This is a genomic window from Leptospiraceae bacterium (genome assembly GCA_024233835.1).
In the GTDB taxonomy this organism is placed as follows: Bacteria; Spirochaetota; Leptospiria; order Leptospirales; family Leptospiraceae; genus JACKPC01.
In genome coordinates this window covers 1-57,671 of sequence record JACKPC010000009.1, presented here as the reverse complement: position 1 = coordinate 57,671, position 57,671 = coordinate 1, and the positions used below count along the sequence as shown (strand labels likewise).

Sequence of the window (57,671 nt, the reverse complement as noted above, 5' to 3'; positions counted from 1 at the left end):
GATGAGTAGCAAAAGAATGCCTCAGGGTATGAGGGGTTACTTTTTTCTTAATATTAGTTCTTTTTAGATAATCATTAAGAAGCCGCCAGACAGACTTTCGGTTGATGAAAGAGCCTTTCTTGGATACAAATAGATAATCACAGGAACGACTTTTTAAAATTTCCGGTCGGCTTTTGTCCAGGTATTTCTTTAAAATTTCCAGAGATTTCTCTCCAAAAGGAACAAGTCTTTGTCGTCCTCCTTTTCCTTCTACGATAAGGGTCATAGAATTTAGATCCAGATCCTCCATCCTCAGGTTACAGGCCTCTGAAATTCGCAGTCCGGAAGAATATAGAAGTTCAAAAATACACTTATCCCGTAGCTCGTAGGGATTGTCTTCGTTCAATTTATTAAAAAGACTTTCGATTTCTTCGAGTGTGAGGTGGTCCGGGATGGCTCTCAAAACTTCCGGAGTTTCGATTTTGTCAGTGGGATTGTAGTCAATTTGTTTGTCGTCTTTTAAATACTTGTAAAACTGGCGAATCGCTACTACTTCACGCGCCAGGGTTTTGGAAGATACTTTTCGGTCTTTTTCTTTGACCAAAAATTGCATAATATGGTCAGCCTGAACATCAAGAAAATCAACCTGTTCTTGATCTAAAAAATTTTTAAATTTATTTAGATCGTAGCCATAGGAGTTTATCGAGTTTTCACTCAAACCCTTTTCTATGGATAAGAATTCCTGAAAATTATGAAGTAGATTACCCTTAGCACTCACTATGTTTTGACTCTCACTGCTGGAATTGGTTTATTTATAGAATCGGTTAAATGTCGATTTCTTTTTTTAACTTTTTTTAGGATTCTATCCATACTTCGACGATATTTTTTATGGGACATAAGCATTATAATACCAACTAACTAACTATATGATTGCCAAATATATAATTAGTTTTTGAATTGGCAAGCTTTTTTTATGTCCCTTTTATTTAAGTCTTTTCAGGAAAGCTATAGGTTTTAATTTGAAGTAAATTGATTGATTATAGGCTCTTGAATGAAGAATATTTTTTTTGCTTTCATTATTTTTTTGTTTTGGACACTTACTGTTTTCCCGGGTCCTCACAACGGTCTTCCACGCGAGCTAAGACCTTCCGGAATACATAGTCCACGCCTGGCTATTGAAAAGTTTGCGAGCTTATGCAAAAAAGCTGAATATACAAAAGCTGCTTATTTTTTAGACTTAAGAAAATATCCCGCTTCAAGACATAAAGAACTTGGTGAAAATATTGCAAGGAAGATTTGTTATTTGTTTCATCAAAGATTTTCAATCGATATTGATTCTTTATCAAATGAGAAAGATGGAGATTTGAATGATGGGATTAAGTATAGAGATATCATTGGCTATGTTGTAGATAATGATAAGGAAATTTCCTTACAGGCTACTAAATTTATTTCTTACGGAGAAGTGATCTGGGTTTTTTCTACAGATACGGTAAGCTTATCAGAGACTATGTATGAAACCTATGGACCAAATATATATAGACGTTTTTTTCCTGAAATTCTCTTTCAGCAGCAAATGCTGGGTTTACAATATTGGCAATGGATAATATTACCTTTTGCATTTATACTTTCTATTCTTTTTGGTTTTTTGATTACAGTTATATTTTATAAATTAATTCGTTATCTTCTGGATTGGACAACAAATGAATGGGATAATCACTTATTTCTGACCATTAATCGTCCTTTGAGATTATTTTTTATTTTACTTGTATTAAGTTTTTCTTTAGAACTCTTATACCTTCCGCGTTATATTGGAAAAGGTTTTTATTCTATTTTACAATCTCTACTTATCATCGTTTCCACCTGGATATTAATTCAGTTTATGAATTTTATTTCCCTGATACTGGAAGATCGTTTGAATTTGAAAGGGAAAGAGAATGAAGTTACTGTTAGAGCAGCAAAAACACAGCTTATCCTTATAAGAAGAGTATTAAATATTTTTATAGGGATCCTGGGAGTCTCCCTGGTCTTTTTTCAATTTGACGCGGTTCGAAAAGTGGGTATGTCGCTTTTAGCTTCAGCTGGAGTGGCGGGTATCGTTATTGGTCTCGCAGCTCAAAAGTCAATTGCCTCTATTCTTTCGGGGATTCAATTGGCCATGACAAGGCCGATTCGTATTGGAGATACCTTAATTGTATCCGGAGAATACGGTACAGTGGAGGAAATTAACCTGACTTTTGTGGTTTTAAAGGTCTGGGATGAAAGGCGGTTGATTATTCCAATAAATCATTTTTTAGAGAAAAACTTTGAAAACTGGACTAAGGTTTCTTCTGACTTAAAAGGCACTGTGGTTCTTTATGCAGACTATACGGTTCCTATTCCTGAACTGAGAAACGTATTTGAAACTTTTTTATCTACTCAAGAAAATTGGGATAAACGAGTATGTGGTTTACAAGTTACGGATATATTGGAAAATTCTCTACAGCTTCGTTTTTTAATGTCGGCAGAAAATTCGTCTAAACTCTGGGATTTGCGTTGCAATGCACGTGAGTATATGATATCTTTTTTACAGGAACTGGATTCAGGAAAATACCTTCCTAAAAAAAGAGTGAAGTTAGAATCCGAAAAGCCTGAAAAAAAGGGTTTAATTTCTAAAGGGATAGAGAAATTAAGAAAGGAAGTATAGGGTTTGACTTATGTGGAATTATGAAAATTTTCGAAAACAGGCGCAGGAACATATCAATCAGGGAGATTGGACCGGAATGGAAACATTGCTCCGGGAAGCTGATGAAACCTTTTTACAGGAACAGAATAGACTTTTGGAGAGTGAAGAACGTTTTCGTATAATTTTTAAAGAAGATAAAAGTGTAAAACTTCTAATTGATTCCGGCACTGGTCAAATCGTGGATACAAACCCTACAGCCTGTGATTTCTATGGCTATTCGTATGAAGAACTTTTGCAACTTCGTATACAGGATATTAATATTCTTTCTTTTGATGAAGTAAGGAGAGAAATGGCATTTGCGAAAGACCATAAAAAGAACTTTTTTCACTTCAGGCATCGTTTGAAAGATGGGAATATTCGGGAAGTGGAGGTAACCTCTAACCCGATTCGAATAGCAGGTAAAGATTACCTCTTTTCCATAATATATGATATTACGGAAAAAATAAAATTTGAGAAAGACAAACAGGAAAAGGAGGAACTCTATCAGTTGGTTATAAATACCGCCGCAGAAGGTTTTTGGATGATAAATGCAGAGCAAAAGACCATAGAAGTGAATCAGGCACTATGTGATATGCTGGGCTATAGCAAGGAAGAACTTTTAGGTCACTCCCCTCTGGATTTTGCGAATTCGGAAAGTTATAAAACTATTAAAGAACAATTAGAGAAAATTTCGTCTACGCGACATCGAGCTTACAGGCAGGATTTGGTAAAGAAAAGTGGAGATATTTTTCCTGCTTTTTTTCATGCCAGTACTATTACCGATGATGCAGGAAAAATTATTAATTCATTTGCTTTTGTTTCTGATGTTTCAGAGAGAGATGAAGTTGAAAAAAAATTACAGACCGCTAAGGACCAGGCAGAGCAGGCAAATATGGCAAAGAGTATTTTTCTTGCCAACATGTCTCATGAGATAAGAACTCCTTTAAATTCCGTGATAGGTTTTGCAGATCTCTTAGATAAGAGGATTGAAGACTCGGAACAGAAAAGTTATATTCAGGCTATCAAATCAAGTGGAAGGGTTTTGTTGAGTTTAATCAATGATATCCTGGATTTTGCTAAAATCGAATCCGGACGAATGCATATACAGGAAGAAGATGTAAATCTTTTGGATCTTTTAAATGATTTACAGGAAATATTCCTTCCAAAGGTACATTCTAAAAAGTTAGATTTTCTTCTGAAAATACCGGAAAAATTACCCCTATTCGTATTGGATAAAATAAGGGTTCGGCAGGTATTATTTAATCTTATTTCTAATGCAGTGAAGTTTACTGAAAAAGGAAGCATAAATGTACAAGCTGAATTCTATGAGGAAAATAAGGAATTATGTATCAAAGTAAAAGATACAGGAATTGGTATTCCAAAAGAGAAATGGGAAAGTATATTTGATGTTTTTAGACAGCAGGATGAGGCTGATTCCCGAAAATATGAGGGTTCAGGACTCGGCCTATCTATTAGTAAGAAATTAATAGAAATGATGAAGGGTTCTATTGAGGTAGAAAGTGAAGTAGGCAAAGGGAGTGAATTTTCTATAAGGTTTTTCAATCTATCAGTAAAACCGAATAGAGGTAATTTACAATATAGTGGTGATATTAATAGTATAAAATTTAAAAAGTCAAAAGTTCTTATTGTTGATGATGTCGATATGAACCGTCATTTACTTTCTAAATTTTTAGAAAAACGAAATATTCAAACTTTTGAAGCCGGGAATGGACTGGAGGCTATTGAAATAGCTCAAAGGGAAGTTCCTGAGGTAATTCTTATGGACCTTCGTATGCCCGGAATGGATGGATACGAAACGGGGCGAAGAATTCGTGCGATTTCCGAGCTTGAATTAAAACCGATGATTGCTATTACCGGCTCTACTATTGATAAGAATGAAAAAGGTATACAGTTTGATGCCTTTATTAATAAACCAGTTCAATTGAAAGATGTAATATTGGAACTTAGTAAGTTTTTACCTTATGAAAAAATCGAATTGATGGATAATCAAAAAATGGAAGGAGGATTTGGTTCGAAAGAGAATAATATACGAGCCTTACAAGAAATACGTTCCGGATTACTTTCTGAATGGGAGAAAATTAAAAAGCGTCAATCCATCTCAGATGTGAAATCATTTGCACAGGGAGTTTGTGAGCTGGGTAAAAATTATACAATACCTATTCTAACTCAGTATGGAAATACTCTTTTGGATGCAATTAAATCTTTTGATATACAGGAGATAAAACGTCGAATAAGTGATTTTCAAGGTATTGTGAATGATCTAGAAAGGGAAGTGGAATTATAATGAAGGATGATTTAATAGAAAAAGCCAGTATATTAGTTGTAGATGATGTTCCGAGAAACATCCAGGTTGTGGGGTATCTATTGCAGGAAAAAGGTTATGAGATTGAGTTTGCTACTTCCGGAGAAGAAGCCCTGGATTGGTTATCTACTAAGGATTTTGACTTAATATTACTTGATATCATGATGCCCGGAATGGATGGTTTTGAGGTTTGTAGGAAGTTGAAAGACATTGAAAGAAATCATGATATCCCGGTGGTTTTCTTAACAGCCAAAAGCGATTCGGACAGTATTGTGAAAGGATTTTCTGTAGGTGGTGTGGACTATATTACTAAACCTTTTTTAAGTGAAGAGTTGATTGCGAGAGTAGAAACGCATATTCGGTTGCGAAAACAAAAAATTGAACTTGCTGAAATTAATGCAACAAAAGACAAATTTTTCTCCATAATTTCACATGATTTAAAGAATCCATTTAATGCTATTATTGGTTTTACAGATCTATTATTAAATGAATATAGGTCTATGTCACCCGAACAATTAGAAAATTATATCCATTATATTTACCAGGGAGCTAAAACTGCATTTGACTTGTTAAATAATCTTTTAGTATGGTCCAGATCTCAAACCGGAAGGCTTGAGTATAAACCCTGGAATTTTTCACTCGGAGATGCTGTAAAGGAAGTTCTGGAGCTATATTACGATAGTACGGAAAAGAAAAATATTACTTTAAAAAATAGAATTCCCAAAGAAGTGCGGGTTTATGCAGATAGGGAAATGGTATCTACGATTATTCGAAACCTTGTTTCGAATGCTATAAAATTTACTCCGAAGGGAGGAGAGATTTATGTGGATTATAAAATCCTGGATGTAAACTGTCTTGAAGTTTCTGTTTCAGATACAGGAGTAGGTATTGCTCAGGATAAGATTAACAACATATTTCGTTTGGATAGAGGATATAGTACCAGAGGTACTGAAAAAGAATCGGGAACGGGACTGGGTTTGATTTTATGTAAGGAATTTGTTAGAAAGCATGGTGGAGAAATGCAGATTGAGAGTAAGGAGGGTAAGGGGAGTATTTTTAGATTTACCCTTTGCGCAGAAAAAAATTAAAAATTTCCTAAATTAGTTTTGTCCTATCGGCGGAAAACTGAGTAATTGTTTAAATTGAAAGTGCAGATATTCGCTGAGCATTGGTTTTCGGTAATAAAAATGAGTGTCGTTGTGTAAAATAACCTGCCAGGTGCTTATGGTGGTTTCAGGCATTGGAGTTTCTTCTGTTAAAAAGATTTTTAAGTTTTCACCGGGACTACTCAATATTTCCTGCTTTACCCAATAAGGTTTAGGATTACTTCTCTTTTTTAAAAGGAGAACCTCTCCCTCTTTTTCTTGAATTAGGATGAAATGGTCTTTCCATTCTCCTTCTGCTTTTAACCAATCGGAATAATATCTTTTTGTGATATGGAAGGATTTCTTCGCACTGTAGTGGTTTGCATAAAACCCGGGTCTGCTTGTAAGGCTTGTTTTCTTCACTGAAAATCGTTTTTCCCCTATATCTTTAAAGAAAAGAATATAACGGTTAAATAAAAAAAGGCTGAGAAAGATTAGTAAAAGGTATAATGTCTTTTTAAGAGGCATAGGTTTTTTAAAGAGTGTTTTTTCGTATGTAAGAATCAAGAAACAAATTTAAAATATAGAAAAAATTCTGCTTTCCATAAAATCCTCAAGTTCCAAACTTTGACTGTGGAAGATAGGATCGACATCTATTTAAAAAGAAGTTTTTTACATTTCAAAAAAAGAAGATTACAGATAAATGCAGAACGTGTGAAGTATGAAGATAAAGAAATTTTATCTGAAAACGCAAAAGCGATCCGTTATGGAATCATGCAAATCTATGTTAACGGTATTAAAACGAATCGAATTTATGAAATTGAAATAGAAGATGAAAATTCTAAAAAGCTTAGAATCAGCTTTCAATCAGTAAGAATGTTCGGCAAAAATAAGGATATGGAGGAAACCTATTTTTCTATTATCGAAGCTTTATGGGAGTCTGTTACCTACAAGCTATTTAAAAAGAATTTGGATGCGTTGTATGAAGGAAAGTCAGTTAAATTAGCAAGTGTTGAAATTTCTCCTTCCGGCTTAAAAATGAGCGTTAGGCGCTGGTTTAAAAAAGAAGAACATTTTGTGGAGTGGAAAGATTTAAGGAAAAGTGTAGGGGAAGGTTACTTGAATATTCAATCTTCTGTAAATAAAAAAGTGAAACTTTCTTTACAGCTACAGAAGCAATGGAATGCGGTAGTTTTGTCTGCTATCCTTGACTATTTGTGGGAAGAAGGAAGGGCCTATCAATTAGATGAGATGCATCGACGATTTTAAGTAGAATGCAGAAAGTTTTATTATTACAGTTACCGATTATTCCACCTGCTTATTATGCTACAACGGGGAATGTTCCATTGGCGGCCGCCTGTCTTCTTGTCTCAGCGTTAAAACAGGGTCTTGATAAGAAAAATTATCAATTTGAAATATTAGATCTGGATATTATGGATAAAGAGGGTGATGAAAAGATCCTGAATACCATATTAAAAAAAGATCCTTCTTATCTTGCTTTCTCTTTATACCTTTGGAATTCCGAAAGAAGTCTCTATATTGCTCGTGAAGTAAAAAAGAATAAAAAAGATGTGGTTATTATAGTAGGAGGGCCGGAGGTCAATCTGGATAATCCTCATATTTTTAAGAATAACTGTATTGATTACTATGTGGAGGGGGAAGGGGAAGTAACCTTTTCTAAACTATTAGAAGAATTGTATCAAGGAAATAAAATGCCTTTGCTCCCCGGTTTATATTACCCCGGTATGTCTATTTCAGATTTTCGATCTTATATCCCTGATTTTTTATTGAGTGAATATCCATCTCCCTATCTGAATTCTGTTTTGCCCGTTCAAGCTTCTATTCCTGTTTACTTAGAAACAGTAAGAGGTTGTAAATCTTCCTGTACCTATTGTTTTTATCCAAAAAGTAGTTCCAGATTACGTTCATTAGAATTATCTGAAATACAAGTCCTTTTGCAAAAGCTTAAGGATTCAGGAGCAAAAGAGCTGGTTTTTTTAGATCCTACATTTAATCACAGACAGTCATTTGAAGACTTATTAGATATGATGAGTTCACTGAATCTTAAGGGACAATGCAATATGTTTGCAGAACTCAGAGCTGAGGGGCTTAATCAAAAGCTTGCCCGTAAGCTTTCGGAGGCCGGATTTACTAAAATCGAAATTGGCCTGCAATCCATAAACACGGAAACTTTAAAGAAAATTCAGAGATATGGTAATCCGAAAAAAGTAGCAGAGGTGGCAAGACTTTTAGAAGAAGAGGGGATGGATTTATTACTGGATTTGATAGTCGGGTTACCCGGTGACACACCTGAGGATGTTTTATCCGGTGTGGATTTTTTTATAGAGGAAGGACTTACGGATTATTTACAAATTTTTCCTCTGTCTGTATTACCGGGGACTGTTATGCGCGGAGAGGCCGAAAAAGAAGGATTGAAATTTTTAGATACTCCACCTTATTATATTCAAAAAACAAAATCTTTTACTTATAAACAAATACAAGAAACTCTTGAAGAAGTAGAATACAGACTTGATTATCGAATCGATGAATATCCGAGACCGCATCTTGTAGATTTTGAATACGGACAATCAGATGTTTATAAAATTAATTATAACGAATATTCAGAAAATATGATGCAATTATTAATAGGACCGGCAAGTTCTCATCATGCTATCTGGTTTACCGGTAAGGATTTATTTTCTCAAAAAGAAAGCATTATCAAAGCCCTGCGAATTCGAAAAGAAATCGATCCGTTTTGTATTCTGGATGTTGTTTTGAATCCTGAAGAAAATTTCCCTTTAGATCTATTGGACTATATAAAAAAAGAATTAGAAACTTATCCTTCTACATACATTAAACGACAATTAGCTTTTCGTGAAGAAGATATGCAACATCGTTTGATTATTTTATTACCCCTGCATCATACTTGTAGTCTGGATTGGGTCCTGGTCTGTATGAACGAAGTCAGGGTTTATAAGGATACCTGGGTATGGGATACCCTGCGTTTTCTTCCTGAATTAGGTATGAGTCTACCGGCTGCCCGGATTTTAGATCCTAAAATTGACAGCGATACCTTCGAGCGTTTAAAGGAAGAAGCTGACCCGGAAGCTATTTCTTTTGCTTCAAGACTTTTGGAAAAGAGATGGACAGCGGAAGTTCTTGGATACGAACGACAGTAAATTGATTTTGATTCCATTTTCCTTTAAACTATGGAATTTTATAAATTTCTTTAACCTGTAACCAGATATTTTCCGGAACTTTTTTGTAGGTATGATCATATTCCGAGCCTATTGGCTCCGGACTGATGTGGAAGGTACCACTTATCGCCGAGCGAAAAACGTGGTATCTTGTTTTTTTGTGAAAGCCGAGATACCAATCAGGTGAAAGAATGATTTTACCTCCCCCTCCGGGCAGATCGTTTACAAATTGAGGTATACCCATTCCCCCTATTTTTCCTCTCATGTATTCAATAATTTCAATGCCTTTTTGTAGGGGAACCCGAAAACCCCTTGAACCCGGAATTAACTCTCCATCATACATATAATAGGCTCTTATACGCATTTCGAGTAGTTTTTTATGTAAAGCTAACATGGCTTCACCTGTATCGTTAATGCCTTTCAAGAGTACGCACTGATTGCCTACATTCACTCCGCATTTTAAAAGTTTTAAAACAGCTTCTTTGGCTTCTTTTGTACATTCCTTTTCGTGGTTAAATTGTGTATTACAAAAAATCGATAATTTATCAGTATTATAATATTCTATAATATCACATAACTCTCTGGTGAATCTTTGAGGAAGGGTAACCGGGTTTCGGGTTCCGATACGGCAGATTTTAATGTGCGGGATTTTTTCAAGAGTTTCTAATATGTAGGCAATCCGGGAATCACTCAGGTTTAATGGATCACCACCGGATATAACTACATCGCTAACGGCTGTGTCGTTTTTGAGATAATTTAAACAATTATCAAGGGATTCTTTATCCATTCGTTCTTCGTTGAAGGAGACTTTTCTTCCACGCATACAATGTCGGCAATATACAGAGCATTCCTGGTTAGAAAAGAGAAGAGCCCTATCTCCGTACATACGTGTAAGTCCTCGCACCGGGGAAAGTCTTTCTTCATGGAGAGGATCCGGACTTTCTTCCTCTGAATGAATAGTTTCTGATATCCTCGGAACGATAGTCTTTCGAATGGGACAGTCGGGATCAAAAGGATCGGACAGGGAAAGATAATACGGGCTGGTTCCTACATTCAAGCGAATGGTTTTTTCTATGGCTATTTTTTCATCCTTGCTGAGTTGGAAGTATAGATGAAGTTGCGAAGCTCGAATACGATGTTGGAGCTGAAAGCGGTAGTCCGAGAAATTTCCGCTTTCAAAAAGTATTTTTCTATTTTGCAATATATCAGTTTCTTTCATAAGGTTTACGGTTTAATTCTTTTAATAAGTTCCGGGATTAGTTCTGATAAAGTTTCATCCATTCGAATTCTATCAAAACCCTGTTCATAATTTTCACAAATTTTTTCCAGCTCTTTAAGGGAAAGTTCTTTTTGTTCGGTATTCAAATAGACCCTGGCTCTCAGGATGTGGGCGGAGAGGTAATCGGGATTTAGTTCCAAGATCCGATTTATGATATTTAAAACCCATTCATCCTGTCCAATTTCGAGGGCTGCCTCGGCCTTTTTAGATAGTACATCCAGATCTTCCGGTTCTAATTCAAGAATCTGGTCGTAGATTTCTATTTTTCTTTGAGGGTCCGTTTCGGAAGTCGAAAGAACCCAGAGGGAATGAATGTTCTGGGTTTTCTCTATGGCTTTCTGATTTTCCAGGATTAACTCTCCTTTTTCCCGTATTTCTTTTTCAAGGGTATCCAGTCGTTTTTCGTATTTTTCGGTTAATCGGGTGATTTCCGCATCTGCTATTTTACGCAGGTTTTCTTTTAGATCTCGAAAAGACTGCCATCCGACCAGGGCCATGAGAGAAATTGCTCCCACCACCATATAGAAAAAATAGGTAACTGTATTGATGGAGTAACTCACTGCTTTATCTGCGAGGCTGAGTTCCTTATTAGCGACTTTTTCCACTATTCCGGCCTTGAACTCCATAATATCTATTCTGAGTGCCTTGAGTTCATCTAAAACGTATCGTTCCATCAGGGGTGGCATGTTACTTCTTTTATTATCTTCCGGTTTTTCAATATCAATGAGTTTTTCGGCATACACGGGAAACATAGATACCAGTAAAAGAATGAGGCCTATCTTATTCATAGATACAAAGCAATCAATCTTAAAACCTGAGTGCAAGAAGTTTATAAAAAAGAATAAAAAACACTTTTTTTTGTTAGGGCATATGGAAAGTATTACCTATGGATAAGATTCGCCTCCTTGCTTTCGATGTAGATGGAACTTTATTTTCAACCGAGAATATTATTGCCGGAACCTATCAGTCAGCCATCCGGAGATTTTCGGAATCCAGCGGAGAAAACATCCTTGTTCCCTCTAAAGAAGCCATCATTAATGAAATAGGCAAACCCGTTAAAACTATTTTTAGGAATTTATTACCGGACATAAGCGAAGAAGAGCGGGATATTATTTCTCGTTCGGTTCTTCATATTCTCTGTGAAAAAATAGAAAACGGAGAAGGGCATTATTATGAAGGAATTCAGGAAACGATTGAAGGTTTAAATCAAGCCGGATTTATCATTTGTGCAGCTTCAAATGGGCGTTACCCTTATATTGAAAGTGTTTTGAAAACAGCCGGGGTATTTTCTTATTTTGATAGTTTAGTTACCCTTGATTACGAAAAAATACATCAAAAAGGAGAAATTCTGAATGTGTATAAGCAAGAATATCGCTTAACTTCCAAAGAGATCCTAATGATAGGAGATAGGGCTTCTGATAGAGAGGCTGCTGATTTTGCTGAAACCTATTTTCTATATTGTGAATATGGCCATGCGAATCCGGGAGAGGTTACTCGTTATGACTGGAAAGTTGACAGTCTCCTGGGTATGTTAGGTCTATTCGGATTAAGATAAATTATATATAAGAATATTCTAATTAATCTTCACGCTGATGCCTGGAGGATAAAAAAGTATTGATTCTAAATAAAAACTTGAAACGAAAAGATAAAAAGAATAATCTTGGTTAGTGAGGGTATTATGAATTATCAAAAGTTACGAACTCTGGCTATAAGCGATACAGGTTTTATGTTTGATCCAACAACCGGTAGAACCTATACATTAAATGAAACCGGAATCTTTATTGTGCACCAGCTTAAGAAGGAAAAGTCCAGAGAGGAAATTATAGAAGGACTTTTAGATGAATATGAAACAGAAAAGGAGCAGGCGGAGAGAGATCTTTCTGATTTTTTAATACAGTTAAAAGAACTGGGTATATCAGGATGAAGTCTTTACGAATAGCGGTTAGCGGTTTAAATGCCAGTGATAACCCCGGTCCCGGTGTTCCGGTTTTACGATCTTTAAAAGAGTCAAAAGATGAAATTCATCTTATCGGTCTGGCTTATGATGTATTAGAACCCGGTAATTTTATGGAGGACTTAATTGAATCCTCCTATGTGATTCCTTACCCACGTTCCGGTCCGGAATTACTTTTGGAAAGAATTAAATATATTCATTCCAAAGAAAGGTTAGATATGATCTTTCCTACACTCGATTCTGAACTGGATAATTACATTTCCATCCAAAATGAACTGAAACAACTGGGGATTCGAACCTTCTTGCCCGGCAAAGAGCAGCTTCATATGCGAGACAAATCTGTCTTGAAAGAGAATCTGGAAGAAGCAGGGATCGCATTGCCGAAAACTTTAGTTTTACAGGATGCAGCAGGTATTCATCAGGCTATGACCGAATTAACTTTTCCAATTCTTGTGAAAGGTATTTTTTATGAAGCTTATCTCGCACGAACTATCGAAGAAGCTATAGGATTCTTTTATCATCTTGCTGCTAAATGGGGAATTCCTGTAATTTTGCAGGAATGTATAATTGGTGAGGAGTGCAATGTGGCTGCAATTGCGAAGAAAGGGAAAACTATAGGTTCGGTTTGCATGAAAAAAATGTTTTTAACCGATAAGGGAAAAGCCTGGGCGGGAGTGAGTATTCGAAATGAAGAAGTTTTACAAGTTTCTGAGAATATTCTAAAATACATACAATGGGATGGAGGTTGTGAGTTAGAATATATTATAGAAGAAAAAACCGGAAAAGTTTTTCTTTTAGAGATAAATCCCCGTTTTCCTGCCTGGATTTATCTGGCAACAGCAGCCGGGCAAAACTTACCCCTGATGCAAGTCAAGCTGGCAATGGGAGAGGAACTTCGAAAACAGGAGGAATACCGGGTCGGAACGGTATTTGTTCGGCATAGTCGGGACGAAATCATCCCTCTCTCGTCTCTCGACTCTTTATCAACTAAAGCAGAAATTTCTTACAGGAGTAAAGAATGACAAAAAAAGCTTATAGTCGTCCTATTATACAAAGACAATATATGGGAGCTGCCAATAAATTTGGTGGCTTTAGTGTACCTGATAGTACTGTCTCTCTTGCCGGAGTCGCCGTAGAAGATCTTGTAAAAGAATTTGGTTCACCGCTTTTCGTTTTTATAGAAGATAGTTTGCGAAAAAAAGTTCAGGAATTAAACCAGGCTTTCCAGTCCCGCTATCCGAGTTTTCAGGCCGCCTGGTCATATAAGACCAACTACTTAAATGCTATCTGTAAAGTTTTTCATGAGGAAGGAAGCTGGGCGGAAGTTGTATCGGCTTTTGAATATGAAAAAGCCAGGAAGAATGGAATACCCGGTAAAAGAATTATATTTAATGGACCGTATAAACCTTATGAAGCCCTAAAAAAAGCAGCTTTAGAAGGAGCTAAAATTCATGCAGATCATCTTGATGAAATATCAGATTTAATAAAAATAGCGGAAGAGGGTGGAAAAACTTTAGAAGTAGCACTCAGGATCAATTTAGATACGGGAGTTTATCCTCTCTGGAGTCGTTTTGGTTTTAACCTCGAATCGGGTCAGGCCCTCGAAGCTGCGAGAAAAATAAAAAGTAGCGGAGGGAAAGTAAAGGTATGCGGACTTCATAGTCACATCGGGACTTTTATGCTCGATGCAAAACCCTATAATCGAGCAGCTAAGAAAATTGTTGATTTTTATAAACGTTTGCGTGATGAATTAGGCCAGCCCATGCAATATATAGATCTGGGTGGAGGATTCGCATCTGCTAATAAACTAAAAGGTCAGTATCTTTCTAATGCCAGCATTCTTCCTTCTTTTGATTCTTATGCCGAAGCGATTACATCCGGCCTTTATGATGCGTTTTCTCCGGATGATCCTCCCCCTCTATTTTTGGAAACGGGCAGGGCACTGGTAGATGAAGCAGGTTATCTTATCACTTCCGTAGTTGCCAATAAAACTATGCCGAACGGGAAGCGTAGTTTCGTAATTGATGCCGGTGTGAATTTATTATACACTACCGCCTGGTACGATTTGAAGGTAGCCACGGCTAAAAATTATACAGGAACCTTTGAAGATGTGAGTTTATACGGACCTCTGTGCATGAACATCGATATGGTTCGTGAGAGTTGTTTATTACCGAATATGCAAAGGGGAGAGAAGCTGGTCTTGCACCCGGTAGGAGCCTATAATGTAACCCAGTGGATGCAATTTATTGAGATGAGACCGGCCATAGTCATGATAAGCAAAGAAGGAAAAGTAAGGTTGATACGTCGGAAAGAAACAGTAGATGATTTACTCGCTATCGAAGAGAAGTAGATTATGAACCTTATAAAACTTTTATTGGAAGCCAACCTCAAGGCTTATTCGACGGTGTTATTTAGTAGCCAGAGTCTGGTTGGCTTTTTAATTTTATTAACTACTTTTCTAAACCCTCAGGCCGGTATCACGGGGCTTCTGGGGGCCATTCTTTCCAATCTCATCGCCTATTTGCTTGGTGTTCATGAAGATAGGATAAAAAAAGGTTTATATGGTTTCAATGGACTTTTATTCGGTCTATCCATTAGCTTATATTATGAAATTAATATAAGCCTTTTGTTAATGCTATTGGCAGCCTGCGTAGTTCTTATTTTTGTAACCCTGGCACTGGAACACTCCCTCGGTTTCTTCTTTGGACTTCCGGTTCTTTCTATACCTTTCGTGATTATCAGTATTATGGTATATCTCGCATTTTATAACTATCAGGGTTTTACCTTAAAGTCAAACTATGAACCTTTGAAGATAGATTCTTATTTTCCAGTTTTACCATCGCATATTAACTTTTACTTTAAAAGTTTCGGGGCCATTTTTTTTCAATCGAGTCCCTGGGCAGGTTTAATTTTTTCCCTTATTTTATTCTATTTTAGTCGGATTGCTTTTTTTCTATCCATATTAGGGTATGCTAGCGGAGTAGCGTTTCATATCTTTTTGAAAGGAAATATGATTGATATAAGTGCAGGTACAGTAGGGTTTAACCATATGTTAACTGCAATTGCTGTAGGAGGGATCTTCTTAGTTCCCTCTCCCTATACATTTATTTTAGCGATTTTTGCTTCTATATCCAGTGCTTTAATTGCTTCCTTTGTAAAAATATTTTTCATAAATTTTAGTATACCGGTTTTAGCTTTGCCTTTTGTTACGGTATCTCTCTTGTTCTTGCATGTAGCCAGACTTTTGCGGAATGATAGATTTCGGGTGGTGGACTTCTTACCCGGTTCTCCGGAGAATAACCTCGATTATTATAAAACAAGGTTGGAAAGATTTGGTTCCACAATTCTAGACATACGACTTCCTTTTTCGGGTAAATGGAAAGTTTCGCAGGGCTATTCGGGAAAATTTACGCATAAAAATCTCTGGAAAGAAAGTTTGGATTTTATGGCAGTCGATGCAGAGGGGAATATCAGGAAAGGAAAAGATACTACTTTGAACGATTACTATACTTTCGGTTTGCCGGTTCTGGCACCGGCAGTAGGCAGGGTAGTAAAAGTAGTGAACCATCTCGAAGATAATCCTCCTGGGGAGATGGACAATAAGGAAAATTGGGGGAACCTGGTTCTTATCGAACATTCTTCTTACCTATATTCTCAGTTGTCTCATCTTCAGAAAGATTCAGTTCTTGTGAAAGAGGGAGATATTGTGCAAGCCGGAATGAAGCTTGGTTTGGCGGGAAGTTCAGGAAGAAGTCCGGAACCCCATATTCACCTTCATTTTCAAAGTACCCCGGAAGTAGGAAGTACTACTGTTCCTCTGGGATTTACACAGTATACTTTTTATGAAGATAAAGAAAAGAGAATCCAATATAATCATGTGCCGAAAGAAGAAGATATTATTTCCAACATTGTATCTGACTTTAATATGAAATCTTTTTTTTCCCTGGCCCCGGGTTTGAGTATTCCAATACGCATAGTGAAAAATAGCGGAAAGCTAACTAAGGAAAACTGGGTTTCCGGAGTTGATTTTTGGGGAAATCGCTTTATCGAAGATGAGAAATCAAACCGTTTGATATTTTTTTTGGGAAAAGATTCCTTTTCCTGTTTAGATTATTTAGGAAATCCGAATACACCCTTATTCTTATTATATCTTGCCATGTACCGTGTTCCTTTTATAAATTCTAATGCCTATTGGGAAGACAGGTTACCCTATAAACACTTCTCAAAATTGTATATAAGGATCTGGAAAGATTTTATTCAACCTTTTAGTGATAAATTGTATTTACAGTGGAAAGCAAAAATGGATGTGAACTCAAAGGAGAATCCGATTTTATATTCAAATGTTTCTCACCGAGGAGAAAAGAAAATCTTAGAGCTTTCTCTGGAGTTCACAGGTAACTTGCCCGGACTTATTCTTGTCAGGAATTCTGAAAACCAATGGATGATAGAAAGAGACCATGAATCTGATTAAATTAGTTTTGCTATTGTTGACTGTCTGGGGAAGTTTGATTTATTCAGAAGAATCCAATCTCTTTGAATTAAATGCTAAGGCAAATCGTTTTATATCTGAGAATAAATGTAAGGATGCTCTTGAAATACTACAGCTCATTATCACGAAAGAACCGGAACATTCCATTGCTTATAACCGAATGGCGTATTGTTATGCAGTATTAGGAGAATACGATAAATCATTGGAATTTTACGAAAAAGCTTACCAGATTTCTCCAAATCTTGATTCACTAATCGGGAAACAGTGGGTATTATTACTAAAGGGTAAGAATTCAGAGAGTGTTGAAGTTGGCAAGGAAGCTTTGAATCTGGATGGAAGGAATTATTGGGTACTATTAAGACAGGCAGAAGCCTACTATAAAATGGGAGAGTATCAGAAGTCAGAAGAGCTTTATAGAAAAATAGAAGAGCTTCATGGAGAAACAGCAGAAACCATCTGGAGAAAAGGAATAAATAAATATTTGAACGGAGAGATGGATAACGGCCTTTTTCTTTTCTGGAAGGCTTATGAGAAAAACCCGAAACATGCAGGTGCAAGGTATTCCCTTGGCTTGCCGACGGAAGACTCCGAATTTACTCTCGGTCTTTTTTATAATCCCTATAGTTTTCAGGGTTCGAGTTTAAAAGGAAGGGGAGAAAAAGCCGGGCTTTTCTTGAGTTACTTTTTTTTAGATTCCTGGACAATTCGATTGGGTCTTGCCAATGAACGTTTGGATAATTATAACTCAACAAAGGGAGTCTGGAATTATATTTTTGATGAATACAACTTGATTCAATATTCTTATTATACAAGCAGAACGGAAATACTGTCTTATTTAAGTAATACCTATAATACTTATAAACTATATTCCCTTCTGACTTCACCCGATTACTCAATCCAACATGGTTCATTGGGATTGTCTTTTTATCAATCCTACAGAAGCAATTTTTATGCCGATGTTCATTATATTCGCAGCAATGATTCTTATACCAATGGAGGAGTTAATGTAAATGTAGGTCTAAGTTATGGAAAGAGTAGTCGAATTATAGGAGAACTCGGCAGTATCTCTTATCCTGCAAATAACGGGATGCAGGCTTCTCTCGCTTATCATTGGGCATTTCATCCCAATTTTTATAGTAAAACAAAAGGCATTGTTCAAAAAATGCAAGTTCAACAGACAGACATTTTATTATTACAGCCAAATCCTATTTGGACATACAGTACAACAAATACCCTGACTCATAATCTGGCAGCTATTCAAGAAACATTGGGATTTACATATAAGTGGTTTCATGTAGCTATAGGAGGGCGTTTGGGAAAATTATATACACCCATCCTGGAAGGGCAGCCGGTATATAACCCTTCTTATATGAATGGAGGAGGATACGGATTGATTCAATATAACTATGATCATATTGGAATAAGTCTATCAGGAAGTCGTGATTTTTGGAAAAATTCCATAGGGGAACGAAATACATCTAATAGTGGAAGCATATCTTTGCAGGTGAGGTTTTAAGTATTATGAGATTTATATTCGCATTATTTCTAATGGGTACAGTTAGTATTTTTGCAGCTGATATGCAGGAAGAATTGAAGAAAAATGTAAAATTAGAGTATGAGCAAAAATATTTGGAAGCATTAAATGGTATGAAACAAATACTTGATTCCAATCACCTCGACTATTTTTATAACCTGCGCTACGCCTGGTTGAGTTATCTCAATGGAAATTTGAGCCAGTCTATAGAATATTACCAGAAAGCCATTGTTCTTTCTCCGGATTCTATTGAAGCGAGAATCGGACAACTAAAACCCTTGCTTGCATTAGGTAAATATAAACAATCGGAAATTATAGCCAAATCTGTAATGCGTAAAGATCCTAAAAACTATACAGCCAGAAGTATTATGGCTTATGGGTTTTATCTTTCCGGTCAATTTGCGCAGGCAGAAGAAATCTATGAGTCCTTACTCTTAGACTATCCTTCCGATACTGAAATGCTCCTCGGCCTGGCCTGGACTTACGTAAAGCGCGGTAAAAAACAGCTTGCCAGGAATCGATTTTTAGAAGCTTTAAAAACTTCACCGGGTAATCTACGGGCCTTAGAAGGTTTGCAGTACACGGGAAAATAACAGACTTTATGAAAGTTAATTATTTTGTAACTTGACAGACTTAAAAAAGAAACATACACTATTACATGAGGAGTTTTGTATGCGTTATCTATTATTATTCGTTTTTTTATTTACTCATTCTTTTGCACAGGCTTCTAAGAAAGTTTATTATAAAACATTTAATGCAATAGATGCAGATAATGCGAAATTTAATGAGCTTTTGCAGAAGAAGTTCATCCAAAAAATGGAGAGTATGGGCTATCAAATAGTAGAGCTGGATAAAGATACAAAGACGAATCTACGAACTGCTAAGGATGGAGACTTATACCTCGAAGGCTTTTATGAAACTTCTAAGAGAATCAATCCTTCAATTTATATACAGATTTATGACCCGGCTAAAGGTTATCTCGTGGACGCACTTTCCTTAGAAGACCTTTCTCTGGAAGGAGTCGTTTTAGATGAGAGTGAAATTAAAGAAACGCAGGAGGAACGTATAAACAATTTGATAAGCAGATTGGAGAACAAAATTCGAGCGAATCCTCAGAAAAAAGAAATGCAGAGCAATATTGAAACGGAACTTTTATCTAAAGATGTCAGTCAAAATAGAGATTTTATATTAAAACCCAAAACCCTGGATCAGGAAGTGAAAGAAGTTTTTAAACTTTTTGAAGAACAGGAAGTCGTAACGGCTACACGGAGTAAAACCAAGTTAAAGGATGCTCCGGCTGCTATTTATGTAATCACAGCAGAGCAAATTCGTCAAAGAGGATACCGTACATTGAGTGATGCTCTGCATGATCTTCCCGGATTTGACTTTCAACATAACTACGGGATATATCCGGAAATCGTAATGCAGAGAGGTCTTGTGGGAGAACCCAACCGAACCCTTGTCTATATCGATGGAATCCCGAATAATAATATTAACGATGGATATGCCGCCCAGGGAAGCATACGTTTCCCGCTCGCAAATGTGGAACGAATCGAAGTTGTGTCCGGCCCGGCTTCATCTCTTTATGGTGCTAATGCTTTTAATGGGATTATTAACGTAATTACAAAAGATGGTGAATCTTCTCCGGGCAACCATGTGCAGGTAATGTATGGTTCTTATGAATCCAATTTTAGAAATGTGGGTAGATCTGTAGATTTTTCATCTCGTGGAAGCATTAAGGGAACAGACAAGGAGTCTATCTATACTTATTCTCTTGCTGCTTATTACTATCAGACAGAAGGCCCCAATATGGGAGGAATAAGCGACCTACGTAGAGCGGAAAAAAATCCTTACAAAACATTAGATAAATATAATGCAAGCTATGCCTTTGAATACGAGGCCTGCGGTCAGATGTGTTTTCCGGATACTTCTTCTATAGGCTATGGTTGGTCTAAAACCTATAATAACTCCCCGGAAAAAACCTATAATGTAACTGCCAGATTCAATATGGGGAATCTTAGGTTTGAAACCATCAACTGGCAGTATCTACAGGGAGAGGGAACTTTTGCCAGCGGTTTTGAACAGTTGGATACGAAAGAGAGAGGTTTAGAAACCAACAACTACGATTTACGAAACAATGCAAGAAGACTCGGAGTTATAATGGGCATCAGTACTCCCCAGGGACTCGGCGGAAGTAACTGGGATTTTTCCAGTAATACAGTGGCGGTTGGTTATTTACGTGAGTTTTCAGAAAAGCTGAGTTTGGATAGTGAGATGCTGATTCGAACTTCCGCGGTTTTAAATACCAGTCATGAATATGTGCCAACGAAAGGTTATGATTCACCGGAAGTATACTATACTCCTCAGAACTGGGATGTGGTGAAAGGCTATTCACGGGAAGACTATAGTTATCAGGCAGAAGAAAAACTACAGTATACCCATAATCGAAATTATAATACGATAGTAGGAGTAGGTATTCGCTATGATATGCCACAAAAAGACTATGGAAGTGTTGAGAAGTATAAGTATACCAACTACTCAGCTTATATACAGCAGTATATTCAACCGGTAGATAAGATTGCCATTACATTAGGATATCGTTATGATGATAATACTGTGTATAGCTCGACAAGAAACCCTCGAATCGGAATTGTATATAAACCCAGTGATGATTTAACCCTAAAGTTTTTGGTGGGAAGTGGTTTTCGGGCACCAACTACAAAAGAACTTTTTTCCGGGACAACCTCGCGAAAACCTAATCCGGATTTACAACCGGAAAAGCTACAATCTTATGAAATGGGAATTGGTTATCGCTTTATGAAGAAATCCTATTTTACAGCTCAGGCTTTTTATAACAAGGTTTCTCATTTGATACTTTTAACAAATACAACAGATACCGTTCCTATCAATGGAGTTGATCCGAGAAATGGGACCTGGTATCAAAACCAAAATTTAGGTATTGCGAGGATTTATGGAACGGAAATCAGTAACAATTCCGAGGTTACAAAAAAACTGGTCTTGAATACGAATTATACCTATAATAAGGGTGAGTATACCAATTTACCTGCGAGCTTAACTTCTTCACCCAGTACGAAAGGCTTTTTTGGAGATGATCCTGTATTTGATTTTTATAATGAAGTATATCAGAAATTAACCGTTTCACCTACATCGAGTTCGGGAAATAAAACGGTTCCTTCTACAGGGCCCATGCCGAATATTGCTACTCATAAAGCTAATGTAGGATTAACTTATATGATCTTAATAGATTTTTCCATTTACCTCGGATTGAGTTATGTAGATGTTAGAAGGAATATAGGAACGAGTCCGCAAAGAACAACTCCGGGTTATAAGTTTTTTAAAGTCAATCTTCGTAAGGATAATTTTTTATACCAGAATATGTATCTATCCCTACTGATTAACAATGCTACGAATGAGCAGTTTTTTGATCCGGGAATTCGTTCTGCGAGCGGGGGCTACTATCCAACCATGCACCCCCTCGAAAGGCGAAATCTCTGGTTTACTCTCGGTTATAAGTTTTAAAATGATTATCATTTTAAGTTTACTGTGTATGGATTAAAAAAGATAGTTGAATCATTTAAGCCTCCTTCGAATTATTAAAAAATCCTAATAAGAAGGTTTTTTATGAATAAATTAAAACTTGTATTAAGCTTTGTATTTTTCAGCATTCCTCTTTTATTATTGTCTGAATGTAAGAGTACGGAAGCGATTCCATCCCGTCCGGATGAAAACCCGGTTGAAAGGATGCACATGAACGATGTAAATGTTCAATCTCTGGTATTCTACAATAAATCCAAAGCGGATTATAAATTGCTTTTGGATAAAAATGAAATCAGCGTGGCGCTCTTTCTACTAAAAAAAGGCGAAGAGATACCTCTACACTTTCATAAGGTAAATAAAGCCGTTTATATATACGAAGGTAAGCTCAATACCTTATCCAAAAATAAATTAACTGAGTTAAGCAAGGGTGATTCGATGTTCATTCCGGCAAGGACTGTAAGCAAGCTGAGCAACTCGACCAAAGAAGTCGCAAAAGTTCTCTTCTTTTTTCCTACCGGCTATTTTAAGGATTTAGAATTCTCTTCACCTTCTGCTGATATTCAGGATACGCAGGGGAATCAAATTCAAATTTTAAAAGAAAAAGATGTACCCTGGGAAAACTGGGCCGGGAAACTTCCCTTAAATGCTTTACCCACACCACTTGCCTGGAAAACCATTATTGATAACGATTCAATGGTTATGGGGATTACAAAAATCGATCCCGGTCATGATGTAGATAGTCATTTTCATAAACCAACACAGATTGTTATTTTTTCCGATGGAGAAGGAAAAACACATATTGCAAAAGGAGAATATAAGGAAATTGTAAAAGATAGTTATATATATCCTCCTTCTTATTCCATGCACCACTCTATTAATACAAACAAGACAAAACCCCTGATGGAAGTGTATTTTTTTCCCACAGGCCCTTTTGAGAAAATTAAGTATTTAGGAAAAGGAGAGAAATACTGGTAAGGTTTGTAGGCTTTTTGGGAATTAGAGAATTTTTTCTAAAAAAGCTTGACAGTTTATAATACCATACCCTATATGGTATATAGAGTATGGAGGGTGAATGAACATAATTACTCTGGTACTGCTCGGCCTCGTTCTGGCTGTACTCGTTTTTAAATTTATAGGAGCACGACTTATGGTAGACCAAAGACTGGTAAAAGCTAAAATAGAAGAAGGAGCCCTGATTCTTGACGTAAGGACTCCGGGTGAGTATTCTTCCGGACATTATCCCGGTGCGATTAATATTCCTCTCGATCAGATAGGTCGCCGGATTAATGAGTTAGGGGATAAAACAAGACCCATCGTGGTTTACTGTCTTTCCGGTGCCAGAAGCTACAGCGCAAGATCCATTCTCATGGCTCAGGGTTTTCGTGATGTGGTGAATGGTGGTGGCATCGGAATGATGCCGAGGTAATGCAATGTTTCATTGGTTAAATATCCTTATCTGGCTCGTACTTACAACGAGCCTTTTTTTTTGTAAAGGCTCCAATCCCGATACAGCAAAGTTAAAAGAAGCTTCCTCATCTATCTTTTCTGAATTGCAGGCAGATTTGCAAAAGCGTTTAAAAGAAAGCATTGAAAAAGGTGGTATTGTTTCAGCAATTGAAACCTGTAAAACGGCTTCTCCTGAAATAGAGGCAGAGTTCTCAAAAAAATATAATGTGAAAATAAAGCGGGTTAGTGAAAAGAATCGTAACCCGGAACATTCGCCGGATGCCTGGGAGAAAACGATTTTTACAGAGTGGAATAAAGCGATTGCTGCCGGTAATTCTCCGTTTATTGCCACTTTTTCTGATAGCAAAGTATTCAGATTAATGCAACCTATTAAGATTAATAATGCACTTTGCTTGCAATGCCACGGAACTGTAGAATCGATAAAGCCCGATGTTTTGAAAAAAATTCAGGACTTATATCCGGAAGATAAGGCTACCGGCTATCAATTAGAAGAGTTGAGAGGAGCTTTTACAATTCAATGGGAGCTTAAGTAGAATTGCCTTATCACTTTAAAGAAATAATTGCAAGCAAGATAACTATGTTTTGCTTGCAAACATAATCTACATAAAAAAAATTGAATAAATCATGCTACATTTACTTTAAGTTGTCTATATATCCGGCAATCCATTTTCCGATTAACTCACTATCTTTTTCATATACACAAAAAGCATGATCTACACCTTGCAAAATCTCTACTTGAGCATCAGGTATTTGTGTTTTAATTATATTTGCCTGTTCAAGAGGAGCCCAGTGATCGGTTTCATTATAAATAAACTGTAACTTGGAAGCTTTCGTTTTAATAAAATCCAAATCCAAATCTGAACTCAGAGATTCAAATTCTGTTTTAGCCATATACAATACGCTCTTTATTATGTGCGGGAATTTTGTGAAAAAATTTATCGTATGAACTTTAGACTCTTCATCAAAATCTTTTAAAATAGGGGAGAGAAGGTTCTTTTTCCAATTTGCAGGAATTGTCTGTAAACAGGTAAAACAAAACTTTGTAAATGAACTTAAAATATAATTTTGAGAAATGAGACGAACATATTTTTGTTGTGATAACTTATTATGTTGCGCTAAAAAGGGAAAGAGTAAAAATGCTTTTTCAATAGAAGTATATAGTTCCGGTACCTGTAAGATTTTATAGCAAATCCAGGCCCCGATACTGTGACCTATCAGAATAAATTTAGCATCGTATAAACTTTCTTTTTTTAGGTGTTGTAAGCAAGCAATTTTATGGTCTGCTTCTTCTTGAATACTGTATAAACGGGTCGGTTTTGATTCTGTAAAATTCGCATAACTTATAATACTAATATTCAAAGATAGATTCGTATTTTGTGAAATACTACGAGTAAGGTTTTGGTAGTAAAGTGCAATTCCCGGATTACCAGGTAGAATAACGATATGGTATTTCACTTCCGGTTCGGGTTTTGTTTGATAGATTTCAGTATGAATCCCGTTTATATTTAAGATTCGTTTATTTAACATAAAAGACTCTTCGGTAATGAGGGGCTTTTTAGACAGCCCCTCATGGAAAAGGCTGTGGTTAAGAAAATCTACAGGTTAAAATACCTGATTCCGTTTACTTTCTTTTTGAGTTCAGCTCTGAAGTCGGGGTGAGCGATGGAAATAAGGGCTTCAGCTCTTTCACGCAGGGTTTTTCCAAAAAGATTCACCGCACCAAATTCAGTTACAAGCCAGTGAACGTGACCTCTTGTTGTTACAACACCGGCACCTGCATTTAACTCAGGAACAATGCGGGATACTTTTCCACCGGCTGCTGTTGCCGGAAGAGCCAGGATAGGTTTTCCTCCTTTTGAAAGAGCGGCTCCACGGATAAAGTCCATCTGACCGCCAATTCCGGAAAAAATCCTGTGTCCGATAGAATCCGCACAGACCTGACCGGTTAAGTCTACTTCGATTGCCGAGTTAATGGCCACCACCTTATCGTTTTCACGAATGATATGGGTATCATTTGTTCTGTCGCAGGGGTGAAATTCAACACCCGGATTATCATCGATAAAATCAAGTAACTTCCGAGTTCCGGCAGCAAAGCTGGTAACAATCCGAGAGGGGTGAACTTTTTTCAAACGGTTAGTAATAGCACCGGCTTCATACAGATCCACGACCCTGTCAGAAAACATTTCAGTATGAATTCCGAGATCTACTTTGTTTTTTAAACGACTTAGAACCGCATCCGGAATTCCACCGATACCCATTTGAAGGGTAGAACCATCTTCCACAAGATCAGCTACAATTTGACCTATACTGGCCTCCACATCTGTTTCTTCTGCCGGAGGATGTTCCAGAATAGGACGATTCGTATGAATGAATGCGGTTATTTTATCAAACTGAACTACGCTGTTTCCGTGTGTTCTGGGCATTTGCTCATTGATTTCAGCAATAATGATTTTTGCTGTATCAGCCGCAGCTTTAGCCGTATCAATCGATGTTCCTAAGGTACAGTTTCCGTGCTTATCCGGAGGGGATAGCTGAAGGAAAGCTACATCAAGAGGGATCTGGCCGGAAATGAAAAGACGGGGAATTGCCGAAAGAAAAATAGGCATGAAGTCTGCTCTACCTTCCTGGATCGGTTTTCTCATGGCAGGCCCGGTAAACAGGGACACGGAATAAAAGTTTTTTGTATACTGTGGTTCTACAAACTTTATCTCACCCGCAAGATGTAAGTGGTATAATTTGACATTCTCTAAATCAGTTCGTTTTACCATTGCATCGAGGAGCGGAGTAGGAGTAGCAGAAGCCCCGTGGACAAAAATTCTATCATTGCTTTTTAAGTGCTTCATTGCCTCTTCCGGGCTTACTGCTTTATTTCTCCAATCTTTATAACTCATCTAATACAACCTCCATTTATGTTTCTCTTCTTTCCACTTTGAAGGATAGGAGTTTAAGCTCATAGAAAAAATTTTATTTTTTAGTTTTTTTTTAAAATTTACTTTTCTCCTTTATTTGAAACCGGTTTTTTAAATATAGGACCTAAGGATTTCAGACTGAATCCACTCCAATAATCTGAAAGCTTCTCCCGGAATGGTATTCTTTCGGAATGATCTGTAAAATTTCCTTTTTTAGAGCCTGTAAAACTTCATTTTTATAGAAAAATTGGCTGGTAACAAAGCTTACTTCTCTTGCCGGAATATTTCCTTTGATTTCTCTGAGCCTTTCTTGAAAGTTTACCTCTTCAAAAAAGGGAAGTAAGGTTACACCCAGATCTTTATCTACCAGCTTTTTTATGGTTTCAAAACTTCCGGCTTCTATATTACCAAAACCGGATTGTCGACATAGTTTTAAAGTTTGTCCCCGAAAACAATGTTCATCTCCCAATAAAATCATCTCATAACCTTCAAGTTCTTCGAGAGAAATCTTATCTTTTTTGGTTTTAAAAGAAGGAGGCAAATAGATTAAAAAAGGCTCGTAGTAAATAGGTTTTTCTATTATTTTTTTATTATGCAAGGGTGTTGCTAAAATTCCAATATCGAGTTCCTTACTTTCAAGTTTCTGTATAATCTGGGCAGTGGGTAATTCGTATATTTTTACTTTTAAATTGGTATACTTTTCCTGTAGAACAGGAAGAAGCTTTACCAGTAAAGAACTGGAGATGGTAGGGATAATCCCAAGCTGAATTTCTCCTGATAAAACTCCATTACCTTCCTTGAACATGTACTCTAATTTTTCTGCTTCCTGTAAAACAATTTTTGCCTGTTTGATTAATTCTTTTCCCTCTGCTGTAACAGAAATAGGGTTTGTAGTCCTATCAAAGATTTGTATGCCTAATTCTTTCTCTAACTTTTGTATCTGCAAACTCAGAGTTGGTTGTGCAATATAAAGTACTTGAGCTGCCTGGGCAAAGTTTTTTATCTTATCTAAAACTACTGCATATTTCAACTGAACAAGAGTCATAAAAATCCTTTTTAAGCCTATTCAGATAAATATAAATAGGCTCTAATATTTGTAAATCCAATTAAGCCTGTTGTTTGGAGTTCATAAGTACATATTCAAATGCGGATAAAGCAGCTTTCGCACCTTCTCCCATAGAAATAATAATTTGTTTATAGGGGACAGTTGTGACATCTCCGCAGGCAAATATACCGGATTCACTGGTTCTACATTTATCATCGACTATAATTTCTCCGAATTTATTTGTTTCAAGTATTTCTTTTGCAAAACCACTATTCGGAAGAAGTCCAATTTGAATAAAGATTCCATCGCTGGGAAGAATGGCTTCCTTTCCGGAGCTTCTATCTATATACTGTAGGCCTGTAACTTTTCCATTTTCAGTCAACACTTCTTTCGATTGGATTTGAGTTAAAATTCTTATATTTGGTGTTTGCTCTGCTTTTTCTACCAGAACCTTATCGGCTTTTAGTTCAGGTAAAAATTCCAGTACCGTGACCGATTTAACGATCCCGCTTAAATCGAGGGCAGCTTCGATTCCGGAGTTCCCGCCTCCAACTACTACCACATCTTTTCCTTTAAAGAAAGGACCGTCACAGTGCGGACAATAAGCTACACCTTTTCCTATGTTTTCTTTCTCTCCGGGAATTCCGAGTTCTCTCCACCTTGCTCCCGTAGCAATAATAATAGCTCGACTCCGGATAACTTCACCTGTAGTAAGTTCTGTTTGTTTGATTTCTCCTTTTTGAATGGCTTTTACTTTGATATTTTTGCGTATGGGAATATTATAATGATTTAAATGCTTCTCTAAAGAATCTGCAAGTTCCGGTCCGCTTGTACTTACTACGGAAATCATATTTTCAATTCCTATAGTATCTTTTACCTGGCCGCCTATCCGGTCTACAATCATTAAAACCTCAAGTCCTTTTCTTGCCGAATAGATAGCTGAACTTACTCCTGCTGGGCCTCCACCTATAATCAGTACATCATATATTTTATTTTCAAATTCTTGCGAAACACTTTGCCTGGACTCCGGACTTAAAGTTATATTTATTTTTTCTAATATATCGGATATTTCCATTTTACCGCTGGAAAATGTATCTCCATTTTTGAATATTGTCGGAACCCCCATGACTTTTCGCTCTGCTACTACTTCCGGAAAAAGACCTCCATCTATCATTTCATGACTTACATTTTCATTCAATAGACAGATCTGGTTCAGAGCCTGAACTACTTCCGGACAGTTATGACATTCCAGGGATACAATCGTTTCGAACTGCATTTTCTTTTTGTAGTTCTTTATCATCTTTTGGAGCCCTTCATCGAGTTTTAAAGGAACTCCTCCCACCTGCAAAATGGCAAGTATAAGCGAACTAAACTCATGTCCTCCGGGGATACCGCTAAAAATAATTCCGCTTGGCTTTCCCTCTTTACAAATATCAAAACTTACACCACTTCTGTAAGGAAGATCTTCCTCACTCAAACTTAATTTATCGGATGTAGAAACGATTCCTCTTAACATCTCGAGTAAGTCAGATTTTTTCTCGTGTGTCTTGTTGCAAACACGAAGTGTCACCTCCGCATCCAACTTTTCCATATAAGTAGCAATTTGGTCTAATAATTCTTTATCCAGCATCTCATCCTCCTAAAAAAGCCCGGGCTTAAATACCCGGGTTTTGTGGTATATTAGATTTTTCCTACAAGATCCAAACCCGGTTTTAAAGTTTTATTTCCGGGCTTCCATTTGGCAGGACAAACTTCACCTGCATGACCGGCAACATATTGAGCTGCTTGAACTTTTTTTACCATTTCAGAAGCATCTCTTCCGATTCCACCGTCTGTCACTTCCAGAACTTTTACCATACCTTCCGGATTTACCAGGAAAGTTCCCCGCATTGCGATTCCCTCTTCTTCAATCATGATTCCGAAGCCCCTGGTCAGTTTTCCTGTAGGGTCGGCTAACATCGGAAACTTGATTTTCTTAATTGTATCACTGGTATCATGCCAGGCCTTATGAACAAAGTGGGTGTCAGTAGAAACTGAGTAAACTTCCACACCTAACTTTTGTAACTCAGAGTATTCATCAGCCATATCACCAAGTTCAGTAGGACAAACAAAAGTAAAGTCTGCCGGATAAAATAAAAAGATAGCCCATTTACCCAGAACATCTTTATCTGAAACACTCTTGAACTCACCATTATGGTAGGCCTGTACTTTAAATTCCGGAATTTTATCACCGATTCTTATCATGGATTTTATTCTCCTCTTGCTTTAATTTATATTTATTATACGATATTTCTGCTTATTTGTAAAATAAATTATATCTATAATATGATAGGTTTTATAAATAACTATAAATGGAAAAAATTTTCAATGGAGCTCAGCATTTTCTCTGTCTTATTTCTTCCTCCTATAAAAAAATGGTTATATTCGGGAGTGCAAAATGAATCCACCAGAAATTATACAAAAAGAAAAAGAGATAATATGTAACGAAAGCCTGGACTATGAATTACGCCTTCAATTTGCTTACCAGGCTTCAGTAAATGAACTGATTTCTCAGCTCGATGAGGCACTCGATCTGAGCATACTGAATTCGGTGGAAGGGAAGAAGTTGAGCGAAACTATTATAGAAATCACAAAAGTTTTTTATAGAAAGACCTCACAAGAGCAGTTGATTCCTATAAGACAAATCAGTGCATTGGAATTCAATTATCAGGATTACCTTTCCCGTAAGTGGACATTTTGTATTGCAACAGACGGTTCGATACTCTCGGAACCTCCTCCGGAAGCAAATAAGATTCAGCATGAGTTAATCTGTCATACAGGAGATTCCTCCTATAAAGGTTTTGTGAATGCCTATGGGCCGGAACCGGGTCCCTTTGAAAAGGGTTATCTCTCTGCCTTTTGCAGGGTTTTGGATACCGGTATTAACAGTTTCAATATACATAAATTTAATCGAGAAAAAGATCAGCTGATAATGGCTCTGAATCGAATCAAGGAATCGAGTATAAAATCCAGAACTGAAAAGCAGGGCATGTTAATTCAAGAAATTAAAGAAAGACTTCGGTCTAAATGTGGGATTCTTTTCTTATTGAAAGACAATATTTCAAAGGATGCTTCAGAGTTAAACTCGGAAGACTTGGAGCCTCAGGCAAGGTTTCCGGATTCTTTTGAAATACAGGATTTAGCGGGCCTTCAAAAAATTGCCAAAAAGTGCATCTTAAATAATACCAAGTATATCATTGAGAGAAGAGAAGGAGGAGGCTATTATCTTGCAGTTGAATTATTTCTCCGGGAATCGGGAAAATTAGCCGGTGCTTTTTTAGTCCAGTTCGATGAGAAACCAGGGCATAATACCATTCACTTAGCTTTACAGGCTGCGGATGAGATCGATGATTTTTTAATTTTTAACCGGGAGATGTTAGAAGAAGTTCAACTCAGGGAAAAGATTATGAATGTCTTAATCCCGATGATAGGAGAGGATCAGAGTAAATTCATTCTCTCTGCTCATGATCCTAAGAAACTTTCTCAGCCTCAACAGAAATATGCGATTATCATGTTTTCGGATTTAAAAGGTTCCACCCGGACGGCTGACGTACTGATGTCCAGAGGAAAGGAGATTTTTGAGAAATATAAAAATCATAGGGAATCGCCAGAATACATTGATGAACTTGTAAAGCTCGAAAAATTGACGGAGAACTATGTTAAGTACATAAATTTTTACCTGGGTCTTTCCTCCCGTTCCGTATTAAAATTTGGTGGTGTTGTGGATAAGTATATCGGAGATGCAGTGATGGCAGCCTGGGGAGTCCCGATTGATGCACCCGATCCGATTTTTATTGCCAGAAGGGCTATACTGGCTACCGTATTTGCAAACCGCATGACTTTGAAATATAATGAGTCTATGAAACAAGAAGGATTTGAGGATCTGTTTATATTTCAGCAAAGATTTGTTCTTCATTGTGGAGAAGTTCTGGCCGGAATTTTTGGAACTCCTCTGCGTTTTGATTATACAATTATGGGAGCACCGGTAAACGAGGCTGCAAGAATTGAGTCCTTAGAGACTTCTGCACCGGGTAAGGTAACTTTTAGCCGGGAATTTTATAACCTGGTAAATGATTTCATTGAAGCAGACCATCTGGGTTCTTTTAAACTCAAAGGAAAAGAAAATCCTATCGACATCTATAGATTTAAAAAATTCAGGAATTCCAATATATCCGAGATAGCAGAAGAGTATATCGATAGAAGTAAAATTAGCATCAGTCATGCGGAGGATGAAAATTTTAAAGATTACCTTAGAGATGATTGGGATATAGATTAGTAAAATTAAATATTGTCGAATTTACTATATTGAGGTGAAAATAGCAAGTGAAATTGACCTGTCTGACCTGCCCGGTTTTTAGCAATAATAATTTCAGCTTTGTTAATCATGTCGGGGTTAAGCTCATCGGGAGATTTCACTTTATCTTCTCGGTATATGAATAGAACGATGTCCGCATCCTGTTCTATGGCTCCCGATTCTCGTAGGTCGGAAAGTTGGGGTCTTTGATCTTTGGTTCTGGATTCTATCGCCCTTGACATCTGAGATAGGGCTATTACCGGACAATTGGCTTCTCTGGCCATTTGTTTTAGATTTCTTGAAATAGAGGCTACTTCCTGTTGTCTACCTTCCCGGACAGTAGGATCACTCATTAGCTGCAGGTAGTCAACGACAATCAGGGAAGGCTGAACTCCTGAAGAAAGCAATTGTCGAATCCTCGCTTTAAATTCCCAGATGGAGAGAGTTCCGGTATCATCAATGTAAATAGAGGCGGAAGTTACATTAATAATTGATTTTAATAGCTTTTCTCTGTCGGAAGGATGGACCATACCGGATTTAAGGGCAGAAGAGTCGATTCGGGCGTCTGAGCATACCATTTTGATAAGAAGTTCTATACTGCTCATCTCAAGAGAAAACAGGGCTACTGTTTTTTGTTCTTTTAAAGCCACATTGGATGCTATATTCAGAGCAAAGGTGGTTTTTCCATAACCGGGTCGGGCTGCGAGAATGATCAATTCATGGGGTTTTAAACCGGTAGTCATTTCATCAAAGGAAGTAAAATGTGTTTTTTGACCGGAGATTCCTCCCCGCGTTTCAAACATGGTTTTTACATAATCGATTAATTCTAGTTTACTGTCTTTTACCGAACGAAGACCCCGACTTTGAACGGAGCGAGAAATATTAGAAAGCTTGGTTTCTATACTGGTAAAAAGTATTTCGTTTTCTTCCAATTCCTGATGCAGGGTTTCTATGGAGTTTTGAAGAATTTGGATATACTTTCTTCTATCAGAGAACTTTTTTATCCTTTTTGCGTAGTAATGAATGGGCTGGACGGCAACCGTGTCGCGAAACAGGGTAAGGATGTATTCCACTTCCCGAGATTCGTTCTTGAGTTTGCCCTTATCTTTCAGATTGTTGATTACAGCAATGGGATCAACCTGAAGGTTAATGTCTAAAAGCTCAATAATAGAGGAATAAATCGAACGGTGAAGTTCTATGAAAAAATCATCGGGGAGTAGTCCCAGATCATTTACAACACCAGCACCTTTGATGAATATGGAGCCAAGAAGAGTCTTTTCGGACTCGGGATCATATAATTGCTCCACACTCATCAGGAATTTAGTAATGGAAGATATTACTCTTCGCTGCTTCCACCTTCTTTAACAACTTTTAAGACAACATTTGCAAGAATTCCATCAGCCAGTTTGATTTTAATTTTATAATCACCCAGAGCTTTAATGTGTTCAGGAATTTCTATTTTTCTTTTTTCAATTTCAACACCCTGTGCACTGACTGCTTTTGCTACATCGATTGCAGTTACTGAACCAAAAAGTTTATCATTAGCTCCTGTTTTTACAGGAATCTCGATTACTTTTCCTTCAAGAGAAGATGCGATACTCTTCATTTCTTTCTTACGCTTTTCTTTTTTTAGTTCAGCTAATTTCTTCTGATGAACTGCTGTTTTTGTGTTTCCTTCATCTGCTCTTACAGCCAGCTTTTTTGGAAAAAGATAATTTCTTGCGTAACCGTTTGCAACTTCTTTAATATCACCTGCATCCCCAAGGTTGGGTACATCTTTAAATAAAACTACTTTCATTGTGTCTCCGTTTTATTGTACTTTGAAGGGGAGTAATCCAGCACTTCTGGCTTTTTTAATCTCACGGGATAGTCTTCTCTGCCACTTGGCTGAAGTACCGGTGATTCGTCTCGGAAGGATTTTACCCCTATTGGTAATAAATTTTTCTAATATATCAACTCTTTTATAATCGAGTGCTTCTGCCAGGGATTTATCGGCTGTGAATTTACAAACCTTTCTTTTGTACTTGGAGTTTTTCTTAAATCCCTTTCCATCCATGTCTTTCCCGCGGTAACCGCGTTCTTCATCCATTCCCCTATCATCTTTATCATCAAGATTCATTTCGTCTGACATTACTAAATCCTTATAAAATTATTTCTAAAAAATATCATCTTCATCTTCAGCATACATACTATCCGGAGGCATATCATATGATGTCTGTTGATTGCTGTAAGATGAACCCGAATTGTTTTCAGCAGAATTTTGTCCACCAGATTGGGAAGAACCCAGAAATTGAAAGGTTTCTACAAAAATCCTGACTTTACTGGCTTTTTTTCCATCCGGTGTTTCCCAGGTAGATTGTTTGAGCCTGCCTTCTATGGCTACCTTCGTGCCTTTTTTTGCATATTGCTTTAAAATATCAGCCAACTTTCCCCAGGCTTCACAATCGAAAAAATGGACTTCATCCTTTTTTTCTCCGTTACTTACATAGGTTCTATTATTGGCTATGCTAAAATTAGCCACACCCGATTGATTGATTACTTTAAACTCGGGATCGCGGGTCATCCGCCCAATGAGAATAACTTTGTTTATTTCATTTGGCATTGTGAAAACTTAAACCCTGGCTATCATGACTCTCAGGATTTTCTGGTTAATCTTACATTCGTGTTCGATTTTGGCTATACTGGAAGGTTCTGCGTTAAACTTTAGATAAGCAAAAAACGCATATTCTTCATGACCAACTTTGTGCCAGAGTCTTTTTTGTCCCCAATCTTCTTCAGCGGTTACTTCTGCTGAATTTTTAGATAAAATTTCTTTAATAGCACTTTTCCCTTCTTCAATCTCGCTGGCACTATCTCGTAAAAGCGCAGTCATCTCATAATTTCTCATCTATACATACTCCTAAAAACCATCAGGCAGGCATAATTTTCCTATAGAATGATCCATCTTCTTCAAAACAGTTTATCAGTCAACTAATAATACCAAAATATAAAAGAAAGAGAATTCAGAAATTTGATTTGCATCTATAAATCAAAATATATATCATTGAATAAATGGAGGAACTATGCCTGGAGAAGTTCAAACTTTATTGCGCAATTTTTATACTTCTAAGGGAATCAGCGAAGCCAACCTGAGTGGCAAGGCCAAAATCAGGGCCATTCGCATCAAGATTTCCTGTAGCGGTATCAACCTTGCAAATTTTACAAATGAGAGCAACGACCCACCAGAGGTAGTTGCAAAAGTTAAAAATATTATTAATAACCTGGAGACTTAATCTAATGCCAATAGTAAAAACTGTGTATTCTAAAGCTGCACTTGATTTACAAAAAATTATGGAAACGAATCCGGGTCTTATCATTGCATTTTATGGTCCCGATAGTGATGCAAATGGGATCTTTTCTACATTGAATGACTCAAAAATTCCGTTTATAGCCTGCTCTGATACGGGTAGATTTCTTGGAGATTCCTATCATCTGGAAGAGGATTCTTTTGTTGCTCTCGGATTTCCGAAAGAGATTTTTGATTCTATAGATATTATACATTATGATCTTTCCCCTGAAAAAAATTATGGAGAAATTAAAAAGGATGTAAAAGAAAAATATTTATCGTCTCTGAAAAATTCCGGGATTGATAGAAACTCACCGGATATGGAGCGAGAGTTTGTAATAAACTTATTATACGGTTTAGCTTCCGCAAATCCTGTACTCGAAGCTCAATCGGAGATTAGTTTATTTTTACAAACGGTAGGAGGAAGTTCCGGAGGGAAATTAGATTTTATTCATTCCGAAGTTATGACAAATGGAATGAAGGGTAAGATAGGGGCTTCTGCTATTATACGCCTAAAAAAAGACTACAAAATGGTAATCGATAGGATTTCCAGTTTTGAGCAGGTAAAAGGCAGTTTGAAAGTTACTGCCCTGGAGAATCCGAGACATATCCGGGAATTGAACGGAAAGCCGGCTCTTGATGAGTACCTTTCGAGCGTTGGAGAAACAAAAGATAATCTCTCGGCTTCTCTTTTTGCCAGGTATACTCTCGGAATTGAGCCCGGTGATGGTGAAAAGCTGATTACAAGTATTATGAAGGATGATGGAAAGGGTGGTCTTCTGACCTATAATGACCTGGTGGAAGGTACCGAATTGAATATTTATTCAGCCAAATCACAGGAAGCGGATAGGAAGTCGCAATTACAAAGTCTGAAGAGTTTAGAGCCTATCATTTACATTTCCTTTGATTGCGTACTCTGTTATCTTGCCAGAAATGCTATGGATGAGAAGGAGAAAATTGCTAAATTGTATAGCGAGAACTTACCGAATACAGGGGTGATGGGTTTCGGTACATTTAGCGAAAATATTTGTGGTGCGAATGTAAACCAAACAGAAACGTTTTTGGCTATTTACAAAGCCTGAGAATAGAGGAAGGGATTCGGGATTTTCAACATCCCGAATTCGATTTATTTTTTTATACTTTTAGATACATATTTATAAAGTTCATCAATCAGAAAATTGCAGATAATTGCATTTTCTGGACTTATAGGAATATGCGGATTTTCGAAAAGCCTTTCCTGTATTCGTAGTAATTTATAATTAATAAATTTTTCTTTTATAGTTTTGTTTTTATTATGGGATAAGCGTATATACATAATAAAAGCACCATCTTCCATATCCAGAATTTTGGTTGTCATATAAGCTTCTAAGAATACTTTCAGTTTTGCTTTCAAAGCTTCTTTATCCGGTATATAAACATTTTCTAAGCCCATTGAATTTCTCCTTAAACGTTTAAAACTATTTCATCATTTTCCTCAATCCCGGACTGAGTAGATAGATGAGACCTGTCATAAAAAAAGAGCTAATAATGAATATAGTAAAAAAAGTGGAAGGTGAACCGAACTCTTTCATATAACCGGAGAGTATCCCGGCTGAATAATGAGCTATTGCTGAAGATAAAAACCAGATCCCCATGAGAAGAGAAGCATATTGAATCGGAGCCATCTTGGATACCATAGAAAGTCCCACAGGTGAAAAGGAAAGCTCACCAAGAGTATGTAAAAAAATCATGAGTAAGACCCAGATGATATTTACTTTAGTTGTGCTGGGGTTCAGTTCGCTTGCACCATAAACCAATACAACAAAACCAAGTCCTAATAGAAGCATTCCCAGGCTAAGTTTACTCAGGGTATCCGGTTCTTTATTTTGAGTCCTTAAGGAATTCCATGTATAAGAAAAGAGAGGTGCTAAGAGTAGTATTAATATGGGATTTATAGATTGGAATATGGAAGCGGGAATGTTATAACCCAATACATTTCTATCTATATGCCTATCTATAAAAAGACTAATAGAGGAGCCGGCCTGTTCATAAGCAAACCAGAAGAAGATACTAAAAAATGCGAGGATACAAATTACAATAATATGTTTTTTTTCTTTTTCTTGCAGGGGAAGTTTTTCTGTATCAGACTTTACTGAAAGAGTAGGTGGCTCTTCTAAAGATGAGAGTCCGTACATGAATTGCAAAAGACCGAGTAACATTCCGAAAGCTGCAACTCCGAAACCATAATGCCAGCCAAATGTTTCTCCAAGGTAGCCGCAGAGTATGGGACCTATGGCAGCACCGAGGTTAATTCCCATATAAAAAATGGTAAAAGCGGAATCTTTTTTTTCAGGCACATGCCTGTATTGATAACCGAGTAGTGTAGAAATATTTGGTTTAAAAAAGCCATTACCCAGAACGAGTAGGCTGAGCCCTAAAAAGAAAGTAGGGATTGTATCCATGGCCAGGGACAGGTGACCGCAGATCATTAGAATCCCACCCAGGATAATGCTTTTAGAATATCCCAAATACTTATCCGCCAAATACCCTCCAAAAAGCGGAGTGAGATAAACAAGGCCGGTATAGCTACCATAAATTAGACCGGCGGTTCTGTCTGAATAATGAAGGGCTTTCACCAGGTACAGGATGAGTAGGGCACGCATTCCGTAGTAACTAAAACGCTCCCACATTTCGGTAAAGAAAAGAAGGAAAAGCGTTTTATTCTTCAGATCCGGCAATCTTATTTTTTATTCCTTGATATCCAGCGAATGTCTTCTTTTTGGTTTTCATGATTGGCATATCTTCCGCAAACAAATAAAAAATCAGATAAGCGGTTAATATAAGAAAGGTTAATCTCAAAAATTTCATGCTTACTTTCCTGGGCACGAACCATAAGCCTTTCGAGATTTCTACAAATCGTGCGACTCATGTGAAGAAAGGAAGCAGCTTGTGAACCTCCGGGAAGTATGAAATTTCTCATAGGTTCCAGGTGTGAAAGAAGATCATCAATTTTATGTTCAAGGTACAAGACATCAGTTTCCTGAATGGAAGGGCCGGTAGATTCTTCTGAACGATAGCCCGCAAGCTCAGCTCCGAGTTCAAAAAGTAGGTTTTGGGTTTCTAAAAGAGGCTCTTTTAGCTCAGAATTTTCGTTTAAAAAAGAGATAGCAAGCCCTATTGATGAATTTAACTCGTCTACTGTTCCGTATAACTCTACATAGTCATTGGATTTCGAAACCTTCTCGCCTGAGGCGAGCATTGTAAAACCTTTATCGCCTTTTCTTGTATAAATTTTCATAACCTGAATTTCACTAGTGTACTTAGCTGAAATTTGTCTACTTTTTTCTAATAAAAGTAGCTTTACTTTTTTAAAAAGAAATACTATCTGTAATCCGGTGTCTTATTTTATTAAAATAATACTCAGTTTGGTATTTTTCCTCTGTAGTTTTGCGGGCACTGCAAAACCGGTTATTGACTTTCATACGATTTATACTTCGGAATTGCAGGGTAAGCAAATGGCTTATCAGGCATATCTATTGGAGGACAAACAAAAAAATTTTAATTTTAAGGAAATACTTTTACATCCTGAAGATTATCCATTTTCACAGGTAAACAATGTAAGACATTTAAATCTTGGTTTTTCTAATTCTAAATATTGGATTTTATTTTTAATTCAGAATGATAATAAAGCGATTTTTAAAGGAAAAATTGAATTAAATAATCCTTTTATAGAAAAGGTTAATATTTTTATATACAATTTTACTAATCAATCTATACAAAAGCATAAAAAGGGTTTATTAAGGAGTAATACTGAACTATTTCCCTTGCATTCTTTTCGACTTGAAGCCGGTGAAAAGATTTTAATTCTTTATGAAATTCAATCTAATGTTAGTTTGAAACTTCCTATGAACCTTTATTCAGCAAGACAATTTAAAAAGGAATCCCGACAGAAAGCACATTTTTTGTTTTTTATTTATGGATTTCTTATCTCTATTATTGTATTTAATTTAATTCTTTTTTTTGTTATGAAAGATCGCTCTTTCATATATTTTATTTTTCTAATTATCTCTTTAGGATTTTATAATACCGGCTTTGACGGTATTTTACTATTTTATTTAAAACCTGAATATGGAAAATTTTATCTTCCTCTTATATTGATTTTTGCAAACTTGAGTTTTCTTTTCCTTCTATTGTTTACCAGGATATTTATGGGTATTAAGAAGGGTAGCAATACTGAGTATATCCTTAACTTTTCAATTGTATTTACCTTTTTATTTATTTTTTATGCTCTGTATAAGCCTACCGTAACGAATAAGATATTGTATCCCTGGAGTTTACTGATAAGTATTGAGGTTATTGTAATTTCTATAATTCAATATAAGAAAGGTTTTTCTCCGGCATTTATTTTTTTATTTTCTAATCTGGTTCTCCCTATTTCAATATTCATTCTTTCTTTAACTTCTTTTGGTTTTACTTCCTATAACTTATTCACAAAAAATATAATGAAGCTTAGTTATATATTACAGGCTTTAATTTTCACTATTGCTATTGCCAGAAGAATAAAGGTTTTAGAAAGTAATTTACAACACAATTTGCAGGATGAGATTCACAAACACGTAGTCCTTCTAAGGCATGAGGTGGAGGAAAAAGGTATTGCCCAGAATAAACTTATATTAGCAAAAGAAAATGCTGAAAATGCACTAAAAGTAAAAAGTGAATTTCTGGCTAATATGAGTCATGAGATACGAACTCCTATGAATGCTTTGATGGGCATGGCACAGCTTCTGGAAGCAACAGAGCTTTCGAAGGAGCAGATCGGATATTTAAATTATCTGAAGATAGGAGCAAAGGATTTATTGAAGATCATAAATGATATTTTAGATTATTCTAAAATTGAATCCGGTAAAATGGAGATTGAAAATATTGTATTCAACTTGAAAACGGCTATGCTGGAAATAGTGACCCTGTTTAGCTCGGAAGCAAAAAAACGTAATAATAAGCTAAGTCTTATGCCTATAGAATCTGAGGTTCCTGAATACATAAAAGCTGATTCAACCAGGCTAAAGCAAATTATCAATAACCTGTTAAGTAATGCTATTAAGTTTACAGAGAATGGAGAAATTTATTTACAGGTGAAATTAGAAAAGGAAGTGGAAAATAAATTATCTTTTAGTGTTATAGATACAGGGATAGGAATTTCTAAAAGTGATATTGAGAAAATATTTGATCCATTTACACAATCCGATTCGTCTATTACACGAAAACATGGTGGGACGGGTCTGGGTTTGAGTATTTGTAAGAAGCTTGTTAACCTAATGGGTGGAGAAATATGGGTGGAAAGTATGGTAAAAAAAGGCTCTGTGTTTTCCTTTTCTATTTCTTATGAAATGCCCGGTGACTTAGAAATAAGAAGTTACAGGTATTCTGAACAAAAAACTGGTGAGATAAAAAATATCAGGATGAGTACGGATATGAAAGAGCAAAGTATTATGATTATGGTAGCTGAGGATAATGAGATAAATCGTATCCTGGCAAAGAAAGTTTTTAAAAAAATGGGTTATTCGATTACTTTGGCCCAAAATGGTCAGGAAGTTTTAGAACTGATGGAGAATGAAAAGTTTGATATTATTTTTATGGATATCCAAATGCCTATTCTGGATGGACTTGAAACTACGGAACAAATTCGCAAGACTTATGGAGGTAGCTTTCCTATTATAATAGCCCTGACGGCGAATGCCCTGGCTGGAGATAAAGAGAAGTATTTAGCTAAAGGAATGAATGATTATATCTCCAAACCCCTTGAGGTTGAGAATTTGCAGCATATCCTGAAAAAGTGGGAAAAGATTTTACCTAATCGCTGACCGAAAATAACTTGTTGAAGCTATTTGCCTTGTAAATGGTTTCTCTATATTCTCCTTCAGGCTCAGACTCGATTGTGATAGCTCCTCCGGTATGGAAACTACAGGTCGAATTTTTAAGATAAGCAGTGCGAATCAAAATATTACTTACTAAACTTGTTTTATTAAAATAGGCTATACTACCCGTATAGATTCCTCTTTCTAAATTTTCTATCTCATGAATAATTTCCATACAACGTTTTTTAGGGCAACCTGTAATGGAACCCCCGGGTAAGCAGGCCAGTAATAAATCAATATAAGAATATTCTTGTTTAAGAATTCCTTCAATTACTCCCAATAGATGGTGTACGTTAGCAAAGGATTCCATTTTTTTTCTTTTTTTTACTTTTACAGAAGCAAATTTAGAAACTTTACCCAGGTCATTACGTAAGAGATCAATGATCATATAAAGTTCCGCTTGATCTTTTTGAGAAAAGTAGAGGGAACGTCTGTTGGCTTTATCTTTCTTTTTTTTGTTGGCTCTTTGTATAGTTCCTTTTATCGGTCTTGTTTCTATTTTTTTCCCTTCTGCATATAGGAAGGATTCCGGTGAATTAGAGACTACACATTCTTCCTCTAATAAAAAATAGGCTGAAAAGGGAGCCGGATTTATCTGGTATAATTTTAAAAATAAAGAAATGGGAGAACCGGAGAACTCTGCTTCGATTTTTCTGGAAAGATTGAGTTCATATACATTGCCACTGCGTATATAATCTTTGACCTTCTTTACTTTTTGTATATAAGTATTCTCATTTTCACTGGAGATAGGATTTTGCAATTTAAAGTTTTTATTAAAATTGAATTTTGAATTTTTTCTGAGTATTTTTCCAGGAATTTTATAGTTCAGTTGAATACAGGTTTTTGTACGAGTTTGAATATTATAAAAATAATAGGTATTATAGCAGGCGAGTATCCAGGCAGGAGAAGTGAATTCAGCATTGGATATTAAACCATGCAGGTATCTTCCATACTCATAGGAATAAAGCCCGGCAAGACAGCAATTTGAAACCGGGGCAGGGAATTCTGATGTATTAAAACTATCTAATATTTTCCTTTGAATGGAGCTTTCCTCCTCCTCAAGGAGGTAGCAGGAGGTTTTTTCTTTCACAAGAACGCCTTCGGCATTAAAGGAAAAAATTACATGAGGAGAAAAAGCAAGGACAGCCTGAAAATCGTTTTGGGTTTTAGATCCACTGCGAAAGAAAAAGGTATAATCATAAGCACCGTATATCTCCAGATCTTCCGTAAAATTCCCCTGCCAGAACTTTTCTTCTAAGGTGTAAGATTGAATTTCAAGACAGGGAAAATTCTTTTTAGCGGGAAACAAGAGCCTCTGAGTCTTTAATGCCTATAGATTCATATATTTTTATGGTGGAGCGGGAGCGATTCAGTGTGTAGAAGTGAATGCCCCGAACTTTATGGTCGATAAGGTCTCGAACCTGCTCGGTGGCCCAGTGAAGTCCAACTTTCTCTACATACTCTTCCGATTCGGCTCGCATCAAAGAACGCAAAAGCTTGGCGGGGACTCTGGAACCCAGGGCTAACTCTGACATCCGGCTCAGTCCTTTCATGGAAGTAACCGGCATAATTCCGGCTATAATCGGAACCTTTATTCCTGCAATTTCGCAACGTTCACAGAAGTCATAGAAGTCTGAATTATCAAAGAAAAGCTGGGTGCAGATATAATCGGCTCCTTCATCTACCTTACGCTTCAGATACTCGATTTCTTTCAAGCGATTGGGTGTTTCGGGATGACCTTCCGGAAAGCCGGCAACACCAACTCCCATGGAGGGAAAATGTTTTTTTATAAACGCTACCAGTTCATAGGCGTATAAAAATCCACCCGGTACAGGCTCGAAATGGCTCTGACCTTTGGGAGGATCTCCTCTCAGGGCCATGATATTGGTAATGCCGCTTTCTTCATATTTTTCGAGGATTTGTTTGGTCTCTTCTTTATTGGAACCCACACAGGTCAGGTGGGAAATAATCGTGAGATCTGTTTCTTTTTTCAGTTTTACCAGAAGATCATGGGTTAGTTGCCTGGTTGAACCCCCGGCTCCATAGGTGACAGAGACATAGCCCGGTTTTAAAGGCATCAGTTCGGCCATATTGGTATATAAAGACTGAGAAGCTTCTTCTGTCTTGGGAGGAAAGAATTCGAAGCTTAAACAGGGCTTTTTTTCTTCTAAAATCTTTGATATATGCATATATTGAATCTCTCCCTTACTTTGAGTCTCCTGATAGGGTTTATGTACCGGCTGCAAGGGCAAGTATTTTATTCTCGAAATGAAAATCTATCGTATATCCTTTTTAAGAGGTAATTTGTTTACTTTCAACTATATACCTTTTGTAAGTGCATAATCCCATTCCTAAGTGATAAAGAATACAAAAGAAGTTACTTGACAAAACTATTTTTAAGAATTAAAATGAGACTATAGAAGGTAAATCATTTTGGAAACTTCATTCTATAAACCTGAACAGGATGAAATAGTAATCTTTTTTTTGAATGAACTAAAAAAAAATATATCAGAAAATCTGAAAAATGTAATACTATACGGTTCTCGTGCTCGAGGAGATTTTTTTAAGCATTCCGATTATGATTTCCTAATAATCTTAAAGAAGAAAAACTTACAAATAAAAGAACTAATATATGATATAGGTTATGAAGTCCTTGATGTTTTTGAAAAACTTGCATCATGTATCATTTGGGATGAAGAAGAATGGGAAACCAAAAAAGACTTCTCTCTCGGGAAAAATATCCAGAATGATGGAATTGTTCTTTTATGAATCTTATTGAAATCAAAAAACACCTTTTGAAAGCGGAAGCAAAGTTATATGCAGGGAAAACAAACTTTCAGTATTCTCAGTATGATGATGCTGTTTCAAGAGCATATTACTCGGTCTATCACGCAATTTGTTCAGCTTTACTAACGAAAGAGCTATCGTTTTCTTCTCATAATCAAACTTTAGGTAGTTTCAATAAAGAGTTTATAAATACAGGAATTTTTCCAAAAGCTTTTGGAAAAAAAATATACAAACTTTTTGAAATTCGTGAGGAAGGTGATTATGATATAGATTCTGATATTAATAAAACTTTAGCCGAAGAATCTATAATTTCTGCTGAAGAAATATTAAATTCTATACAAGCCTATATTACAAAAATTATTTCCTAAACATCCTGATAAGAATCTATAAAAGCATTTTGTTTTAACTGAAGCTTGACTTGAATTGTTGTGATAGAATTAAATTATGGATTTAGAGAAAACCTATGAGAGCAGCTGTTTTACATAAAAATCAAACCCATTTACAAATTGAAGAAAAAGCACTACCACAACCCGGAAAAAATGAGGTTAAGGTGAATATTAAATGCTGCGGAGTCTGTGGTTCCGATGTGCATCTAACGGTTCATAAGCAAATAAAGTTAAAGCATTATCCACTCACTCTCGGTCATGAGGCCTCAGGTATTGTAGTTTCGGTGGGAGAAGGGGTAAGCCGCTTTAAAAAGGGAGAAAGGGTTGTGATTGCTGCGGGAACCAGCTGCGGACATTGCAAGTTTTGCGAGAAAGGACTCTGGAACCTTTGTCCGGAAGTGGGAGTGCTCGGAGTTGATTCGGATGGAGCTTTTGCAGAAGAGATTATGGTTCAGGATAGATATTTAATCCATCTACCGGAGACAATTCCATTTGATGAGGGAGCGATTCTTGCTGATGCAGTTTCTACGCCTTATCATGCTCTAAAATATGCCGGGAAGATAGACGCGGGAGAAGTTGTAGCTATATTTGGCTGTGGTGGACTTGGTATCCATGCGGTACTTTTAGCTAAGGTTCTGGGAGCGTCAAAAGTCATTGCCTTCGATGTAGATAGAGGAGCTCTGGAAAATGCTTATTCATTAGGAGCCGATGAAGTACTTAATCTGAAAGAAATTAAACATTCCGGTAAACTTCTAAGAGAGCTGACTAATGGAGTGGATCTGGTCTGTGATTTTTCCGGCCACTATGCAAATATTCGAGATAGTCTTCGGGCTATGAATTCAGGAGGACGTATGGTGATGGTCGGAATCGGAAAAAATTCACTCGAAATCCCTTTTCCGCTGATGATGGTGGAAAAACAAATCAGTATTATTGGCTCTTATGGTTGTGACAGAAGAAGTATTCCGGAACTTATCGATTTATACACACAGGGAAAATTGAACTTAAAAAAATCTATTACTTCACACCATCCTCTGGAAGAAGTAAATGATTGTCTTGAAAACTTGTATCATAGAAACGGAAATCCTATTCGGTATATCATTTGCCCGAACGGAAGGTTGTAATACTGAGTTGTTTGAAGATAAGACTGCTTATTTGTCTGAAGTAATTTCACTGGAAATAGTGAAGAAGTTGAACCGGGTTAGATAGCTTATATCTTTAGAAATTATGGAACTAAGTCTATACCTGATTATTTTTTTTGTAGCTCTCTTTGCATTTACTATTGCCATAGTTGCTGGTGGTGGAGGTGGCTTATTATTGATTCCATTACTTGGTGTATTTTTACCTGCTACTCGAGTACCAGCAGCACTAACGATAGGAACCCTAAGCAGTACCATTAGCAAATTGGCCTTGTTTCGTGAACTCGTTGACAAACGCATTGTCAAAGGATTTGTTCCTGCATCATTACCTGGTGCTGCACTGGGAGTATGGCTCTTAGCGAACATCAATACCAATCTTGTTGAACTGTTTATCGGTTTGTTCTTAGTATCCAACTTGCCTTTGCTTCTTTTTTCCCGAAAAACTATTGATGATGCTATTACAAAACCGGTTAGCATGACAAGTATTGTATTAGCAGGATTCATTGCCGGTCTAATTTCAGCTCTAATTGGTGCTGTTGGTGTTTTATTTAATCGCTTTTATTATCGTTGTGGTTTAAACAAAGATGCAGTAATAGCAACCCGTGCTGCTAATGAAATCACCCTACATGTATTTAAACTTATTCTGTATGCTTTCATTGGTTTGATAAATATAGCTGTATTCAAAATGGGTATTGTTATGGCTATTGCAGCTATCCTGGTTGCTCTGGCAGGTAAATCAATTATTAAAAAAATTTCGACTTCCCTTTTTAAACAAATCGGTCATGTTGCTATGGTACTGTCCGGTACTATTATGCTTCATAGTGCTTCAGTCAATATTATTACCAGGAATAATCCCCAAATTAGGTTAAAATATTTGGAAGGTGGTATTGACGGTCAACTTCATTGGAGCTCAATTCTTTATATTGTAGAGTTTCGATTTGAAGAAGGTTTTGAGTTTGAACACGCAATTCAATTTGAAGAACTACCTGAGCATCTACAAGCTACCTATGCAGACTTATATAAAAACTATCTTCTTACAGTAGAAAAAGTTTACTCGTTCGAAGGTATCAGCTATGAGCTTTATGTTTTTAACAAAAATCACAAATTACTAAAAAAAATTAACCACGAGTAATCATGTAATCAAGTTTTCTCAAAGTAAACCCGTATCTATCCGAATGGAAGGTTGTAATATTTTCTATTGTAAATATTTTATAGTAGACTAAATTGTCTACTTTTTCCAATATGGTTTTAGTAGACCGATTGGTCTACTTTGGAATTTTATCAATAGAGGTAAAGAAGATGTCAAACAAACCCTATATCACAACAGAAAGAAGAGGGCATATTTTTTTGATCTGCCTGGATAGGCCCGAAGTACGTAATGCGGTTAATATGGAAATGATCCAGCAATTAAGCGATGCCTATACAGAGTATGAAGATGATAAAACTGCAAGATGTGCTGTAATTTATGCCAGTGGTAAACATTTTACTTTTGGCCTTGAACTTGATACTGTGAGTCAGGCTTTGCTGGCAGAAGGCAAATTGAAATTTTCCGAAAACAATGTGGATCCGGTGGCTGTTGGTTTTTCAGAAAGAGTTCGAACCAAACCTATTGTTTGTGCTGTACATGGATTTTGTTTAACTCTTGGGATAGAACTTATGTTGGCATCGGATATTACGATTGCAGCGGAAAGAACCCGGTTTTCACAGATGGAGGTTCAGAAGGGGATTTTACCTTTTGGTGGAGCAACATTTCGCTTTTTAACTGCTTCGGGTTGGGGAAATACTATGCGCTATCTTTTAACGGGCGATGACTTTGGTACTGATGAAGCCCTTCGAATGGGACTTATACAGGAGGTGGTGGAAAAAAAAGAACTGCTAAATCGCGGCATACAACTTGCTGAGAAGATTGCTTTGCAGGCACCTCTGGCGGTTCAAGCGGTAATAGCTAATGCACGAAAGTATCTTAGTAAAGGAGAGGCAGAAGCGATAAAAGAATTAAGCCCAAAAGCTCTTGAATTGCTACAAACTGAAGATGGCAAAGAGGGAGTAAAATCTTTCATAGAAAAACGGACAGCAGTTTTTGTCGGGAAATAGTAGTTTTTTATAATACGTTAACTATTAGGAGGATGTTGAGTTTGTCGAGTCATGAGAGTTTAAATCTTTTGCGATATGATTCAGGAACTTTTCCATGTAATTGAAATATCTGGGATTGGGATCTAACTTGTAAGAGTTCATGGCACCTTCATATAAAAATAGTATCTCTTCACTTATCTCTTTTGCTTGTTTATGAGATAGCTTATAATGATTCAGGAAATATTTAATGAAGGGTTCCTTTAATTTCGTGAAAGAGGAACGCACTTCTTTTGTTAAGTCCGAAGAATTTACAGGCATATTGACAAGGGGGCAGCCCAGTGAATAGTTTTTTGAAAGTTTTCTCTTTATTATTTTTAACCAGGCTTCAAGAAAATCATTAAATTTCGAGTACTTTGTTAAGAGTCTATTTGTTAAGTTAAGTAATTCATGTTCTATGCTTTGAATATACATAATTCCTAATTCTGTTTTAGAGGAAAAATGTGTATAAAAAGATTTTTTATAACTGGATGAATCGTTTAAAATTTCATTTATTCCGGTTTCTGAGTAACCTTTTTCATAAAATAACCTGAAGGCTGTCTCCATGATTTTTGTTCTGGTTTCTGTTTCTTTTTTCATTTTTCCAGTAATATATAAATAAATGAAATTGTCTACTGTAATATAGTATTCCTCTTCATTTACACTTAAGAATACATTACATCTTTACTCAACTGTATAGCTGTTTGATTTTCTGGTTCCTTATCTAAGACTTTTCGTAAGTATTTTTCCGCTCTCTCGTAATTATATAACTCAAGATAAGTGTCCGCCAGATGCAATAAGTTAATTATATCATCGGGGTTTCGAAGCCTTACTCTTTCTGCATACTCTACAGCTTTCTCAAGATTTCCAATTTTTCTATAACAGTATGAAGTCAAAAATAAGAATCTTGTATTATTCGGATAAATATTAGAGTATTCTTCTGAAAAGTGAGCCGCTCTCTGGTAATCTTTCAATTTATAATAGATCTGTGCCAGGTATTTACTTGTTTTATAGCCTTTCACTTCAGTTGGATTTTCTTTGGTTATAATCTTTCTTGCTTCTTCTATCTTATTTTCAATAAGTAATTCCCTTACCTCTCTCACATAATTTGGAACCGGGTATTCTTTTTCATTTGCTACTGCCTGGGCTTCCAGATCTTTCTTGTATTCCAATCGTAGAAGGGAAATATCATCGGTTAACTCACCTGTTGCGGCAATATTATTATACAGGTTTTGTAACTCTCCCTTTGCTTCTTCTGTTAATCTCAAGATCAAATCCGAGTTATTGTTTATAGATTTCTCACCATTATCATTTAATAATAATATATCATCTCTGCCGTCGGAACCGAGGATGAGTATATCTCCCTTTTTCAGTTGAAATGTGCCGATATGAATAGATCCATCCATACCGGTAGTTCCCAGTTTTCTAAAAAACAGAGAATCTTCATTATCTAAAAATGAAGCCTTTTCATCCCTGTAAAGAATGGTCCAGGGGTGTTCTGCATTAATAAAGTATAAGATACCGCTTGTATTTTCCACCAGACCCAGAACCAGGGAGATAAGCATGGAACCTTCAAAACTTTCAAAAACTGCATGTAACTCCAAAAAGGCATCTTTTAGCCAGCGTTCGGGAGGTTTTTCATAATAGGTTCTTGAAATTTTTGTTCTTTCTATAATCGATTGGAATACAGCTCCCAGTACAATAGCTCCACCGGCACCCTGTATGGATTTACCCATAGCATCTGCATTTAAGAATACAGTAAATGTCTTATTCTGTAATTTTATTGTATGAGATATACAAATGTCTCCACCAATATCTCTTTCCCATTTTTCAAATTTAAACTGCTTTTTCTGGCGTATTAGAAATGAAATTTCCAATTCTTCGGTTTTGGTTCTATTTACACCTAAAGGTCGGAGTAGAAGAGAGGTTAAAAAGTAATCTCCATCCTGTTTCTTTTTTAGGCCGTGAACTTCATCCAGGGTATTCTGTAATTGCAGTGATTGTTTTTCAACCAGGCTTTTTTCTTCAGCCAAAGAATAGCGGGTGAGAATCAAATCTTTTCTCTGTCGATAATCTTTCCTACTAAAATAAAGTAAGACAAGAAGATATACAACCTGCATTAGGGCAAGAATATGATAGGTTTCTTCCGTATTTTCAAATAATAAATAGTACCAGCTGGGTCCTGAAAGAGCAGTAGCAGATAATAAGAAAGCATACTTGCTGGCAGAAAAGGAAAATGCAGCGGCACCGATGATTCCAACCATAAGTGAATGAGTAGCAAGAGCAATCGCGATATTTTTACTTATGCGTACGACTTCAAAGAAAAAAAGACCGATTACGAATAGAGTCATGACAACACCGGTAATCAGAAAAAATTCTCTCCAAAACATAGAGGATATTTTTCTTTCAAAAATAAAGACTATCAAAAAAGTAAAAAATGCAGGAGGAATGATATACAATATCCAGTTCTGAAGCATGTCGGAAGGTATATAGGTATATACCATATAAGCATATAAGAACATAGCCATATACATGGCTATCACTGCCAGTTTCAAATTAGAAGTGAAGGTTTCTAATAGAATCTTCTGTGATTCTACTTTAAATTGAGGAGTTGTAGTTCCGGAATTTTTTGAAATCGAGAAAAAAGGTTTTTTTGCTGATTTCTCTATAGCTTCATTTTCTTTCTGTATCATTTTTTCCTCTATTAAGAAAGGACTTTTAAAATAATCCTGGCTAATAAAATTTTAATTATCATGGCTGTAGGAAAGACCATAGCGTATCCAAGGTTCGGCGCATTATTCTTCACCTCATCATTAGAATAAGCAAGGACAGCCGGTTGAGTTTGCATTCCGGAAATAATTCCCATTAAAAGGGGGAAGGGGATTTTTAAAACTCTAAGACCTATAAGCATCATGAGAGAAGCATTTACAAAGGTAACCACCATACCCGATATTAATATCACAAGACCATAGGCTTCCACATTCTTCCCGAATGAGTAACCGGCTTTTAAACCGATTCCTGCGAGAAAAAGTACCACTCCCATTTGTCTCAGGGTAAGATTGGCGTTATATGACATGGTCCAAACAATTCCCCTTGTTCTTCCAATTTTTCCGAGGATAAGAGCTACAATTAAAGGTCCTCCCGCAAAACCGAGGTGAAATGTGCCACCCGGCATAGGAATGGGAATTAGACCTACTAAAAGTCCGAGAGCAATACCTATGGAAATACTAATATAATCAATATGAGCAATCGATTGAAAGGAATCTCCGAAAAACTTTCCGACGGTATCCAGATCTTTTCTGGAAGCTACTACTCGAATTCTATCTCCGGCCTGTAAAACAGTTTCATTTGTAGGTATAATATCTATATCCCCACGTTTTACCCTGGTGATGGTGGCCTGAAGTTTTTTATGTAAATCCAGCTCTCCCAGGGGAATACCGATTACCTCCGGGTTAGAAACAACAATTCGACGGTAATCGAGGTTGTCTCTCTGAACGTGTAACCTGGTATCTACCCTGGGGCCAAAAATAGGAGTGACTTCATCGAGGATTTTCCTGGGGGCTACCATGGTTAAAATGTCTCCTTCCTCTAAAACGGTTTCTCCTGTAACAATTTCAATATTCTCTGAGTTTTTATGTTTTATACGAGAAAGGATTAATCCTTTTAAATCCTTGGCTTTGAAAATTTCCCTTACCAGCCAGCCAAAAATTTTTGGATTACTTACAAGCACATCTTCATTTTCCAGTTCTTCTCCACCGAGCCCCATAGTTCTTGCTATTTTTTCGGACTCTTCTTGCAGGTTGATGGAGAAGAGTTTTTTGAACAATTGAAAGCCAAGAATTACACCGATGACACCGAAAGGATAGGCTACCGAATACCCGATAACTGGTTCGGAAAGTTTCTGGTCTAATTGTGCTCCACTAAGGTTCGGATACATATTTTTAATGGTATCTACAACGGTTGCAAGAGCCGGTGTATTCGTTAAAGAGCCGCAGTATAAGCCGGAAAGGATAGAGCCATTTTGAAGACCCGGAACAAAGTAATAGAAACTTATGGTAATCAATGAAGAGAGTAAGAGGATTCCGGCAACGCTTACATTATAGGCAATTCCCTGTCGGTTTAAAGAAGCAAAGAAACTCGGACCGGATTGTAGACCAATAGTATATACAAAAAAGATGAGTCCAATTACATAGATTATGTCCGGAACCTTGAAATCCGGGTGTAAAGAACCAAAGGCCAATCCTACGAATAATACGGCTGAAACCCCCAGACTAAAACCCTTGATTCGAATTTTGCCTACAAGGTAACCGATGGCGATTACCAAAAAAAGGAGAAGAATAGTATTGTGTTTAAAAAACTCTAACATAAGTTACTGAGTACAATAAGTAAGGGCGTATTTGTGTTCAATGATTTTATTTGTTTGAGCGAGAAAGTTTTTTGGGATTTGACAAAGCTATCCCCATCTATAAAAAAGAAAATCATGCAAATTTTAAATAGCTCGTCTCTTTTTCTTTTTGTCCTCTGGGCACTTTTTCTTTTTTCCTGTTCAAAGTCCGGGTATGTTCAGCCTTCTGCCTCTGAAGATACAAGTCTCATTGAAGATATTGCCGGAAAAAAGCTGACGGTCAATAGTTTTGAAAAAGCCTATATTCGAGCCCTTGATTCTTTTGCCAGAACCCGGAATATGGATCCTGAGGATTTTTATCTGCTGGTAAGAAGCCCTGAGACCTCCTTACCTCCGGAGTATAAAAATTTTCAGATGCAGTTTAATAAACCGAATTTTTACCTTTCTTATCGACAAATGCTAATGGTTCAAGCAGATGCAGAGAAAAGTGGTTTTGTCGGAGAAGCCCATACCCGGAAAACCCTGGAGCACCTGCGATTACAAACTGCGGCTAATTATTTTCTTCAGGAAAAAATTAATAAGAGTCTGAATATACAAAAAGAAGAAGCAGAGAAAGAATGTTCCTTCATTCGGCAGGAAAAGAAAACGTATAAAAAAATTGATAATAGTATTTGTTTGGCTATCGGAAGAACCGTTGTTAGACAAAAAAAATCCGGTGTTGTTTTCTCGGCTTATCTAAATCATTTGCGAGAAGGAGTTAGTATCGAGCAAAATGATTCTTTAGATATTGAGAATATACTAAGAAACCTTAATAGAATCGGAGAGAATAAAGAAAACCCCTTACTCGTTCGGGTTGGAACAAGAGAAATTCGTGCTAATGATTTTATTAACTACTACAATACAGAACTCACTTCTTTTAGTGATTTACAGGGTGTTACTGAAAACAGTCTGGAAGTTATAGCGAATATGAAAGGAAGAGAAATTCCGGTAGAGTTTCAGATTTATAAAGAAAAATTTGATAGGGTAAGTGTATTTAACAATTTGAAACTGTTTGTAATGTTGCAACATTATTCAGAAATTGAAAATTACAATACCAGGTCGGATATCCGTTCTTTACTTGATTTATCCGATCTACAAACCTTAACCCGGATGTATTTGTTTCATGTCGCAAAACAGGGAATTAAAATTTCTAAGGCTGATATAAGCACGGAATGTAAACGTTTAAAAGCTACATCTGAATTTTACAAAAGTTTATCGGAAAAGGAATGTAATGTTCTCGCAGAGAGCTATTTGTATCAGTCAGAATTTGAAGTGAAAGTTCCGGCAGTTATGAGAAAAATTACAGATAGAATCAGTATTAAACATAATGAAGCTTTTGATTTGAAGGCTTATTTGAATAAGCCTGTACAATAAAACTATAGAGGTAACCTTATGTCCGGTTTTGAAGGTCATACAAAAGGTGGTATTGTTGCTGCCGGTATTTATATTCTTCTGCTTTTAATTATCCAGGTGTTCAGTACAAGTTTTGCCTGGGTAGAATTTCCAATTTTTATCGGGCTATGTCTTTTCGGAGCCTTATGGCCTGACACCGATGTGGGAAGTACCAGCCGAATTATTATTTATGTACTATTTTTCATAATAGATGTTTTACTTATCTTTGTTTTTAAATACTACCTCGAAGCTGCCCTTTTCGGTCTATTTACTATGCTTCCGGCAGTAAGTAAGCACAGGGGATGGACTCATTCCAAATTCTGGACATTTATCGTGGGTCTTCCACTTTTAGCACCTTCTTTTGTTGCCGGTGAATTTCTAATCGATGTGCATATCTATGAATATCGTAACCTGATCTATTTTGGAGTTCCCTATTATTTCTCCTTCTTATTCGGAGTTGCGAGTCATCTTATCCTGGATGAGCACCCTTATTTTAAAGCTATGAGAAGTAAAGCAGGTAAAAAAAGGAGTTAAATATGCGAAGATTTATATATATAATATTTCTAATGATTATTTCAAGTTGTAAAACTATCCCGGTACATACTGAAACCTCCATCAAAGAACTCAATGAAAAACCGGAAAGCTATGAAGGTCAAACGGTTCAGGTTCGAGGTTTAGTTACAGATAAGGTTCCCGTATTTTGGAGGAGGGGGGCTATATATCGTATATTTGAGAATGAAAAAGAGTCTATCTGGATTTTTACCAAGAATTTACCGGCTCCCGAACGCGGAAGTAAACTTCTTATCAGCGGAACCGTGAAAAAGGGAACTCCGGTAGCCAATAAAGTTATTGGCTATATTATTTCTGAAGAGAAACGGACCGTTCTTTCCGAAGGCACTGAAAAATGAAAAAGATTAAGTGTGTTCCATAACAAATCTTTACTGCTGGACACAGATAAGTCTTTTGCTAGTATCACAACCTGAGGAGAGAAGTCGAATAGACCATTCTGTGTTAAAAAGAACACTTCCGGAAGAGCCATTCTCTGTATTTGCATCAGAAGACCAATTTGTACAGTGCTGGGTATGGCTCGTCCAATCTGAGTTTAAACCCGTCCAGTCAGCTGCAAGAGCAGTCCCGAAAGAAGCATCCATATCAAAATTAAAAAGGCCCGCTGCTGTTGTGGTTCCTATTTTTGTAGTTCCATCCGCCCGGAAATAATTTGTATTAGAGAGTAAAACCCAATTAATTTTCGAATCTCCCGTATTGGGACTTAAACTTGCCTGTCTTGAAACTCCATCAACAAGCAAAGCTTTATAAGTATTGGGTATATTAGAAGGTTTAGCCGAGTCGCTATTGCATTTCGCATCGGCTCCGCTAACACCCCCCAAATTGCCATTATAGGAAGCGTTGCTAATAAAAATGATCTTATCATCATCATTATTTCTTACTTTTCCATCTGCCGGATCTACTCCATTGAATAAGTTTATAGGATCCGAGGAGGATAAAGCTCCCGTTACAACAAGATAGTCTTTTCTTCCATCTGCAATGGTATCGTCTACACCGGTAATAGTAATATACTGATAGGTATTCCAATTTGTATCATTAAAGCTTAGACTGGACTGAGAGAGGGTCCCCTCGGCTGTATTGGAACTACTCAGGGGAAGTGTTACTGTAAATCCATTTGTAGGTTTTGCACCCAATTTAAACCCGAGACTGGCTGTACCTCCGGATTCGGAAGTATATAACCATCCCGTTGTACTTAAAACAACAGCCGTATTTTTGTCGGTATTTGTAAGACTTACATCAGCAGGATCAAAGCCGTTAAAAAAAGTATCGGAAGTTGTAGTATCGGCTTGAATGGCGACTGTGTAGCTTATATCTCCATCCAATAAATCATCCGAAAGCCCGGTTACTGTTATCTTATTTGAATTATCAAAAATATTCCAGTTTGTTGAATTAAGAGTTATTGTAGGGCTAGATACACTGGCTTCGGTAGTGTCGAGGCTTTGTATGGGAAAAACCACATCGCTTGTAGGAGCCTGAGATGCAATCAAGAAAAACTCGGATGTAAGCCCGTTCTCATCGGTTTGCGGGCTTGTGCTATTTTTACAGGCGATTACTTTAGAAACACCAGTACTGCTGGGACAACTATTTGAATTACTCAAGTTCATAGTATGCCCGTTATAGTTCGAATCGAGGCTGGATGAAGTAATTTTCACTCTGAATTGCTGATAGGTATCGATTCCATTATACTGACCTACTAAGTTTACTATTTGATGTGTTGAATAATTGGCTGCTGTAAAGCTGATGCTCGAAGGAGAAACATAAGCCGGAGGACTGGTAAAGGCCGAGCCATCATTCTGAACAATAGAAAAGTTTAAAGTCACAGTTTCTGTAGGTTCTGTTCTTAATTTAAGCCTGAGACTGGAACCGGCTCCCGTATCGGCACTGAGTAAACCAAAATCACTCCTGGTCGCATTTCCGGTGAATGTATATGAGGTGCCCACCTGGTTGGAAGTATAGTTTTCAACTATATAGCCTTTGGTATCATTATCTGTATTTGTAAGATTTAACACGGGAACATTCAGACTATTATAGATAGGATCTGTGGAGTTAATGCTAAACTGAATAGAGTAACTTATATTGCCATCATCTATATTATCATCTACTCCCGTAACGGTAAAACTCTGAGTAGACGACCAGCAGTTTGCTCCGGGACAGGTAGATGAGAAGGTTAAGCTGGAAGGAGAAACCGTTCCTTCAGTCGTATCACTTGAGATAATACTGATACTTACATCTGCCATGGGTTCTGTATTCAAGCTTACAGTATAGGTTTTGGTTCCTCCGGCTTCTGTAGTTCCCCCGGTATTACCCTGAACCAGAACTGAGGCTGTATCATTGTCCGTAAGGCTGACTGAAACATCCGCCACATCGATATTTTCATAATTCGTAGCGGTACCGAGACTTATTGTGTAAGGTCCCGGCTCTCTCTGTATACTGTCATCAGGAGCACTTACCTCAATGGTTTGAGGAATACTCCAATTATCAGGGGTAAAGGTGAGTTGTGTCACATTGGTACTGATAGGAGAAAGATTGGGAAGGCTTATCGGTATGCTTACATTTGCATAGGGCTTTGAATTTAGGACTACGGTAAAACTGGCAAAACCTGCATTTTCTGTCACATTGATAGAAGTGCTACTGAGTGTTACACCGGCTGAATCATTATCTGTATTCTGAACTTTTTGACTTAAGGCCGGAAGCCCATTATAATTCGAATCGGAACTCTGGATACCGGAAAGGAGGATAGAATACTCAACGATTCCATCCATAAAATCATCATCGATTCCGGTTACAGTAAATGTTTGGGGGATATTCCAGTTTGTAGTATCAAAACTTAAACTGGAAGGAGAGACCGTTCCTTCGAATAGATTGGAAGAAGTAATGCTGGAAATTGTCACGGATGCTGTGGGTTGTGAGTTCAAAACGACCGAAAAACCAGCCGAACCTCCGCTCTCTGTAGTAGTCGTGGCGCCTTGGGGTAAAATGCTTAAACCGGCTGTATCATTGTCTACATTAATAACTTTCAACTGTGAAATTTGAATCCCGGAGAAGCGCTCTTCCTTTGAAGTGCTATTTGAAAAAGTTATATAAGCAGTGGTGTTACCATCCTGAATGGAGTCATCCAGACCTGTAATTTGAATGGTTTTGGGTAGATTCCAATCAGCTTCTGTAAAAATCACACTGCCGGGAGATACCTGAACTTCGGTTGTATTGGAGGATTTGATAGAGGATATGAGAACATCAGAAGAGGGCTTATCACTTAAAGTTAAGGATACATTTATGCTGGTTCCTGACTCATTTACCTGAATTGCGGAGTGAGATAGGCTAATGCTGGGTTCAGGTAGTGCTTGCATCGCAATGGGAATCAATAAATTAGCCTTAAAAGGCGGAGTTGGGGGTAGGCAGGCAGAAAAAAATAGAAAAAGGGTAGAAATAAGTATATTTTTAACTTTATTTTTCGCTAAGAGCATATAAGTATCCTGAACTATCCTATAAGATATAATTTCGAAATTAGTTTATTTAATAGTAATAACAAAATTATACACTTGTTTTTTCTGTTTATGAGACTTTTCTTTATTTTGCAACAAGAAAAAATTAAAATATTATGAGATTCGACCGAATGAATAAAAAAAACGGCACAGGCTGGAATGTGCTTTGCCTGCACAATATGGCTCGGTTGCTGTCCTTTGCCCAGGAACCGTCACAACGCTTTTAATATCGAAGCCAACAGCTAACCGCTAACCTCTAATCCCTAAACACCAGCCTGACCGGTCTGTAGAACTTATCCGTCACCACATCGACTTTTCGCTTCTTGCCCTGCCATTCGTAGTCAAAATAGATATGG

51 protein-coding genes (1 of these 51 running past the window's edge) are annotated in these 57,671 nt (G+C 36.9%); 28 read left to right on the top strand and 23 right to left on the bottom strand.

Features of this window, described 5'->3' with window-relative positions:
• Positions 1–760, bottom strand: partial view of a site-specific tyrosine recombinase XerD gene (xerD, locus tag H7A25_26455; GenBank protein MCP5503470.1) — the 5' portion only. 137 nt of this gene lie to the left of the window's left edge; 760 of the gene's 897 nt are visible here — the first part of the coding sequence; the start codon lies at positions 758–760; its stop codon lies beyond the left edge, outside the window.
• 270 nt (positions 761–1,030) lie between these two features.
• Here xerD and H7A25_26450 point away from each other — a divergent pair, with 270 nt between their 5' ends.
• Genes H7A25_26450 through H7A25_26440 form a run of 3 tightly spaced genes read left to right on the top strand, consistent with a single transcriptional unit; the run spans position 1,031 to position 6,091 of the window.
• A complete protein-coding gene (locus H7A25_26450; protein ID MCP5503469.1) occupies positions 1,031–2,662 on the top strand; it encodes a mechanosensitive ion channel in 1,632 nt (543 codons plus the stop codon).
• 10 nt (positions 2,663–2,672) lie between these two features.
• On the top strand, positions 2,673–4,985 hold the full coding sequence (locus tag H7A25_26445; GenBank protein ID MCP5503468.1) for a PAS domain S-box protein: 2,313 nt from the start codon (positions 2,673–2,675) through the stop codon (positions 4,983–4,985).
• Positions 4,985–6,091, top strand: coding sequence for a hybrid sensor histidine kinase/response regulator (locus tag H7A25_26440; GenBank protein ID MCP5503467.1), 1,107 nt, complete (start codon positions 4,985–4,987; stop codon positions 6,089–6,091). The genes H7A25_26445 and H7A25_26440 overlap by 1 nt, the downstream gene beginning before the upstream one ends.
• Before the next feature lie 12 nt (positions 6,092–6,103).
• Here H7A25_26440 and H7A25_26435 read toward each other — a convergent pair whose 3' ends face one another.
• Entirely contained in the window at positions 6,104–6,616 is a 513-nt protein-coding gene (locus H7A25_26435) for a hypothetical protein (protein ID MCP5503466.1), read from the bottom strand.
• Positions 6,617–6,721: 105 nt separating this feature from the next.
• On the opposite strand from H7A25_26435, the gene H7A25_26430 reads away from it, so the two are divergent.
• Positions 6,722–7,357: a hypothetical protein gene (locus H7A25_26430; protein ID MCP5503465.1), complete on the top strand. Its 636-nt coding sequence runs from the start codon at positions 6,722–6,724 to the stop codon at positions 7,355–7,357.
• 5 nt (positions 7,358–7,362) lie between these two features.
• Positions 7,363–9,267 (top strand): radical SAM protein, encoded by a 1,905-nt coding sequence (locus H7A25_26425; GenBank protein MCP5503464.1) that lies wholly within the window; start codon positions 7,363–7,365, stop codon positions 9,265–9,267.
• A 28-nt stretch (positions 9,268–9,295) separates the two neighbouring features.
• Here the strand turns inward: H7A25_26425 and H7A25_26420 are convergent, their stop codons facing one another.
• Entirely contained in the window at positions 9,296–10,504 is a 1,209-nt protein-coding gene (locus tag H7A25_26420) for a KamA family radical SAM protein (GenBank protein ID MCP5503463.1), read from the bottom strand.
• 5 nt (positions 10,505–10,509) lie between these two features.
• On the bottom strand, positions 10,510–11,352 hold the full coding sequence (locus H7A25_26415; protein ID MCP5503462.1) for a hypothetical protein: 843 nt from the start codon (positions 11,350–11,352) through the stop codon (positions 10,510–10,512).
• A 98-nt stretch (positions 11,353–11,450) separates the two neighbouring features.
• Between H7A25_26415 and H7A25_26410 the strand changes: the two genes are divergently transcribed.
• The 11 genes from H7A25_26410 to H7A25_26360 all read left to right on the top strand — a co-directional run bounded on the left by H7A25_26410 (position 11,451) and on the right by H7A25_26360 (position 24,099).
• On the top strand, positions 11,451–12,119 hold the full coding sequence (locus tag H7A25_26410; GenBank protein MCP5503461.1) for an HAD family hydrolase: 669 nt from the start codon (positions 11,451–11,453) through the stop codon (positions 12,117–12,119).
• A 123-nt stretch (positions 12,120–12,242) separates the two neighbouring features.
• The gene (locus H7A25_26405) at positions 12,243–12,488 is read left to right on the top strand and encodes an HPr-rel-A system PqqD family peptide chaperone (GenBank protein MCP5503460.1); all 246 of its coding nucleotides are present in this window, start codon (positions 12,243–12,245) and stop codon (positions 12,486–12,488) included.
• Positions 12,485–13,540: an ATP-grasp domain-containing protein gene (locus H7A25_26400; GenBank protein MCP5503459.1), complete on the top strand. Its 1,056-nt coding sequence runs from the start codon at positions 12,485–12,487 to the stop codon at positions 13,538–13,540. Before H7A25_26405 ends, H7A25_26400 begins: the two co-directional genes overlap by 4 nt.
• On the top strand, positions 13,537–14,868 hold the full coding sequence (locus tag H7A25_26395; GenBank protein MCP5503458.1) for an alanine racemase: 1,332 nt from the start codon (positions 13,537–13,539) through the stop codon (positions 14,866–14,868). Before H7A25_26400 ends, H7A25_26395 begins: the two co-directional genes overlap by 4 nt.
• Positions 14,869–14,871: 3 nt before the next feature.
• The gene (locus H7A25_26390) at positions 14,872–16,989 is read left to right on the top strand and encodes an urea transporter (protein ID MCP5503457.1); all 2,118 of its coding nucleotides are present in this window, start codon (positions 14,872–14,874) and stop codon (positions 16,987–16,989) included.
• Positions 16,976–18,523 carry a tetratricopeptide repeat protein gene (locus H7A25_26385; protein MCP5503456.1) on the top strand — a complete coding sequence of 516 codons (1,548 nt, stop codon included), beginning with the start codon at positions 16,976–16,978 and terminating at the stop codon, positions 18,521–18,523. The genes H7A25_26390 and H7A25_26385 overlap by 14 nt, the downstream gene beginning before the upstream one ends.
• Before the next feature lie 5 nt (positions 18,524–18,528).
• Complete coding sequence (locus H7A25_26380) at positions 18,529–19,134, top strand: tetratricopeptide repeat protein (protein MCP5503455.1); 606 nt, start codon at positions 18,529–18,531, stop codon at positions 19,132–19,134.
• Positions 19,135–19,213: 79 nt separating this feature from the next.
• A complete protein-coding gene (locus H7A25_26375) occupies positions 19,214–22,081 on the top strand; it encodes a TonB-dependent receptor (protein MCP5503454.1) in 2,868 nt (955 codons plus the stop codon).
• A gap of 102 nt (positions 22,082–22,183) precedes the next feature.
• Positions 22,184–23,074 (top strand): cupin domain-containing protein, encoded by an 891-nt coding sequence (locus tag H7A25_26370; GenBank protein MCP5503453.1) that lies wholly within the window; start codon positions 22,184–22,186, stop codon positions 23,072–23,074.
• Positions 23,075–23,171: 97 nt separating this feature from the next.
• A complete protein-coding gene (locus H7A25_26365) occupies positions 23,172–23,525 on the top strand; it encodes a rhodanese-like domain-containing protein (GenBank protein ID MCP5503452.1) in 354 nt (117 codons plus the stop codon).
• A gap of 4 nt (positions 23,526–23,529) precedes the next feature.
• Positions 23,530–24,099 carry a DUF3365 domain-containing protein gene (locus H7A25_26360; GenBank protein ID MCP5503451.1) on the top strand — a complete coding sequence of 190 codons (570 nt, stop codon included), beginning with the start codon at positions 23,530–23,532 and terminating at the stop codon, positions 24,097–24,099.
• A gap of 100 nt (positions 24,100–24,199) precedes the next feature.
• On the opposite strand, the gene H7A25_26355 is transcribed toward H7A25_26360, so the two are convergent.
• From H7A25_26355 to ahpC, 5 genes are all read right to left on the bottom strand, one after another.
• A complete protein-coding gene (locus H7A25_26355; protein ID MCP5503450.1) occupies positions 24,200–25,093 on the bottom strand; it encodes a hypothetical protein in 894 nt (297 codons plus the stop codon).
• 68 nt (positions 25,094–25,161) lie between these two features.
• Complete coding sequence (locus tag H7A25_26350) at positions 25,162–26,457, bottom strand: acetyl-CoA hydrolase/transferase family protein (GenBank protein MCP5503449.1); 1,296 nt, start codon at positions 26,455–26,457, stop codon at positions 25,162–25,164.
• A 151-nt stretch (positions 26,458–26,608) separates the two neighbouring features.
• On the bottom strand, positions 26,609–27,520 hold the full coding sequence (locus tag H7A25_26345; protein MCP5503448.1) for a hydrogen peroxide-inducible genes activator: 912 nt from the start codon (positions 27,518–27,520) through the stop codon (positions 26,609–26,611).
• Positions 27,521–27,581: 61 nt separating this feature from the next.
• Positions 27,582–29,150, bottom strand: a complete 1,569-nt coding sequence (ahpF, locus tag H7A25_26340; protein ID MCP5503447.1) for an alkyl hydroperoxide reductase subunit F — start codon at positions 29,148–29,150, stop codon at positions 27,582–27,584.
• 50 nt (positions 29,151–29,200) lie between these two features.
• On the bottom strand, positions 29,201–29,764 hold the full coding sequence (gene ahpC, locus H7A25_26335; GenBank protein ID MCP5503446.1) for a peroxiredoxin: 564 nt from the start codon (positions 29,762–29,764) through the stop codon (positions 29,201–29,203).
• Positions 29,765–29,957: 193 nt separating this feature from the next.
• Here ahpC and H7A25_26330 point away from each other — a divergent pair, with 193 nt between their 5' ends.
• Positions 29,958–31,835, top strand: coding sequence for an adenylate/guanylate cyclase domain-containing protein (locus H7A25_26330; GenBank protein ID MCP5503445.1), 1,878 nt, complete (start codon positions 29,958–29,960; stop codon positions 31,833–31,835).
• A gap of 5 nt (positions 31,836–31,840) precedes the next feature.
• On the opposite strand, the gene dnaB is transcribed toward H7A25_26330, so the two are convergent.
• Genes dnaB through H7A25_26305 form a run of 5 tightly spaced genes read right to left on the bottom strand, consistent with a single transcriptional unit; the run spans position 31,841 to position 34,740 of the window.
• Positions 31,841–33,166: a replicative DNA helicase gene (dnaB, locus tag H7A25_26325; GenBank protein ID MCP5503444.1), complete on the bottom strand. Its 1,326-nt coding sequence runs from the start codon at positions 33,164–33,166 to the stop codon at positions 31,841–31,843.
• A 23-nt stretch (positions 33,167–33,189) separates the two neighbouring features.
• Complete coding sequence (locus H7A25_26320) at positions 33,190–33,651, bottom strand: 50S ribosomal protein L9 (protein ID MCP5503443.1); 462 nt, start codon at positions 33,649–33,651, stop codon at positions 33,190–33,192.
• A 12-nt stretch (positions 33,652–33,663) separates the two neighbouring features.
• A complete protein-coding gene (locus H7A25_26315) occupies positions 33,664–33,984 on the bottom strand; it encodes a 30S ribosomal protein S18 (GenBank protein ID MCP5503442.1) in 321 nt (106 codons plus the stop codon).
• 24 nt (positions 33,985–34,008) lie between these two features.
• Positions 34,009–34,455: a single-stranded DNA-binding protein gene (gene ssb / locus H7A25_26310; GenBank protein ID MCP5503441.1), complete on the bottom strand. Its 447-nt coding sequence runs from the start codon at positions 34,453–34,455 to the stop codon at positions 34,009–34,011.
• 9 nt (positions 34,456–34,464) lie between these two features.
• A complete protein-coding gene (locus H7A25_26305; GenBank protein ID MCP5503440.1) occupies positions 34,465–34,740 on the bottom strand; it encodes a 30S ribosomal protein S6 in 276 nt (91 codons plus the stop codon).
• 175 nt (positions 34,741–34,915) lie between these two features.
• Here H7A25_26305 and H7A25_26300 point away from each other — a divergent pair, with 175 nt between their 5' ends.
• Positions 34,916–35,125: a hypothetical protein gene (locus tag H7A25_26300; GenBank protein MCP5503439.1), complete on the top strand. Its 210-nt coding sequence runs from the start codon at positions 34,916–34,918 to the stop codon at positions 35,123–35,125.
• Positions 35,126–35,129: 4 nt separating this feature from the next.
• Entirely contained in the window at positions 35,130–36,260 is a 1,131-nt protein-coding gene (locus H7A25_26295; protein ID MCP5503438.1) for an FIST C-terminal domain-containing protein, read from the top strand.
• Positions 36,261–36,304: 44 nt separating this feature from the next.
• Here the strand turns inward: H7A25_26295 and H7A25_26290 are convergent, their stop codons facing one another.
• From H7A25_26290 to H7A25_26280, 3 genes are read right to left on the bottom strand one after another with little or no spacing between them, the layout of a single operon-like run.
• On the bottom strand, positions 36,305–36,610 hold the full coding sequence (locus H7A25_26290; GenBank protein ID MCP5503437.1) for a hypothetical protein: 306 nt from the start codon (positions 36,608–36,610) through the stop codon (positions 36,305–36,307).
• Positions 36,611–36,635: 25 nt separating this feature from the next.
• The gene (locus tag H7A25_26285) at positions 36,636–37,847 is read right to left on the bottom strand and encodes a peptide MFS transporter (GenBank protein ID MCP5503436.1); all 1,212 of its coding nucleotides are present in this window, start codon (positions 37,845–37,847) and stop codon (positions 36,636–36,638) included.
• 50 nt (positions 37,848–37,897) lie between these two features.
• A complete protein-coding gene (locus H7A25_26280) occupies positions 37,898–38,455 on the bottom strand; it encodes a cob(I)yrinic acid a,c-diamide adenosyltransferase (GenBank protein ID MCP5503435.1) in 558 nt (185 codons plus the stop codon).
• A 217-nt stretch (positions 38,456–38,672) separates the two neighbouring features.
• Between H7A25_26280 and H7A25_26275 the strand changes: the two genes are divergently transcribed.
• Entirely contained in the window at positions 38,673–41,018 is a 2,346-nt protein-coding gene (locus H7A25_26275) for a response regulator (GenBank protein ID MCP5503434.1), read from the top strand.
• On the opposite strand, the gene H7A25_26270 is transcribed toward H7A25_26275, so the two are convergent.
• A complete protein-coding gene (locus tag H7A25_26270; GenBank protein MCP5503433.1) occupies positions 41,008–42,381 on the bottom strand; it encodes an anthranilate synthase component I family protein in 1,374 nt (457 codons plus the stop codon). The genes H7A25_26275 and H7A25_26270 overlap by 11 nt on opposite strands.
• A complete protein-coding gene (metF, locus tag H7A25_26265; GenBank protein ID MCP5503432.1) occupies positions 42,368–43,261 on the bottom strand; it encodes a methylenetetrahydrofolate reductase [NAD(P)H] in 894 nt (297 codons plus the stop codon). Before metF ends, H7A25_26270 begins: the two co-directional genes overlap by 14 nt.
• A gap of 244 nt (positions 43,262–43,505) precedes the next feature.
• On the opposite strand from metF, the gene H7A25_26260 reads away from it, so the two are divergent.
• The 5 genes from H7A25_26260 (at position 43,506) to H7A25_26240 (ending at position 47,475) form a co-directional block, all read left to right on the top strand.
• Complete coding sequence (locus H7A25_26260) at positions 43,506–43,841, top strand: nucleotidyltransferase domain-containing protein (GenBank protein MCP5503431.1); 336 nt, start codon at positions 43,506–43,508, stop codon at positions 43,839–43,841.
• Positions 43,838–44,227 carry a HEPN domain-containing protein gene (locus tag H7A25_26255; protein MCP5503430.1) on the top strand — a complete coding sequence of 130 codons (390 nt, stop codon included), beginning with the start codon at positions 43,838–43,840 and terminating at the stop codon, positions 44,225–44,227. The genes H7A25_26260 and H7A25_26255 overlap by 4 nt, the downstream gene beginning before the upstream one ends.
• Positions 44,228–44,322: 95 nt before the next feature.
• Positions 44,323–45,366, top strand: coding sequence for an alcohol dehydrogenase catalytic domain-containing protein (locus H7A25_26250; protein MCP5503429.1), 1,044 nt, complete (start codon positions 44,323–44,325; stop codon positions 45,364–45,366).
• Positions 45,367–45,469: 103 nt separating this feature from the next.
• The gene (locus H7A25_26245; GenBank protein ID MCP5503428.1) at positions 45,470–46,513 is read left to right on the top strand and encodes a sulfite exporter TauE/SafE family protein; all 1,044 of its coding nucleotides are present in this window, start codon (positions 45,470–45,472) and stop codon (positions 46,511–46,513) included.
• 167 nt (positions 46,514–46,680) lie between these two features.
• Positions 46,681–47,475 (top strand): crotonase/enoyl-CoA hydratase family protein, encoded by a 795-nt coding sequence (locus H7A25_26240; protein ID MCP5503427.1) that lies wholly within the window; start codon positions 46,681–46,683, stop codon positions 47,473–47,475.
• A 24-nt stretch (positions 47,476–47,499) separates the two neighbouring features.
• On the opposite strand, the gene H7A25_26235 is transcribed toward H7A25_26240, so the two are convergent.
• The 3 genes from H7A25_26235 to H7A25_26225 all read right to left on the bottom strand — a co-directional run bounded on the left by H7A25_26235 (position 47,500) and on the right by H7A25_26225 (position 51,856).
• The gene (locus tag H7A25_26235) at positions 47,500–48,090 is read right to left on the bottom strand and encodes a TetR/AcrR family transcriptional regulator (protein ID MCP5503426.1); all 591 of its coding nucleotides are present in this window, start codon (positions 48,088–48,090) and stop codon (positions 47,500–47,502) included.
• A 65-nt stretch (positions 48,091–48,155) separates the two neighbouring features.
• Positions 48,156–50,183, bottom strand: coding sequence for a SpoIIE family protein phosphatase (locus H7A25_26230; GenBank protein ID MCP5503425.1), 2,028 nt, complete (start codon positions 50,181–50,183; stop codon positions 48,156–48,158).
• An 11-nt stretch (positions 50,184–50,194) separates the two neighbouring features.
• Complete coding sequence (locus tag H7A25_26225; protein MCP5503424.1) at positions 50,195–51,856, bottom strand: transporter; 1,662 nt, start codon at positions 51,854–51,856, stop codon at positions 50,195–50,197.
• Between the two features lie 114 nt (positions 51,857–51,970).
• Between H7A25_26225 and H7A25_26220 the strand changes: the two genes are divergently transcribed.
• From H7A25_26220 to H7A25_26210, 3 genes are read left to right on the top strand one after another with little or no spacing between them, the layout of a single operon-like run.
• Positions 51,971–53,248: a hypothetical protein gene (locus H7A25_26220; GenBank protein ID MCP5503423.1), complete on the top strand. Its 1,278-nt coding sequence runs from the start codon at positions 51,971–51,973 to the stop codon at positions 53,246–53,248.
• Between the two features lie 18 nt (positions 53,249–53,266).
• On the top strand, positions 53,267–53,800 hold the full coding sequence (locus tag H7A25_26215) for a metal-dependent hydrolase (protein ID MCP5503422.1): 534 nt from the start codon (positions 53,267–53,269) through the stop codon (positions 53,798–53,800).
• 2 nt (positions 53,801–53,802) lie between these two features.
• Entirely contained in the window at positions 53,803–54,174 is a 372-nt protein-coding gene (locus tag H7A25_26210) for a hypothetical protein (protein ID MCP5503421.1), read from the top strand.
• A gap of 30 nt (positions 54,175–54,204) precedes the next feature.
• Here the strand turns inward: H7A25_26210 and H7A25_26205 are convergent, their stop codons facing one another.
• The gene (locus H7A25_26205) at positions 54,205–57,297 is read right to left on the bottom strand and encodes a DUF1554 domain-containing protein (protein ID MCP5503420.1); all 3,093 of its coding nucleotides are present in this window, start codon (positions 57,295–57,297) and stop codon (positions 54,205–54,207) included.
• Positions 57,298–57,671: the final 374 nt, after the last annotated feature.

Bases quoted from the DNA above. Each gene is read 5' to 3' on its own strand.
- H7A25_26380 (MCP5503455.1), top strand. From the start codon at position 18,529: ATGAGATTTATATTCGCATTATTTCTAATGGGTACAGTTAGTATTTTT.
- H7A25_26365 (MCP5503452.1), top strand. From the start codon at position 23,172: ATGAACATAATTACTCTGGTACTGCTCGGCCTCGTTCTGGCTGTACTC.
- H7A25_26320 (MCP5503443.1), bottom strand. From the start codon at position 33,651: ATGAAAGTAGTTTTATTTAAAGATGTACCCAACCTTGGGGATGCAGGT.
- H7A25_26390 (MCP5503457.1), top strand. From the start codon at position 14,872: ATGAACCTTATAAAACTTTTATTGGAAGCCAACCTCAAGGCTTATTCG.
- H7A25_26355 (MCP5503450.1), bottom strand. From the start codon at position 25,093: ATGTTAAATAAACGAATCTTAAATATAAACGGGATTCATACTGAAATC.
- H7A25_26375 (MCP5503454.1), top strand. From the start codon at position 19,214: ATGCGTTATCTATTATTATTCGTTTTTTTATTTACTCATTCTTTTGCA.
- H7A25_26345 (MCP5503448.1), bottom strand. From the start codon at position 27,520: ATGACTCTTGTTCAGTTGAAATATGCAGTAGTTTTAGATAAGATAAAA.
- H7A25_26295 (MCP5503438.1), top strand. From the start codon at position 35,130: ATGCCAATAGTAAAAACTGTGTATTCTAAAGCTGCACTTGATTTACAA.
- H7A25_26350 (MCP5503449.1), bottom strand. From the start codon at position 26,457: ATGAGTTATAAAGATTGGAGAAATAAAGCAGTAAGCCCGGAAGAGGCA.
- H7A25_26435 (MCP5503466.1), bottom strand. From the start codon at position 6,616: ATGCCTCTTAAAAAGACATTATACCTTTTACTAATCTTTCTCAGCCTT.
- H7A25_26400 (MCP5503459.1), top strand. From the start codon at position 12,485: ATGAAGTCTTTACGAATAGCGGTTAGCGGTTTAAATGCCAGTGATAAC.
- H7A25_26250 (MCP5503429.1), top strand. From the start codon at position 44,323: ATGAGAGCAGCTGTTTTACATAAAAATCAAACCCATTTACAAATTGAA.
- H7A25_26360 (MCP5503451.1), top strand. From the start codon at position 23,530: ATGTTTCATTGGTTAAATATCCTTATCTGGCTCGTACTTACAACGAGC.
- H7A25_26245 (MCP5503428.1), top strand. From the start codon at position 45,470: ATGGAACTAAGTCTATACCTGATTATTTTTTTTGTAGCTCTCTTTGCA.
- H7A25_26275 (MCP5503434.1), top strand. From the start codon at position 38,673: ATGGCTTATCAGGCATATCTATTGGAGGACAAACAAAAAAATTTTAAT.
- ahpF (MCP5503447.1), bottom strand. From the start codon at position 29,150: ATGCTGGATAAAGAATTATTAGACCAAATTGCTACTTATATGGAAAAG.
- H7A25_26235 (MCP5503426.1), bottom strand. From the start codon at position 48,090: ATGAAAAAAGAAACAGAAACCAGAACAAAAATCATGGAGACAGCCTTC.
- H7A25_26450 (MCP5503469.1), top strand. From the start codon at position 1,031: ATGAAGAATATTTTTTTTGCTTTCATTATTTTTTTGTTTTGGACACTT.
- H7A25_26205 (MCP5503420.1), bottom strand. From the start codon at position 57,297: ATGCTCTTAGCGAAAAATAAAGTTAAAAATATACTTATTTCTACCCTT.
- ahpC (MCP5503446.1), bottom strand. From the start codon at position 29,764: ATGATAAGAATCGGTGATAAAATTCCGGAATTTAAAGTACAGGCCTAC.
- H7A25_26445 (MCP5503468.1), top strand. From the start codon at position 2,673: ATGTGGAATTATGAAAATTTTCGAAAACAGGCGCAGGAACATATCAAT.
- H7A25_26440 (MCP5503467.1), top strand. From the start codon at position 4,985: ATGAAGGATGATTTAATAGAAAAAGCCAGTATATTAGTTGTAGATGAT.
- H7A25_26230 (MCP5503425.1), bottom strand. From the start codon at position 50,183: ATGATACAGAAAGAAAATGAAGCTATAGAGAAATCAGCAAAAAAACCT.
- H7A25_26420 (MCP5503463.1), bottom strand. From the start codon at position 10,504: ATGAAAGAAACTGATATATTGCAAAATAGAAAAATACTTTTTGAAAGC.
- H7A25_26285 (MCP5503436.1), bottom strand. From the start codon at position 37,847: ATGTGGGAGCGTTTTAGTTACTACGGAATGCGTGCCCTACTCATCCTG.
- H7A25_26220 (MCP5503423.1), top strand. From the start codon at position 51,971: ATGCAAATTTTAAATAGCTCGTCTCTTTTTCTTTTTGTCCTCTGGGCA.
- H7A25_26280 (MCP5503435.1), bottom strand. From the start codon at position 38,455: ATGAAAATTTATACAAGAAAAGGCGATAAAGGTTTTACAATGCTCGCC.
- H7A25_26405 (MCP5503460.1), top strand. From the start codon at position 12,243: ATGAATTATCAAAAGTTACGAACTCTGGCTATAAGCGATACAGGTTTT.
- H7A25_26425 (MCP5503464.1), top strand. From the start codon at position 7,363: ATGCAGAAAGTTTTATTATTACAGTTACCGATTATTCCACCTGCTTAT.
- H7A25_26315 (MCP5503442.1), bottom strand. From the start codon at position 33,984: ATGTCAGACGAAATGAATCTTGATGATAAAGATGATAGGGGAATGGAT.
- H7A25_26370 (MCP5503453.1), top strand. From the start codon at position 22,184: ATGAATAAATTAAAACTTGTATTAAGCTTTGTATTTTTCAGCATTCCT.
- H7A25_26300 (MCP5503439.1), top strand. From the start codon at position 34,916: ATGCCTGGAGAAGTTCAAACTTTATTGCGCAATTTTTATACTTCTAAG.
- H7A25_26385 (MCP5503456.1), top strand. From the start codon at position 16,976: ATGAATCTGATTAAATTAGTTTTGCTATTGTTGACTGTCTGGGGAAGT.
- H7A25_26210 (MCP5503421.1), top strand. From the start codon at position 53,803: ATGCGAAGATTTATATATATAATATTTCTAATGATTATTTCAAGTTGT.
- H7A25_26395 (MCP5503458.1), top strand. From the start codon at position 13,537: ATGACAAAAAAAGCTTATAGTCGTCCTATTATACAAAGACAATATATG.
- dnaB (MCP5503444.1), bottom strand. From the start codon at position 33,166: ATGAGTGTGGAGCAATTATATGATCCCGAGTCCGAAAAGACTCTTCTT.
- H7A25_26330 (MCP5503445.1), top strand. From the start codon at position 29,958: ATGAATCCACCAGAAATTATACAAAAAGAAAAAGAGATAATATGTAAC.
- H7A25_26410 (MCP5503461.1), top strand. From the start codon at position 11,451: ATGGATAAGATTCGCCTCCTTGCTTTCGATGTAGATGGAACTTTATTT.
- H7A25_26255 (MCP5503430.1), top strand. From the start codon at position 43,838: ATGAATCTTATTGAAATCAAAAAACACCTTTTGAAAGCGGAAGCAAAG.
- H7A25_26240 (MCP5503427.1), top strand. From the start codon at position 46,681: ATGTCAAACAAACCCTATATCACAACAGAAAGAAGAGGGCATATTTTT.
- H7A25_26305 (MCP5503440.1), bottom strand. From the start codon at position 34,740: ATGAGAAATTATGAGATGACTGCGCTTTTACGAGATAGTGCCAGCGAG.
- metF (MCP5503432.1), bottom strand. From the start codon at position 43,261: ATGCATATATCAAAGATTTTAGAAGAAAAAAAGCCCTGTTTAAGCTTC.
- H7A25_26290 (MCP5503437.1), bottom strand. From the start codon at position 36,610: ATGGGCTTAGAAAATGTTTATATACCGGATAAAGAAGCTTTGAAAGCA.
- H7A25_26225 (MCP5503424.1), bottom strand. From the start codon at position 51,856: ATGTTAGAGTTTTTTAAACACAATACTATTCTTCTCCTTTTTTTGGTA.
- H7A25_26215 (MCP5503422.1), top strand. From the start codon at position 53,267: ATGTCCGGTTTTGAAGGTCATACAAAAGGTGGTATTGTTGCTGCCGGT.
- H7A25_26415 (MCP5503462.1), bottom strand. From the start codon at position 11,352: ATGAATAAGATAGGCCTCATTCTTTTACTGGTATCTATGTTTCCCGTG.
- ssb (MCP5503441.1), bottom strand. From the start codon at position 34,455: ATGCCAAATGAAATAAACAAAGTTATTCTCATTGGGCGGATGACCCGC.